This window comes from Paenibacillus amylolyticus (genome assembly GCF_003719335.1).
In the GTDB taxonomy this organism is placed as follows: domain Bacteria; phylum Bacillota; class Bacilli; order Paenibacillales; family Paenibacillaceae; genus Paenibacillus; species Paenibacillus amylolyticus_D.
Genome location: NZ_RIAS01000002.1, coordinates 173,015 through 230,685 on the forward strand (window position 1 = coordinate 173,015; position 57,671 = coordinate 230,685).

A 57,671-nucleotide genomic window follows, 5' to 3' on the forward strand; every position below is an offset into this window, starting at 1 on the left:
ATGGGCGTTGTTATACACGATATGTATTAGATGATCTATAATGATTCTACTTCTTTGGAAAATGTAGGATAGGTGCATGCCTATGCGTTTATACCAAAAAGAGCCTGATGGAGTATCAGGCTCTTTCGCAGGGTCAAGCTGGTGGACATTATATTCTATTTAGAGAATTTGATCTCATCAGGTACTGAACCGGTTTTTACCGTATATGTATCATAATCAACCATTGCAAAAATTTCCTGATCTTTGTGGCCTTGTACATACCCTGTCAGTGAAACCGTATGGGACAGATCCGCGGGGATGAACTTATGATCTGTAAACACAACGTCAATGTCGTAGGTTTCTTTGAAATAAACCAAGCTTACTTCCTCAGCCTTTTGGATGATCTCCTTATTTTCGCTGGACATGCAACCACAAATTAGGGTGAGACTCATGATAGAGAGGAATAGCCAGAGGTAAGGACGAAAACGATAAGAGTGCATCTCTAGCATCAGCTTCCTGTTATAAATTTCAGAACCTCTTAAACTTTGAATAGTTTGAATAGATTGTTTACTTGATTTTCTTATCTAAAAGTTCTTTGGGTACAACAGCTGTTTGTACCTCAAACGTATCGTAATCAATTAGTATACTGATTGATACTTCTTGATTATCTTTAACGTGTCCACTCAAATTCACATTGTGACTAAGATCCTTTGGCATAAATTTATGATCTGTGAAATTCACTTCTGTATTGTAGTGGTCAATGAAATATTGATATCCCACTTGTGTGGCTTTTTCAACAACCTGATCTTGATTGGGAAAGGTATTACATCCTCCGACTATAAAGGCCAAGATGATTAATAAAGTTGATATATATTGAATTTTTTTGAAAATATTCTTCAACCCCCTATATGTGTGAACTTGACACTTAAATAATATACTTTAACTTTTGGAATCAGTAAACACAGGAAGGATAAGCTTATGGATATATATATCAGTGATAAAACCTATAAGGAAATCTCGGAGCTGGCTTATCTTAATATGAAGGCAGGAGATTACCCGGATACACTTGACTCAGCGAATTGGAAAGTGATTGAACCGGATGGAGCCAAACTTCATAGAAGATCCGGATTCGACGCTGTTGTTTTGAAGAATGATCAAACAGACCAGATTGTTATAGGTTATCGTGGAACAGAACCAGGAGGTAATGTTACTGATATGGCTGCGGATTGGGAAACAGATGCCTTCGATGTTTTAGGTGGCAGAACTAGAAGACTCGAAGATGCAGTAACTGACCCGGAACGCCATAACATTTTTAAAAATAGTCCCTTCAAACTTCTTATGGATAAAATGTCTTGGGAGAACAATCAGTTTCACCAAGCCGAGGAACTATATGAGGTGGTACAGAAAGCATATCCTGACTCCGATATTACGGTAACAGGTCATTCTCTCGGTGGTGGCTTAGCTCAATATGTTGCCGCACGGAATGATGTATCCGGGATGACCTATAGTGCCCCAAGTGTGATGAATCTGCTGGATGATGCCAGTATTGCCAAGGTTAACGAAGGATACTTCGATAACAAAATACTTAATGTTGTTCATCCCAATGACTCTGTAGGTGCGGGTGGATTAGTTGAATATGAAAGACATGTCGGTGTTACCGTATATAAAGGGCAAGATTTCGAGTCGGCCAATGCCATGTATCAAAATTGGAAATTCCAAATACAGCTGAAAATCCCGTTTCAACCTCTGGGGGCTGGATCACCAATATTACTGCATGATTTAAAACTCGGTTTTGATCTGAATAAACTGCAAATGGGCAACATTGTCAGACTCATGGATTCCTTTTCCAAGGATGAGGGGAAAGGGTATCACTCCATGAAACAATATCGTTTTGATGAAAAAGGGAACTTGATTGGTCCATTAATTGATCGGAAAACAGGGGCTACCATCGATATTTCTCCTAGGTGGACTGCGCACCAAGAGGCTCTTGCGGCCTTCTCTAAGATTACCTCAGGAGCAGTGGGCACTTTGATATCAGCTATTGCTGGCAATCAAGGAGGACTAGGCGGAGGAAAGATACAATTAACACCGGAAGAGTTAGCACAGTCTGCTCGTGAAATGAGAATGAGTCTAACTGGGTTTTCCAGTGATGCGCAAGCTTCGATTCAGATGTTTCAGACGCATATTTCCACAAGTGAAAGTCAGTCTTTTACTCCGATTGCCTATAACGCGACAGCTACCCTGCAACGGATCAATCGTTGGTACCAGGAATCCATTAGTGAGATCGCAGATTATATTGAGCGTAAGCGAGAAGATTTTGTGATTGCAGACCAGCAGTAAGGAACAAGGTATCTTATCAGACTAACAGGAGGAAGGACATGGGCAGAATTTCCGTATCCTTATCAGACTTAAGAAGAGCAGTTCAGCAATGTGAACAGTTACAACAACGGCTTATGCAACAGGAACAGAAAATGCGAACGATCCATGGAAGATTAAAGCAGGATTGGGTAGGGGTATCGGCAACCGAATTAACCTCCAAAATGCAGTCTTTTGTAGAAGGAGCCTCCACTAAACTTGCCGAACTTGAAGCCCATAAAGAGGAACTCAAACGATATATGCGTAAGATGGAGGAAGCAGATCGGGAAGATCGCAGAGCAAGACGAATGTCTCATTAACCATGGATATGACGATAACGAAGAAATAGTTAGAATCGGCAGATCAAAGGCTCCGAGTCTAACTATTTATAATATATGTGGCTGGCCTGAGATAAAAGAGGCTTGTTGTTACTTATTCATCACCTTGACCTGACCTTGTACATATTCATGGTAGTCACGAAAACTGTTGATGTGTTGCAGGGCATCTGTCTTCGCAGACTGGATTTTAATTTTTCCGGACGGAGGATTGTTTTTCATTTCGGTGACTGCATTTTTGGAGCCCTCAATATCTCCTGACATTTCCTGAATTCGTTGTAACAAAGCAGGGTGGCCTTCATATTGGAGCATCTCGGCGAGTGGTCTCATTTCTTCAAGTTTTTGACTTGAACGCTCCAGCGTTGTCATGACCTGATCGCCATCCGTGTTGACGCTCAGAGAAACCATGCGATGGATATGATCTTTCTCCATTCTTTCCAGGGCTTCTAGGTGAGAAGCTTCTAACCGTTTGGGATCTCCCCAGCTTCGGGTTTGTTGTTCGTTCGGGTTCGTTTGCTCGGCAGTAGGCATGTTATTGCTGTTGTTGCCGTTACCGCATCCCCAAACTAGAGATGTACATGCCAGAATCGCTCCAATAGCAACGATGCGTTTTAAACTCATGTTGTCACTCCTTCAATAATTTCCTGAAGGTAGTATGAGCTATTTTTTCCAAAAACATGCCTGATTTTTAAAGGATACATCCTTATTCGGAATGATAGAAAGTAACCAGGCAGGGCATCGATGTTCAACATAGGTTAAACAAGGAGGAGGGCGGGCTCCTGATTCTCGTTACTCGATTACGAGTGATGGACTATTATTGGAAGTAAACCGGGAGAGGAGAGGATAGAATGAAGGCGATCAAACGCATTAACAAGCCGTATCTTATCTTCCTCGTATGGAATGTGCTTATGGTTTTTGCCGTAGATGGAATGACCATTAAGCATGAATTGGGCAAAGGGGTATCTGGGAATGGCAATCTGGGTATTTTGGCATTATTTCCATCCGTACTTACCTTTCTGATCTTATGTTTCTGGACGGCGTATGTAACGAAATGGTGGTTCTACGACCAACGTGAGTACTGGGGGAGATGGGGCAATGCGGTGGTCAGTGTTGTAGCCGCAGCATTGTGTGTATTGTCTGTCTTCTGGGAGATCTACATCTTTGAAGACTTGCGTGTGCAGCTTAACGGTTATACACATGACCCGGAATCGGCAGTGTATCGTTTTGGCTGGCTGAACCAATATACGAATACGCTATACTACAACTTCCCGATTTTACTGTTTGGCGTATCTTTCGCAGTCATCATCGGTTGGGTGCTGGAGCAGGTGCAACGTTTACGCTCCGAGGCTTGATGACAACGGTTGTTGCTTGCCCGGCTGCAGGACTGGATTGCACATCCCCTACCTACATACCCATATCTACGCTGAAAAGACGATGTTTAAATGCCCTCCTGCTGAACATGTTTGGTTATCAGCAGAAGGTTTTTTTCATCACACTTTCCTCTTGTATTTCCCAGTATACGGAATCGTCAGGTGAATATTTAAAGTTTCAATCGAATCCTCCGTGAGAATCAGGTTTTCCCCATTCCCGGATAACTTGTGCCACAGTTTTGGGTTTTTGCGATACAGTTTTTCTTGTAGACCATATACATCGACTCCCCGTTTTAATCCATTTCGATAGGTCTTCATGATCTGCTCTTTCAGTGTATCCTCGCTTACTCGGGTCATTTCGTCATATGTCATGGGGACGAGATATTCATACAGTGCAGTCAGATATTTGGCATCAATTCGAAAGGTAACTTTCTCTCCCCGAATGATCGGTTCGATTTTTATTGTGGGCAGACCGACACTGAGTGCCCCATAGATTACACCATTTTTTTGAACCAATAGAGGAGCCCGGCGCATGCCTTTAATCAACCAGTGATAGCCAGACAATTCGTCTCGCGACAAAAAATTGAACTTTTCTCCCATCCTTTCGAAATAAGCTCCTTCAATCAGAAACAAGTCATGTTCCTTTTTATTTTGCAGCCATAAGTCCTTGTTTAAGGCAATGACAGGCAGATACGTCGTGGTTGCGGGATCATTGTGCTTGGCAATCAGTTCAAAGCTGAGTACAGGTGCAAACAGCGAATTTTCCAGGTAGCTGGGCAACGGATTGTGCAGGATGCTGTCCAGTGGAGACAAGTTGTAGATCGAAGCGGTGCTCAGAATATCCAGCAAAGGCTCCCGTGTACCGTATACCCATGTGGTATACCGTGCTTCCGGGAATCGTCCGAGCATGTCAAACACATCCTGGATGTGCCGATTGTTCAGCACGCTCTCTGCCATGACGATGGCTGTCACATGCCCCCAGGCAATGTGGAGCTGAGATGCACGCCATAATTCGTTCATGGCGAGGCTCATCGTTTTCCCTTGAGCATGTCCGACCCAGATTGGAGGGGATTCGGCTGTTTTACCTGAATTATCCGTTTTGGCTATACTTGAAAAATCAAGAGTTTGCACGTAAATATGATACATGCCGTCCTTATATTCAATGCCAATTGCCTTGGCATAATCCACCTGCTGAATCTCATATGCACTCCAGCATCCCGTGGTCATGAGGCAAAGCGATAGACTTAACATGCCAAGCAACCAGCGGTGTAATATGCGGCTCATCGACCTTTGCCATCCTTGCGCGGTTTTTGTGTCTCCAGGTAGACAGGTCTGCGTTTCCCCAAACCCGTCGGGACTTTGAATAGTGAGGCAATGGCTTGTTTGAAATTGAGCGGTGTTAAGGGCGTAAGATAAGGGATTCCAAACGATTTCAAGTCCGTCAGGTAGATCAGAAACAGGATCATGGACAGAATGAACCCGTAAATCCCCAGTGTCGCTCCCAAGATAAAGCAAAGAAAGCGCAAAATGAGTATAGAACTGGTCATGACTTGATTGACAATGGTTGCTCCAGCTACAACGGTAACGGCGATGACGACGATCATGAGCGGAGAGACCATACCGGCCCGAATGGCTGCATCTCCGATAATCAGACCACCAACGACGGTTAGCGTCTGTCCAATGGCGCTAGGCAAACGGACGCCGGCTTCCCTGAACAGCTCCATGAGCAGCATAATGAGAAACATCTCAATGCCAGACTCCATGGGAAGCCCCATGCGGCCGACAGATATCGTCGCGACGAGGGGAAACGGAATTTGATCCATGTGGAAAGAAGTCAGCGCGATATAGAAACCGGGCAAAAATATAGTGACAAATAGACCGATGAATCGAAGCAAGCGACCCATATTCACCGGAAGGAAGGGGAAGCTGGCATCCTCTGGTGACTTGAGTAGCAGAAAAAGGTTTACAGGCCCGATAATCACACTGGGATTACCGTCTACGATCAGAACGAAGCGACCGCTCAGCAAGCACTCCGATGCAAAATCAGGTCTGCCCGTGTAATGCGTCAAGGGAAACAAGGTGATCTTGGCAGGTGAGAGCAACTCTTCCAGATCATTTGCCGTCATAAGACGTTCGGTTTGAATGGCATGGAGACGATGTTTTATATCCTTGATCAACGCTGGGTTGGCAATGTTTTTCATATACATCAGAGCCACTTTGGTTGCTGAACGTGATCCGATAAGTTCGATACTGCATGCAAGTTCAGCCGTACGCAACCGGCTACGGATCAAGGATACATTGACTGCAAGTGGTTCAATAAAACCATCCCTTGCTCCGCGGATCGAGACTTCTGTCGTTGACTCTTCTGGTGTTCGTGTAGCCATATTGGAGATATCGATGCTCCACATGGTCTGCAGAGAGGGAAGGCATAGGAGCAGATGCCCTTCAAAAACACGAAGCGATATTAGCTCTGTTCCATACTGCGCATCATCAAGGTCAATGCTGTTCCATTGCAGGTTAATATTTTTTTCAATGTCAGACTTGCGTATGAAATGTGTGATCTCGTAGGTTCGCTTCATCTCTGGCAAGATGATGTCATGGATAATTTGTGTATCGACCATGCCACTGCAATAAGCGACAACCAGCTTCATCTGTCCGTCACCAAGCCGGTGGCTGTCGATAATAACATCATCGGAGCCTGCAAAAAAAGTTTCCAGATGATGCTGATCCATACGGAACGGTTTAGTCCCTGAACGGGTTGGTTTCGTTCGCGGCGTCTGAGCCATGAGCAGGAGCCTCCTTGTCCTTTTTATGAATAAGAGCGGCCAGTGTCAAAAGAGTGGTGATGATTGCCACGTAAGAGAGCATGGCTGGAAATTGAATGTGATCGACATAATAATCAATGTAATCAATGCGCCACCACTGAATAGCCAAAGCGCACATGATCAGCGTGAGACAGAGGATGGTAATGTAGCGTTTCTTAGGTCTGCGTATATCCAGCAGATCAACAATCAGGTACATGGAGATGGCAACACGTGCAAAGGAACCACTAAGCCACTGGTAGATCGAGAGAAAATCAACGTGTTGAAACAGCTTGCCGATATTGACGAGTTTCCATTGTTCGTATGGACTATTCCGCTGTTTCGCCGCTTCTTCTGGCCCGAATTCGACAATGGCTCCGAGCGTAGGCCCCAGCGCCATGCTGATCATGAAGAGGCCGAGCAACAACACATGCCACCAGCGTAGTTTGCCTTTAATGTCATGTTGGAAGAGCATCAGCACCCAGATCTCCATAAGTCCCGCTAGAGAGTAGATCATTCCTCGGATGACGGGAGTCCAGCCATGTTCCATGATGGGGAAGAGCTGACTGTAATCTTTGTATTTCATATTGGCCGACATGACAAAGTAGCCAAGCAGAATGACCAGAGGTAATAGAATACTGGATGTCATGGCAATCGAACGAATGCCTTTGGCTGCTGACCAGGCAGCAACCAGAGCACCTCCACCAGCCAGCACATAGGTCGGTGTAAACGGGAGATAGGTGGATACCGTCCAGTTGGTGGTTTCATATAAGGTGTGTGTCCCTAGCGAGAAGAGCAACAAGACCGCAGTAATGCGAAAGATCCAGGAGGGAACGACGCCGAACTCACGCGTGATCCAATCGGTCAAGCGCTGTCCGCGAATACGGCGGATAATGATGTACATCATACCCAGGAACAGCATGAACAATGGCGCTGCAGCGAGAACAGAGAGCCAGCCATCTCTTCCGGCCACCTCCAGAATGGCGGGGACAGACAAGACGTGACAGACCAGTCCGGCACTGAGCAAAATAATGGAGATGGACAACCAGATGGTGATCTGTCCTTTTTCCTGACCCATGTCCATCCCCTCCCATTTCGATGTGTTTTCGTTAGATTGTACAGTCTATGAGAAAATGATTCGTTTTTCAGATTTTTTCACAGAAAAATCAGCCCGAGATGGACGAAGGGGAAAGAAAGCTATAACATATACGATATAAGGGACAGGTCAAGGTATGGAGTATAAGGGATGAGAAGTGAAGTATGAAGTATAAGTTAGGTATCGAGTATAAGGTATCGTGTGTAAGGAATAAGGCATAAGGAATGAGCTATCCATCAGGCTATGCAGGATGAGGATTATTGGGGAGGATTCAGAGTTTAGGAGTGAATTTTGAATTGAGTTGTAGGTTAAGGTGCTCCCTCACCACTTAAATATTCTAACGATCTCAGATGAGCTTATTTAAGCGAAATGGGGAGTTCTGGAATTCTAACGATCACCAGAAGCCTTATTTTGCTGAAAACACAAGATTAACGCCCATTTTTGAACCAATTCTCCGAAATAAGGTCTCCTGAGATCGTTAGAATATAACAAGGTGTGATATTGCTCAAATAGCGTTCCTGGTAATCGTTAGAGAATGACTCGCACAGGTCACAGGTACCCTTGTTGGCACCAGTATCCACTTCTCACTCGCATCGGTATCCCTGTCCGCGCTCGCCGCAGTATCCGCATCCGCTTCAACAGAGCTATGGACAAGCACTTGCAGCACTCAATATCATTTGCAGCACTTAATATCATTAAGTAACACTCGAAATCACTATGGATCACTCAAGAACAGGGAGGAAACCTTTGATGACACATTCAACTAAATCACCAGAAGAAATTAAAGTAGGGTTTATTGGAACAGGCGTTATGGGAAAAAGCATGGCTGGTCACATTCAGCGTGCAGGCTATCCGCTTCATGTATACACGCGCACTGCCGCTAAGGCAGAAGCGCTCGTGAAGGAAGGGGCTGTCTGGCATGAAACGCCGGCAGAACTGGCTGCTGCTTGTGATGTGATTATCACCATGGTCGGTTATCCCAAGGATGTTGAAGAGATTTATCTGGGAGAAGGCGGGCTTGTTGCCCATGCCAAACCAAGTTCAACCCTGATTGACATGACCACTTCCAGCCCGCTGCTGGCTGCGCGCGTCGCCGAAGCTGCGGAGGCTAAAGGTTTGCATGCACTGGACGCGCCTGTATCCGGCGGCGATATCGGCGCACGGGACGGCAGGCTGTCCATTATGGTGGGGGGGGACGCAGAAGCTTTTGAAGCGGTGCGTCCGATTTTTGAGCAGATGGGCACCAACATTGTGCTGCAAGGCAAGCCGGGCGCCGGACAGCATACCAAAATGTGCAACCAAATTGCTATCGCCTCTGGCATGCTCGGCGTATGCGAAGCACTTGCCTATGCCAAGACGTCGGGACTGGACGCGGAAAATGTGCTGAAGAGTATTGCGACCGGTGCAGCCGGAAGCTGGTCCCTCAGCAACCTGGGTCCGCGCATGATCGCAGGCGATTATGAGCCTGGATTCTATGTGAAACATTTTATCAAAGACATGGGCATTGCCCTGGAGTCTGCTCAAGCGATGGGCATGAACACGCCGGGACTGGCTCTGGCGGAATCGCTCTATCAGGAAATATCGAAGAATGGCTTGGACGAGAAAGGCACGCAAGTGCTGTACACATACTATCTCCAGTCTTAGAAGATGAACATGGGAAGACAGCAGCGGACTCTTTTGCTTAGGAAAAAGGGGATGCTGCTTTTTCTGTATATTTTGAAATAAACTTGATATGGATTTGATATGGACTTATTGTGAACTTGATGTGCGTCTAAAGTCGCAGGTTTGGGTATATACTGTCGTGCACATTTAACGAATCAGTGAATTTGGCAAACGTCTCTTTATTTTTGTTCGACTTTATCCGACATAAGGTATAGGGCTTTACATGCTATACGGTACTAAACATCTACATAATTCATAAACAATACTCCTTAAACCATAATTCATAAGCCATATTCCAGTAACCATTCCAAATAGAACGGAGCTTGCCCATGTTCAAGAAAATTTGGTCTCTGTTCAAGACGCAGCCAGAGCTTGTGAGCCCGCTTACCGATTCTGTTGCAGCTTCGGCTCTGCCGCCAGTTACAGCAATTCCTCCACGTCTGTCCCGTAGTCGGCGCAAAAAGAAGAAGTCCGAAGCTGATTGGATCAGCGCACCGCAAGAACCTACAACCGCCGAATTACTGCTTGGTTTGCCCAGTGAATATAAAGTGTTGAATGATCTGCTGGTTACGAATCCCAAGTCACGTTCGGGATATTCCCAGATTGATCATGTCGTGATTGGCCCGCGGGCGATCTTTGTCATCGAAACCCGGAATCTGACAACTGGAGAGATTCGTGGGGGCCGCCGCGAAGCGAATTGGTCAGTGAGCAGCAGCAGGGTCAAAATGTATAATCCGCTCATGCAGCACCGCGCCCATGTTGAAGCGATTCAGGCACATCTCGGGGATTACAAACGTGTTCGGCTAGTTTCCATGGTGACGTTCACAAACCGTTGCCGGATCAGTGTTGATCCAGCCGTAAGGTATGTCAATTCCGATGAAATGATTATTTATGATCATGAATTGGTGGAGACCATTCAGCGCAAAACAGAACGACTGGAGACAGAACTTCCGGAGACCTTGTATCAAGAACAGGACACTCAGGCGATCTGGAACATGCTCAATACAGTGAATTCAACGGATCATCAGATTCGGGCTGATCATATGGCGAAAGCTAAAGGAATTAAATAGGCAATTTATAGACAATTAAACCGCGAGGATACAGATAAACGAGTATAGATGCGAGCGGATAAATGGAATAATGAGTCACTAGATTTACAGGGTTATCGTCATTTTCAAGTTAGGGTCGGCAAAAAAGACATGAAACAGGGATATACCGGGTCATCGTGCGAACCTTGGAATATCCCTGTTTGCCTTCTATTTTAACCATTAAGGTAAGTGAAGCGTTTGAACATGGCTGGTGTGCATGAATCGTGTGGAACCATCTGCATCAATAACTTCAAGCAACTTGTCGTTGATACTTTTGAGCAATCCTGTCTGTTCAGGTTTGTAACCCAGATTTAAGATGACGAGTTCTCCTGCCATTTTTTGCAGCTGTTGATCGAGTGTGCGAGAGAGTGAGATGGATGATGGCTGTATGGGGAAATGTTGATGTTCCATCGCAAAGGGTCTGCTATTGGAGGGAGAAGGGATAATATATTTCAGATGATGGATGGAAACATAGACCGAATGATGCAAAGGAGAATAGAAGATAAAATAATCGTTCATGATGCTGGTGATATAACCATGCAGCGTGCGCCCACCAATGGAAATTTCACTAAATCTTCCGCGAGCATTCATTAGTACTTTTCGATAAGAGATGTTGTCATGGTCCATTTCGGGATCAGGTGCAGGCACGTCCATGTTAGTAGAAGTTTCCTCTGATTTCGTAAAATGCATCGTTTGAATATGATGAAGCGGCACATAAATGTAGCGCTGATTACCATAGACAACGATAATATCCTCCCCTGCATCAATGACCTCGCCCTGAATAGGCAGCTTGCAGCCGGACAATTCAAACTCAATCGTTTTACCTAACCACATCATTGCAGATTTCACAGTATACCTCCTCTCAATACAGTAGAGCCACCCAGATATATAAGGAAAATAGGCTGATAATTAAACTGATGGGTATCACAATGAAGGTTACTTTCATATACTGTTTCCATGAGACTCGAATATGGTGGGTCCGTAATATATACATCCAAATTAAGGTGGCAAGTGTGCCTATGGGTGTTAATAATGCTCCGATGTCACTTCCTAGTATATTAGCGAGATATGCTAGATGAAGTTGAGTATCACTCAAATGAAGGTCAGTAACGGCGAATGTTCCGATCATGACCGAGGGCAAGTTGTTGAACAAATTGGAGAGCACCGTTAGTAACAACCCGGATACGGCAATAAGACTTGCATTGCCTCTTTCTGCAATCGGGCCTGTGAATTCGGTAATCCATGTTGTCATCCCGGCTCGGTGAAGACTGTCCACAATAATATAAATGCTGAAAGCAAAGAGAAGAATATGCCAAGGTGTCTGTGTGACGACATCTTTCAGTCCGGATCGTGTACGATACCACCGTACAGCAAGCATCAGAACCACACCGGTAATGGCGACAATCTCCATGTGTACACCGAATTGCTCAGCGAGAAAATATCCTGCCCGGATCAATACAACAATCCCGATACAGACACGGAACAACCACCAGTCTACATTCGTTTTGGAGTTATCCGATTCAAATTCTGTTGTCTGCAGTGGATGATAGCCTGATCCAGATGAATTTTGCATGGATACGGGGAAGTGATGAATAACTTTGGGTATGCTTCTGCGAAAATAATAGAGTAACAGCAAAGTCATGGCGATAATTCCGAGCATGGATGGTACAAACATCATCTGAGTGTAGGTGTTCAGGTTTAATCCAACCATTTTTAAGGCAATCAGATTAGCGAGATTACTGAGTCCGATCGGAGCGCTGGAAGCTGTAGCGATGAGTGCACCGGAGATGAGGTAAGGCAACTGCTGGTGAATTTTCAGACGTAACATGGAACAGATTCGAATGATGATGGGGGTAGTGATCAGAATGCTGCCGTCGTTATTGAAGAAGATAGTCATGAGAAAACAAAGTAATAGAATCAGCCAGAACAATCGGAAGCCGGAACCACGTGCCTTTTCAATCATGTTTACAGCGATCCAGCGAAAGAAGCCGATGCTGTCCAGAATAATGGACATGACAATGGTGGAGAGAATCGTAATCGCTGCGCCAGATACAATTTCGAAAATGCCCAGGATATGCCCCAAACTGCTTACACCGGTCAGGATAAGAAGTAGCGCCCCAAGCGAAGTGGGAATCGATTCATTTAATCCGCCAGGACGCCACATCAGGAAAATGACAGTGATGATAAATACCCCGAAGGTTAACCACAACTGGTAATCAGGCATTTACTGTGATTCACCTCCCAGGGGGAGAAGTCCTTGTGAAGACTGTTTCAGATGTTCATGAGTCGAAGTAGGCCTTCCCGGCATAACGATCCAATACAAAGGCGCACCTGTCAAGACGATTGCGATAAAGATCAGCATGATCATTCCCCCCTTTAAACTGGTAGTAACTTAGCTTCTTGTTGTTCTCAAATTACCGTTTGCCACCAGACTTATTTCCGCGAGATTGATTTCCCCGTGATTTGTTACCACCCGATTTATTCCCGTGAGACTGATTGCCACGCGACTTGTTGTTGCCCGATTTATTTCCCTGAGATTTATTTCCGCACGCTTGGTTGCCTGCACTGCGATTCCCTTGGGAACGATTGCCGCCGGACTGCGTATTTTGTGTTTTATTCCCTTGGCTTGTGTTTTTACCGTTGTTGCCGCTGTTATTGCTATTGTTGTTGCTGCTTCCGCGAACCAGGGAGACGGATTTCACATGCTGTAAAGGAATACGGATGATCTCCTGATTTTTTAAAGTCAGAATTAATTGACTCTGGTTGGCATCGGCCAGGATGCCTTCCACTTTTTCCGGGCCTCCGCGATTGATCTGTACAGGACGGAAGCGAAGTGCTTGCATGACGCCAAGTAATGTGTTCGCTGGAATCGGATTCCCCATAGGTCCTCTGGCTCCGCCGGAACGACCTGTGTCGGTAATACTTTTGACATGAGCATCGTTCACATACACCATACCTTCTTTGCAGCTCACAGCCATGTAGTCCCAGCGTACATCCATTAAAGTACCTTGGATTGCATCGGGTCCACCACGATTAATCTTGACTTCTCTTCCAACCAAACCTCTCATTCCCTGACCATTCATAGACATTGTATTTTGCCCCTTCCCAGATATAAGTTCAGATAGGCCGCCCGACGGTTGTTCGTTGAATCCCTGCCACTCGTCATTGGAGTCTGTCTGTAGTTTAATCATATGTGTACCTAGCATCTAAGGAACCAGCAGACAACCATTTGTATAGCAAATTGGCAGTAATCTATGAGAAAAATAGTAATTTATAGATTAGTGTGATATGTTTTCAGCAAATCTACATTGTGACTTCGCGGATGGTTCCATAAATGGGCTGTGCATTCGCCCTTACGGTCTGTTGTCTTTGTGCATAGGATGATGTAATAGCCTACGGGCTTAACTCACAGGTGACCGAAAGGCGGATGGAAATGACTCTACCTGTCTACCACATCCATGTGTCGGCGAAAGAATACCAGCGATTAACATCGAACATATGGTCAGAAACGTTTGTGAACGGCACGATGCAGATGGACGGCAAGCAGCTTCCCATTCGAATTCGGTACCGGGGTGGACATACGCGCGCTTATGAGAAAAAATCATTCGAGATTCGTACGGCAAGCCGTACGTTCCACTTTAATGCGGAATATGATGACCCTTCACTGCTGCGGAATGCACTTTCATTTCAATTCTTTGAATCGATTGGAGTTCCGGCGCCTGATACGCGCCACTGTGTGCTGTATCTCAATGATCAACTCGCAGGGGTGTATGTAAGAATCGAAGGAGTGAAGTCTTCTTTTTTTCGCCAGCGTAGAATGCCTGTCCGGAGTATATTCTATGCCGTAAACGACAACGCCAATTTTGCATTATCCACCGGATCATCTCATTCAGAAAACAGCCAGTTGTCTGGATACAGCCTGATCCGCGGCAATACAGAGGACCGCCGAAGGCTGCACAGGTTTATTCAACAATTGAATATGAAGTCCAAGATGGATCTGTTTCGTTTTTTACAATCGCGGGTGGATATTGACAACTATTTGCGATGGCTGAGCGGGGCTGTGCTGACAGGCAACTTTGACGGATTTCATCAGAACTATACATGGTACGAAAAAGTGAAAAGTGGAAAATATGGAATTTTACCTTGGGATTACGAAGGAACCTGGGGGAGAAACTGTTACGGCGCTAAGGTCAATCCCAATTTGGTTCGCATTCAGGGGTACAATAAACTTACGGGGCGGCTACTCGCATTCCGTACGTTCCGTGAGCAGTATAAGAAGCTGATGAAACAACATTTGGAGCGTGCCTTTACGGAGAAAAGAATCATGCCGCTGGTATATCGATTGCATGATGAAATCCGGGAAGATGTAGGGAACGACCCCTATATGAAGTGGCCTATGAATGTCTTTCTGAATGAGCCGGAGAAGATTCGCACGTATGTGAAAGAGCGCCGTGAATACGTGGGCACCGCGTTAAAACAGCTGTAAAAGGATGCCCAGGCAACGGGCCGCGCTGCCTTGGGTATTTTTATTTTGATAAAATCAGCATGTTCTTCAGGATTCGATTGCAGGTTAAAATTTGAGGTTAATACTAAGAATGAGAAGAACATAACGATGTGGAGATGGAAAATGCGATATAATAGTCGTATTGGTTACGTGAAATTTTACATAGCTTTAAAGAAAGAGAATAACGGAGCTAATGGTGCGAAAGGGATGCAGTATCGCCAGTAACGTGCTCCGGGCCGGAGGAATGGGAATGCTCAAGCTGTTCGTTCACTTGAAAAAGTACCGGGTCGCCGCCATTGCAGCGTTAGTTATGATGCTGATTGAATTAACGGTGGAGCTGGCCCAGCCTTATCTGATTTCTAAAATCATTGATAATGGCATCCAGCAGGGAGACCTGGCCGTCGTATGGATGTGGGGTGGCGTGCTGGTTGGCAGCGCGGTCATCGCATTTGCCGCCGGGATTGCAAGTTCATTTTTTGCCTCTCATGCGAGTCTTGGATTCGGGTATGATCTGCGAGAGAAGCTGTATGACAAGATGCAAACGTTTTCCTATGCCGTGTTTAACCGTTTTGCGACATCATCGCTAATCACCCGGTTAACCGGGGATGTGACCCAGGTGCAGGATACCATCTTTATGAGTCTTCGCTTCATGACCCGTGTTCCGCTCGTGGTGATCGGTAGCATGATTATGGCAGTGGTGGTCAGTCCGCGATTGGGATGGCTACTTGTTGTCATGATGCCGGTGTTGCTCGTTGTTGTGATCTGGATGCTAAAAAAAGCAGCGCTGCTGTTCCGTAATGTGCAACGCAGACTGGATGCCGTGAACGGTGTCATCCAGGAGAATCTGACAGGCATCCGGCTGATCCGTGTTTTTGTACGGATGGGCCACGAGATTGAACGCTTTGCCAGCTTCAGCGGCAAGCTGATGAAAGGCACGATCTCCGCGCTGCGCCTGACGGAGACCACGATGCCATTCATGCTGCTGATGATGAACGGTTGTATTATCGCCGTACTTTGGTTTGGACGGAGAGACATCGTTTCGGGTTCGGCATCCGTTGGTGAAGTCGTTGCGGTCATTAACTATTTGCTACGTACCATTGGGGCATTGTCGATGTTATCGTGGATTCTGGTCACCTTTTCTCGGGCGAGCGCTTCAGCACAGCGTCTGAATGAAGTGTTTGAAACCGAGGATACGTCAGAAACGGATCGTACGGGACGGAGAGAGCAGGAGATTTCTACGGGGAATACAGGTATCACACGTTCGTTGAATCATTTGCATAGCTCTGGCTCTATACAGCATAAGCAGGAGCAGCGTACCGTACAAGGTGAAGTTGAGTTCCGCGGAGTTGGTTTCAGTTATCCCAACAGTGACATTAAAGTGCTGGAAGATATTACGTTCTCTGCAAAAGCAGGTGAGCGGATTGCTATTATGGGGGCTACCGGATCAGGAAAATCCTCTCTGGTGCAACTCATTCCACGCTTGTATACGGAAGAACAAGGTGAGGTGCGTATTGATGCTGCAGATGCATCCGAACTGGATCTGCCGACCCTTCGTAAGGCGATTGGTTACGTCCCTCAGGAAGTCGTACTATTCACGGGTTCTGTGCGTGAAAACATTGCTTGGGGACGAGAAGATGCCACGATGGACGAGATTGTGGAAGCGGCAAAACGGGCTCAGATTCATGAGACCATCGAGCAGTTGCCGAACGGATATGATACGTTGCTCGGTCAGAGGGGGGTTAACCTTTCGGGTGGGCAAAAGCAGCGCCTCTCCATTGCGAGAGCATTGGTACGCCGTCCAAGCATTCTTATTCTGGATGACAGTACAAGTGCGCTAGATGTAGCTACCGAAGGCAGGCTTCTAGATGCACTTGAAGACCTCTCCTGTACAACGTTTCTTATTACGCAGAAGATCAGTTCAACCACTTCTGCCGATCTGATTCTGCTCCTGGATGATGGATGGTTGATTGGACAGGGAAAACACGAAGACTTGATGGAGTCGTCGGAGTTATACCGCCGAATTCATGAATCACAATATGGGGAGGGCGCACAGTATGTTCAAAGCATTCATTGAGCCTTTCCGTCAGCCGCGGCCTGTTCTGGATTCCGAGTCACTCCGTTCAGGGGGGCAGGGTAAACCGAAAGCAAGAGCCAAAAACTGGTCAGGCACGCTCGGACGAATCTGGAGTTACCTCTCACGCCGCAAGGTCAAGCTTTCGCTTGTGCTGTTAATGGTATTTGCCAGTTCTGCTCTGGCTCTGCTTGGGCCTTATATGGTCGGTATAGCCATTGACCAATTTATCGCGGGAGAAGCGACCAGTTCAAGCTGGGCCTGGTTTCTGCTTGGACTGGCAGCGGTGTATGTACTCTTTTCGCTCACATCCTGGCTCCAGAATATTTGGATGATTGAGATTGCTCAGGAGACGGTATTCCGTATGCGTTATGACCTGTTTGCTCATCTGCATAAGCTGCCGATTCCTTTCTTTGGGAAGCGTCAGCAAGGTGAGATTATGAGCCGGGTCACCAACGATATTGAGAACGTTAGCAGTACGCTGAACAGCTCAGCGATTCAGATTTTTTCGAGTGTGTTAACGCTAATTGGCACATTAGGTGTGATGTTGTGGCTCAGCCCGTTGCTCACGTTACTCACATTTATTGTTGTACCTCTAATGGCTCTGGGGATGCGCTGGATAACGCGCAGAACGGGACCGCTTTTCAAAGAACGGCAACGTAATCTGGGTGAACTCAACGGTTATATTGAGGAAACGTTATCCGGGCAACGGATCATCAAGGCATTTTCGCAGGAAGAAAGGGTGATTCGGGGGTTTGAAGAGCGTAACATGCGCATTCGCATTTCCGCATTCTGGGCACAGACGATTTCAGGTTTTATTCCAAAACTGATGAACGGACTCAACAACCTGAGCTTTGCAATCGTAGCGGGGATTGGCGGTATTTTGGCGATACAGGGTTCCGTTACGGTAGGGGTCATCATTATTTTTGTAGAATACGCGCGTCAATTCACACGTCCGTTGAACGATCTGGCGAATCAGTGGAACACGCTGTTGTCTGCGATCGCGGGGGCAGAGCGGGTGTTCGAGGTGCTGGATGAGGATGAGGAATCCAAGGATGAAGGGGCTGCCATTGCCTTGGATCACATGCTGGGCAACGTTCGGTTCGATAAGGTGTCCTTTGGATATGATGAGGGTCGTGATATTTTGCGTGACATCAGTTTTGAAGCGAAGCCGGGCGAGATGATTGCGCTGGTCGGTCCAACAGGAGCAGGGAAAACAACGCTGATTCAGCTCTTATCCCGCTTTTATGACCCGACAAGTGGAACGATTACGGTGGATGGGCACAAGGTGACAACTATTCGGCGGGAAAACCTGAGGTCGCACATGGCGTTTGTATTGCAGGATTCATTTTTGTTCCAGGGAACGATTCGCGAAAATATCCGGTTCGGACGTCTGGATGCATCCGATGAAGAAGTGGAGATTGCCTCCAAGCTGGCGAATGCACATTCCTTTATTATGCGAATGAAGAACGGGTATGACCGGGTGCTTCAGGCGGATGGGAGCGGCATTAGCCAAGGACAGAAGCAATTGCTAGCTATTGCCCGGGCGATCCTGGCTGATCCATCCATTCTGGTATTGGACGAGGCGACCAGCAGCATTGATACGGTGACTGAGATCAAAATTCAGGAGGGGCTGGAACGTCTGATGCATGGCCGCACCAGCTTTGTCATTGCCCACAGGCTGAATACGATTCGTCAGGCAGACCGGATTCTGGTACTTAAGGATGGGAGACTGCTGGAGCAGGGGTCACATGGTGAACTGCTGAAACAGGGTGGATTTTATAGTGAGCTGTATAACAGTCAACTGCGGAAGAAAGCACAATAGAGTGTAGGGTGGCATGAAGCAGAAGAGTGGGAGGAAGAGAGGGGTACTTTTCCTTTCGGTGTAAAGACGGTAATCCAGACTCAGGCTAGCGATGTAATAGCAGAAGGATTGGAGCACGGAAGGGGGCTTCAATCCTTTTTTGATATGTGCAGTAAAGAAAAAGATATTGATTCTTGACAGAGAGGAAGTCACAGTTGTATATTTAGTTCACGAACAGTTAGACATCTAACATTTAGATTTTGACTCTGAGTAAGTAAGCAGGTAAGTAAGAGAACAGTGATGAAACAAATTAAAGAGGAAGCAGAACAGGAAGGAGAGAATTCATGCGCGAAAATACGCCGTATTCGAATCTGTTTCAAACGATTGGCATCAAGATCAAACGCAAAGCCGATGAGCAGGTTAACGAACTGGGATTGAACGCTCAACAAGGTAGAATCATTGGATATATCTACGAGCATCAGGACGAAGGATTAATTCAGAAAAATCTGGCGGACGTCTTCAACCGCAGAGATGCAACGATTACAAGTATGTTAAAAGGACTGGAGAAGAACGGTTATATCGTTCGTAAAATTCCAGCGAATAATGAGCGCCAAAAGAATCTGTATGTATTGCCGAAGGGCGAGAAAGTGATTCAGGATATAGAGCAGATGTTTTCGACCGTGGAGAATGAGATTGTAAAAAGCCTATCAGAGGAAGAACAGGCAACATTGATACGTTTGCTGACCAAGGTTAATCAGAATTTATAAGGTTGATTACGGTGACTGGGGATATATAGAGCAGATGAACTGCTCTTAAGTAAAAACTTAGAATTCAAACTATTAGTGTTCTATTAATGAAATTGTAAAGATAACTGTAATTGTGGCTGTAGTTGTACAAGTAATTATGAAAGTAAATGTATCAAGTTTTAATTTTCTTTAGATGTTTGCGAACATTTAGCGTGGTGTTTTTTGTGTTAATACTTAGAAATCTAATTGTTAAGTGGTTAAGAAAGGTGGAGGTTACTATGAAAGAAAAACATTCAAACTCCTATTATCTGGACAAAGCGCCTGTCCATAAGTCGATTATGCATTTGTCCATTCCGATGATGCTGGGTATGTCCGCGGGAACATTGTATAACCTCATCAACGCGTTTTTTATCGGTCTTGTTCACGATACAGGCATGTTCAGCGCCATTACCTTGGGGTTGCCGATCTTCACGGTATTAATGGCTTTTGGCAATATGTTCGGGGTGGGCGGTGGCACATTCATTACACGCTTAGCGGCAACGGGAGAGAAGGAAAAAGCAAAACGAGTCGCAGGGTATTCCTTTTATTCCAGCTTGGGCATCGGTCTGCTCATTGCCCTGGTCGCTTGGTTGTTCATCTCACCCATTGTTCAGGGACTGGGAGCGGATCAGGCTGTATATGAGTACACCAGTCAATATGCCATTACACTTCTGGGCGGAGGGGCTATCGTTATTCTTAATTTTGCGCTGGAACAGCTGGTTCGGTCTGAAGGTGCCTCGAAAGAATCTATGATTGGCATGTTTATCAGCATTGCAGCCAGCATCGTTCTGGATGTGCTGTTGATTCTGATATTGAATTGGCATGTGATTGGAGCCGCGTTGTCGATCGTATTAGCCAATGCTTGTTCAGCAGCCTATTATGTTTGGTTTTTGTCCCGCCGCAGTGAGAATTTAAGAGGGTTTCTGGGACATTGGAAACTTCAGGTCAGAGACCAGATGGAAGTATTCAAAATTGGGGTTTCCGAGCTGCTGCAGACCTCTTTTCTAATCGTATCTACGCTGCTACTGAATCATTACGCGATGATCTATGGAGAAAGTGTAGTCGCTGGGTTTGGTATTGCTTTACGGGTTGTACAGCTTCCCGAGTTTCTTGCGATGGGTATCTTTATGGGGATTATCCCTCTGGTGGCACACAGTTTCGCAAGTAAGAAGTTTGGTCGTTTAAAGGCTACGTATAAGCAGGCCTCGCTGTATATCATCGGTATTGGGGTTCTTTTCATAGGCATCGTTTATATGTTCAAGGAACCTGTAATTCGGTTATTCTCTTCGGATGCAGCTGTACTGGAAGCTGGAGGTTCGATTCTGGTGGCGATGTTGATCTCCGCTCTGTTTACTGGATTAACAGGTCTGTTTACAGGCATTTTCAAAGCGGCGGGAGAAGGCATCCCGACCAATATTATGGCGATATGCCAGGGAACGCTGTTTATTCCGGTGATTATCGTTTTTCATAAATTCTATGGGCTTACAGGCATCATCTGGTCTATGACAGTAACGGAGATCATTACATCTGTTCTGGGACTCATCCTGTTCGCGTACCACTACAGACGCATAAATAGAATGCAAAAACAGGTGGTTGCTGTTTGAAAGAAGATGTACATGGATATATACTAATCATCTAATGGAAAACTATACCATGACGTAACAAGGACAGGTGGATATACTAAAATGAGTTTAGTGTTCACAAGGAGGTTGTTCATCTGTTTTGAAAAATCCTAAACTTGCATATCGACTTATATTCTTCAATTCGATTTATGGATTAACACTTCTGGCTTATCCGGTTGTGCTGATCATGAGTGTGTATTTATATGCCTATCGGGAGTCGGGAGCACATCCTTTGTTGGATACGATAGCGGCAATCCTGATGGCTACGTATCCCATTGGTGTGTTAGCTTCCTTCTTATGCTGGGCGTTCTATCATTCGGGCAAAAGTAAGTGGGCTACCGGAACTGCGAATTTGTTTCTGGTCTGGTTAGGGGCTTTTCTCATCGTACTGCTTCTCTCAGATTCTTTGTTTTAATAGAGCTATGTTTCCTACCAATGAATCCATAGTCTCCGTTCCGTAAAAGTTAAAAGGGCGAAACCGGATAAACCCGGCTCCGTCCTTTTTCATGTACTCGTTAATTCATGCACTGGTTAATCTCTCATGTTCTCACAACCCGAACTTTAGTTGGTCACCTTCCAGTTATGCACTTCCCCAACTTGTAACGGCTGGTGCCTGCGAATGAAATCTTCCACGAGTGCAGCCATATCCGTGGCGCCTTCGTGCAGTACCTTTTTGCCCGGATACATCGCATAATCTCCACCGCCTGCCGCGCGATAACTGTTCATCACCACGGAGTACTTCTCATCCATCCCCAGCGGCTTTCCTTCACGTTCCAACTTTACGACACGGTTGCCTACAGGCTGTGAGATGTTCAGTTCATATTCAATGCCCGCCCACATGTCGTAGTTGTAGTGTTGAGGTTTGGGCTGCATATACGCCGGATTAACGACTACTTTGCCGGAGGTGTCCAGTTCGAAATAACGTGCCGTCTGCTCCAAAGCTTCCCGAATATCCCTTCCGCTCAGTTCGAGAACAGTCAGGGTGTTGGGATAAATGAAGTTGGACAACACATCACGCACCGTAATCTGGTTGCCGAACCCGCGGGCTTCTTCACTAAGCATAGCGGTATTGGAAAGCTGTGCCCCTGTCGCTTCAATCTGAACCTGATGTACAAAATCAATAAAAGGATGTGCCTGCAGCCGCAGCTGTGTCGCACTGGAGATCGATAGATCACCGTCTCCGGCGACTTCGCCAATCGGCTGATCCAGCCAGGTTTGTGCCGAAGCCTCCAGTTCATCCGTCAGCTTCATTACAACAGGATCCGGCTTGAGATCAGGGTAATCTTCGAGCAACAGCAACTTCGCTTTCTTCTCCGTTACCAGCCACTTGCCCGTGTCCGGCGATTGCTGAAGTTGCACAGACACATGACCTAATCCACTGCCATTAAACCCTGGCTGAATCACGGTTACCCCATGAATTTCGTCAGTCAACTGGCGATGCTGATGCCCCGTGAGCAGTACGTCGATGCCTTCAATCTCTCGGCAGATTTCGTACGCCTGATTTTCTCCAGTTAAGCGCTCCGTAGCTTCTCCCGTCTCCGGATCACATTCAAATCCCCCATGATAACTGACCACCAGTACGTCGGGTTGCTCATATTTCCGTATATACTTCACCCACGTACGAATAGTATCCAGCGCATCCAGGAAATGCAGCCCTTCAATATTTTTCGGATGCTCCCAGTTGGGTATGTAATGGGTGGTTGCGCCGAGAAGGGCGATTTTTACACCGGAAGAGAGCGTTTTGACCAGATAAGGTTCGCCAAAAGCCGGAATACCTGCTCCGTCAGGAGCAAGCGGCAGTCCTGCAACGGGTTGCTTGTCATCTAAACGCTCACTGACAGCCTCATTTGAATTTTCGCTGGAATCTACTTGATACGTATGAACAACAATCGATTCATCCTGATAGGTCATATAAGCTGGCTGGTCGCCATGAAGCTCTTGATGTGCAAGTTCTGACGATTGCTTCTCTCTTTTCATCACAATATTGGCAGACAGCCAAGGAAAAGAGGAGCCTTGCACAGCGCCACGTAACAACTCCTGACCATAATTAAACTCATGATTACCCATCACCGCCGCATCGTATCCAAGCTCACTCAAGACGTGAATAAAAGGATGAGTTTGCTCTTTGGAGCCATGAGAAGCCGCATAAGAAGCGAGAGGAGAGCCTTGCAGCAAGTCTCCGTTATCCACCAGCAGTAATTCAGGTGAACGTTCACGTTCCTGCCGAATTAGAGAAGCCAGCAAGGCAAGGCCGGAATGACGATAAGCGTTGGTATTGTAATGGATCGGGCGAATTGCCCCGTGAAGGTCACTCGTGAACAGGATATCGAAGTTTGTCGTAGGGGGAATGCGTGTCATTTTACAATCTCCTCTAATATATAAGTTTAGATATATGGCATAAACCGTAGAACGGAGCAAAAGAAATCGTCTTAACAACAGGCGATAAGCCGTAATCCAAGCGTATTTCCTCCGAAATCATCCACCATAATGAGCCTATTTTAACAGAAGAATGTCACGCTGACAGCCTGCCAGGAAACTTTACAAAACTCCAAATTTCGTTTCACATCACGTAAATATTCGCCAATTATAGTAGACAAGTACTGAAAAATAGAAAAACTTTTGGAGGGTGTTCGATTGAAGAAGTCTGCTTTATTTTTACCATTGTTGATTTTGGTTCTGTTCCTGAGTGCGTGTGGGTCTAACGCTACATCCAATTCGTCAAACGGCGCTGAAGCCAATTCAAGCGCGTCCGGCACATCAACCGACACAGCAGAGAAAGACAAAACCGCTGAAGGTTATGTACCTACGGAACTGACAGTGCAATTCGTTCCTTCCCAGAATGCAGACACCCTTGAAGCAAAAGCAAAACCGCTGGAAAAACTGCTTGGCGACAAGCTTGGTATCCCGGTAAAAGTCAGCGTATCCACGGACTACAACACGATTATTGAAGCGATGGCTTCCAAAAAAGTAGATGTAGGTTTCCTGCCTCCGACAGCTTATGTACTTGCGAAAGAAAAAGGAGCAGCACAAGTCATTTTGCAAGCTCAACGTTTCGGTGTGAATGATGAGACTGGCGCTCCGACAGAGCAACTGGCAGATTCGTATAAATCCATGATTATTGTGAAAAAAGACTCCCCGATCCAATCGGTTGAGGATCTGAAAGGGAAGAAAATCGCTTACCAGAACGTAACGTCTTCCGCTGGTTATGTATGGCCGGCAGCCTTGTTGCTGGATCGCGGTATTGATCCGCTCAAGGATGTACAGCCTGTAACCGTTAAAGGTCATGACCAAGCTGTTCTTGCCGTGTTGAACGGTGACGTAGATGCAGCAGCTATTTTCCAGGATGCCCGTAACACGGTTTCCAAAGACTACCCGAATGTCTTCAAAGACACACGTGTACTTGCTTTCACTGAGCCTATTCCCAACGATACGATCGCCGTTCGTACCGACATGAACGCAGATTGGACAGCGAAGATCAAACAAGCCTTCATCGATATCGGTAAAGATACAGAAGGCCACAAGATCATCAAAGAAATCTACACGCACGAAGGTTATGTGGAGTCCGATGACAGCAAGTTTGATATCGTGCGCCAGTATAACGAGAAAGTGAAAACCGAGTAGTTTTCCGATCCAACAAGCCATTCGTGACTTTGCACAGTGAACAGGCCAGTTCAGCGTAATTGACGCTGTTCTGGCTTGTGCCGTTATTATAAGTTCTACTAGGAACAACGGAAACGATATAAATATTATGGATGAAAGAAGGATTAACGCGATGATTGAGCTTCACAACGTGACCAAAACGTATGCGAACGGCACGAAAGGCCTCAATAACATAAATTTGAAATTTAAGCAGGGAGAATTCATCGCGGTGGTCGGATTGTCTGGTGCAGGCAAATCCACATTGCTGCGGTCAATCAACCGGCTGCATGATATTAGTGAAGGTGAAATTCTGATTAACGGTAGCTCCATCACGAAGGCACAAGGCAAACGCCTGCGTCTGATCCGCCGGGATATCGGCATGATTTTCCAGAGCTTCAATCTGGTAAAACGATCTAGCGTGTTACGCAATGTACTAGCTGGTCGGGTGGGATACCATTCCACACTTCGTACCATTTTGGGTCGTTTTCCAAAAGAAGATGTCGAACTGGCCTTTGATGCACTGGATCGGGTGAATATCTCGGAGAAGGCTTACTCTCGTGCAGATCAGTTGTCTGGTGGACAGCAACAGCGTGTGGCGATTGCCCGTGTACTCGCTCAGGAAGCTAAAATTATTTTGGCCGATGAACCGGTGGCCTCACTTGATCCGCTGACGACGAAACAGGTCATGGATGACCTTAAACGGATCAATCAGGATCTCGGCATTACAACGATTGTTAATCTGCACTTTATTGATCTGGCGAGAGAGTATGCGACACGTATTGTTGGTTTGCGGGCAGGAGAGGTTGTATTTGACGGTCCGGTGGAAGAGGCGACGGATGAGCGTTTTGCTGAAATCTACGGCAGACCGATTCTGGCGGATGAATTGCTGGACAAGCAGGCTGTGCAGGAGCAGGGAGAAGTGCTGGTATGAAGGGACAAACCAACGTTTCACTTGAACATGAAGGGCGTGCAGGCGCAGGCAAGGAACCTGGCTCCAGCCCGAAGCAGATTGTCAATCGCCCCAAACCACCGGGGAAGACCAAACATCTGCTGACGTTAGTCATCATTGTGCTGCTCTTGTGGGCGAGTGCCAAGCAGACGGATGCGAGCTTTGCAGAACTGTTCACCGGTGGCCCGGAGATGTGGAAGCTGCTGAAGGAGATGTTCCCGCCGCGATGGAGTTATTTTGACAATATCGTACAGGGCATGTTGGAGACGATCCGTATGGCTTTGATCGGAACAACGATTGGTGCTATTCTTGCCATTCCGATCTCCATCATCTGTGCGGGGAATCTAATGCCAAGCCGCTGGATCTATTATCCGGCACGTTTTCTATTAAATCTGATTCGAACCGTTCCGGACTTGTTACTTGCTGCGTTGTTCGTTGCTGTATTTGGTCTGGGGCCGGTTCCGGGTATTCTCGCACTGGCTGTATTCTCGGTAGGTCTGATTGCCAAGCTCACCTATGAAACGCTGGAGACGATTGACAAAGGGCCGCTTGAAGCGATGACCGCTGTGGGCATGAACCGTATTCAGCTTATTGTCTATGGTGTCGTCCCACAACTGGCAGCCCAGTTCACGTCTTATGTACTGTATGCCTTCGAAATTAACGTACGTGCCGCCGCCATCCTTGGACTCGTTGGAGCGGGTGGTATCGGACTTTATTACGAAGCGACACTTGGATTCCTGGAGTATGACAAGACCAATACCATTATTATTTTCACACTGGCCATCGTTCTGATGATCGACTATGTGAGCACTAAGCTGCGGGAGAAATTGTTATGATGAAAAATGAAGCGAGCCGTATTCGGCCAAGACCCAAACCACGGAAAAATCCGCTCCGCTGGCTTATCATTCTGCTGTTAATTCTGGTCTATGCGTGGGCGCTGGCGGGCGTACCTTTTACCGGATTCAAGGAAACTGCCGGACAGATCATGAAAGCTATTATTGCGGGTATTTTTTCGCCCGACTGGAATTTCGTATATTTGCCGGAAGGCGAGGATTTGCTGCGCGGACTGCTGGATACTCTGGCGATTTCTGTGTTAGGTACCGTGATCTCCGCTGTGCTCTGTATCCCGTTCGCTTTCTGGTCTGCACGGAATATGAGTGGACATCGGGCGATCTCGGGTGCGGGTAAAATGATGCTTAGTTTCATCCGTACGTTTCCTGAAATTATTATGGCTTTGCTTTTTATCAAGGCTGTAGGTCCCGGATCATTTGCGGGGGTGTTAGCCCTTGGGCTTCACTCGATCGGGATGCTGGGTAAACTGTACGCGGATGAGGTTGAAAATATTGACTACGGCCCGTCCGAAGCGTTACTGGCTTCTGGAGCAACCCGACTGCAGCAACTCTGGTTTGCCATCTTGCCGCAGGTCATCCCGGGATTCCTGAACTATACATTGTATCGATTTGAGATCAATGTTCGTTCTGCCACGATCCTTGGTGTGATCGGCGCAGGCGGTATCGGAACCCCTCTGATCTTTGCACTCAGTACACGCAACTGGCCACGTGTCGGCATTATCCTGCTCGGCATTATCGTGATGATCACGATCATTGACCTGATCTCGGGGTATATTCGGAAGAAGCTGGTGTAGGTAACCGAATGAAGTGGTAGAGAGAAGGACTATCTTTTGCTGGATGATGCGGCAGTGGGTAGTCTTTTTTTTGATTTTAAATCAACAGGCTCTAAATCTAGTGATAGGTTAGTAGTTGCCTGATTTTTTACTTGAAATAATTTGTAAAAATAGTTGTACAATTTGCTTAATTCTCTATTCAATTATTTGTAAGTTATTCCGATTTTAATATGAGAAGGAGGTGAATTTCATTTTGAGAATTATTTTACCTATTATTGCATCGATATTGAGTATTGGAGGAGGATGGCTTTTTGGCTATTTAATAATGCTATTGATGCTATCTGGAGACGAAGGCCTCATTATCTTTGACGTTCCTCCAGCAAGTCATACTCTCTTGTATCTTGTGTTAACACTTCTTCCGTTTGTTGTGTTGGTGTATTTCCTTACGCAAAAAAGAAGAATATGTGTTCATTAAAATTATCGTGTATCTGTTTATTGCATCCTGGATACTTGGGTTTATGTGGTTCATTAATTCTTAGGAATTAGATATATTGGTAAAATTAGAATGTTGTCTGTGTTACAATTGTAGTAGTGGCGAGATGAATAGATAGTGTCGGTGTTGCCTGATGAATATGGACGCTGGACAAGTTGGAACGTACATAATGATGTTGGATATGTAGCTTGAAACGATACCTTATAACGTTAAAGTTGACCTTTTTGCAAGGAGGTAACTATTCTATGGAAAAATTGTATTTGATATGGCTCGTGTTTATAGTGCTTATATTGCTGTACCGAATGATCTTTCAGAAGTTTAAAAAGCATAACCGGGAAAATATCGGACTCAGTGCGATTCTTATTATTTTTACGGGTAGCAGTTATTCGTTCACGCAGATGAATCTCATTTTTGTCATTGGTATCTTGGCCTTTGCAGCTTATTGTGCGGTGTGGAACAGTATTCTTTTTGTAAGAAACGGTTATGAAAAACCAAGACTGAGATGAGCTGATTTACGTTATGGGTAGAGGATAATGCAGAGGATATATGTACAAGTAGGTCAGCTAAGCCTCATAGATTGAGGAGGGAAAGGTACTTTTGAACCTAGCTTGAATCTCTAACGATCACCAGAAGCCTTATTTAGCTAAAAAAAGCCTTTTTGAAATTCTAACGATCCGTACAGACGTTATTTGTAGCAATTAGCCCGATTTATCCTTCAAAATGCTGAAAAATAGCAAAATAGCGTCGCTGGTGATCGTTAGAATTTTAAATGTGGAAAAAAGGGGCAAATAAGCTCTCTCAGGATCGTTAGCGCTGAGGGAGTGGAGGGTTCGAGGGTTCAATTTTACGCCATGGATAATACCATACAAAAAAGACTACGAAAAACCGAAACCACCGCTGCCTGTTTCCTGGCCGCCGGACTGGTTTCGGTTTTTCGTTATTGCTTTCAAGCCTACTACTAGACTAGCTCGCCAAAGGCAAAGCAGCCTTGCTTACTTGTACCGTAATGATTTCCGTGCTAGTCACACCTGAGGCATTGACCAGTTCCGCGCGATACGTATACGTTCCGTTCGCACGACCGCTCAGGTCGGTTTTCGCCGTTTGAGCAGATGGTGTAGCAGCGTTCAACGCTTGCGTATCGATCAGCACGTCATTTTCATAAAGACGATACTCGGTTCCGTTGGTTCCCCACCAGAGGTTCATCGTTACGGTGTAGTTGCCATCACCGTCCCAGTTGTTTTGAGACAAAACGGCTTTACCTGGAGCGGCATTCGCAATTTGAACCGTTAACTCGTCACTGCGAGTAGCGCCTTTGTCGTTGATCAGCTCGGCAACATACGTATAGGTTCCGTTAGCTTTGTCTTTAATCGCCGTTTTAGCAAACTGTGAAGAAGGAGAAGCCGCTGTTAACTTTTGCGTATCCACAAGAACACCGTTCTCGTATAACTTGTACTCGGTTGCGTTTTCGCCCCACCACAGATTCATGCTAACGTTGAATGAACCATCAGACAGCCCGGTGGTATGTCCGTTATCGGAAGAAAGCACCGGTTTACCCGGCGCTCCTTCGGCTGGAGTAGAAGGGTTTTCTCCTCCGCCTTGTTCTTCCGAAGCTACAATGTCATCCAAGCTTCTTGGTTTCAATTGATAGACATCTTTGAAAATGGCAGCAATACCCGTGATATCAATCTTGTCACCAGCAACATAAGGGAAGCTGGTTTCACTTACACCGGTACGTGTATCCACACGCACATGTGTGCTTGTTCCATCTGCAGCTACCGCATCAAACTCAAAGGAACCGGCAGGCGTAGCGCTGATGATATTCTGGACCGTTACATTTTTCAATTGAACGAGTTGACCTTGGTTGGTATCGTTAATGGCTGTAACCAGCGCTGGAGCTGGAACAGAAGCCGTTCCTGTTTTCTCAATCGCAACCACATCGGTTAATTCAAACTCACTGTTGTAGATCGTTGTTGGTGCAGTCACTTTCACTTTGTCACCTACATCGAACCCACTGGTGTGCTGGAACACATAGATTCCCGCCGTATCATCCTGAAGATAGAAGGCTTGTCCGCCAAAAGAACCCGGTTTGGTAGTTACAACACCTTCAATGGTAACGGTAGTACCTACTGCTTTGGTGCGTGCCTCGGCTACGCTAATTGTTGCTGGGATTGGACCTTGTTCTTCTGGCAGTGGCTGTGCAGGTACGTTATCAATGCTTACTGCGCTAGTAATCAGGTTGCTGCCGTTTAAACGCAGACGCAGGCTGGCGTTGCCACTCGTACCTGGTTTGATACGTACATTCAAATCTTTGATTGCACGTCCTTTGCTATCCGATGTTACGCTAAACGCCGAGCTGTATCCGTATGAAGTTGGCCATGTTCCACCTTCATTTTGAATCATAGCTACCTGAGTTCCACCTGTCAGATAGATTCCTGCGCTGTAACCGGAAACGGTAGTGTTTGGAGCCATATTTTCTACAACCACACGAATCTGGAAGTCTTCGGCATTAGGCAATGTATCTTGCTTCACGAAGCTGTAAGCCGCGTTAGCGCTGGATGCAGCGCCGCCATAAGAGCCAGGCTTGAACGTGGAACGATCATACCACTTGTATCCGGCAGCCGGGGCAGCCCAAGGTTCAGCTTGCGGTTCAGTAGAAGCAGCCGGCTCCTCGAAAGGTAACAGCGCTGTAGCTGTATCCAATGTAAGGCCGTTTACTTCGGACAGTTTTGTATAGTTTTCTTGTGTCGCAAGCCAGTTTACCGTATTCACGAGCAATACCGCATCATCGACTTCTTTGAAGCCGTCATATGTTGTTTTGCGTGTGCCTGTTTCTTCGCGCAAATATTTCGGGGATGCATCTTCCACCGGGGAAGAGTCACCTATGAAGGCCGCTTTACCTGCACCCAGTTTGGATACAGCCACATATGGACCTTCTTCGATACCGCCGCCGTTATATACACCTTGGTCTACGGCATTATTCCATTTGGCATTCGTTTTTGGCAAGTACACGATACCTTTGGCTTTCTCCGGGTCTGTGATCGCCAGCGTGGAGCCTGCGTGCATCGCTACAGCAGAGACGCCTTCCGTAATGCCGAATGCCTGATCCGCTGGTACGATGATATTGGCGTTAATGTCGCCAAGTGCGTTGTACCGGAAACGTACGCCAAAGTTATCTGACAACCAGTCTGAACTTGTTATATTCTGCATGGCTTCGGAGTTGCGTTCATCTGCACTCATGCCTTTAGCAGGATCTTCGTATGCACCGCGGCGATATCCGTTGATAACTTCCGAGCCATCCCAGCGGTTTTTGTTACGGTCAGCGTTGTAGTGATCTCCAATGAAGAAGATGCTGCCGCCCGATTCAACATATTGTTTCAATGCCGCCTGTTCAGACGTTTTGAAAGGGATTTGTGGTTCAGCAATGACAAATACGTTGTATTCTTTCAGATCATCATAGGTAAAAGGTGTCGTTTTGCGCAGTTCTTTCACATAATAACCGTCATTCGCCAGAGCATTACCGAAATCCGAGAAACCACCATCAATAACCCAGTCGGCTGCTCCGGCAGTCTGACCGTGCGAATTGTCGAACAGTACTTTTTTGCCAGCATTCTCGTTAACGACCTTGGCTTGAATGAATGGAGCCGGGTCTGTCGGTCCTTCCGCATGAACCGAAGCATCGCTGTTCCATAATCCGACCTGAAGTGGCAAAGCCACGGATAATGCCAGGAGTGATTTTAACCAAACTCCCCGCAAACGTTTCAATGTACCCAACCAAATCCCTCCCAAATATTAGTTGATTCATAAGTTCGTCCATATTCTACCACATGAAAATCTCACATAGTCATAACAAATTGTAAAAATTAGATCGAACTTTGTAAAATTAGGTATTTCGGCATATGAATAGGTCGTTTGGATTATTGGTTGTTACAAGAATGGAAATGATAATATGGTGGGTAACGGAGTAGGAGAACACAAAGTCAAAAAGCCATCTCTACGAGATGACTTTGGCCCGAATTCGATTGACGGCGTGGAAAACGGAGGATTTGATCATGCCTTCACTGCGGTTCACCATCTGGGCTGTCTCTTTAATGGAATACCCATGGATCAGACGCAGCTCCAAAATTTGGCGATGTTCGGTGTTGTTGATATGGGAGACAATTTCGTTAACCCCTTCATTGATCTCCAACTCAGGGGTATCAACATGGTATGCAGGGGATTCGAGTCGACTGTCACGGCGTAAAGTGCGCGTACGTCTGCGAAAGCTGTCCATAGCCAGATTACGGGCGATGCGTTTGAGATAGTAGAGAACCCTGTCTTCAGGGATCTGGGCAGTGACGTTCATGAGACGAATAAAACAATCTTGTGCCAAGTCTTCCGCATCCTGCGGTTGTTTGACGATTTGGGATAGATACCTGGTGATTTCTGATTTATAGTTAATGTAAGCATCATTGATCTGTGAGTGGTTCATAAGATGTGAATCCCCCTTGGATATGGATCAAGCCTTGGTTCCGGTCCGTTTGGCGTTCTGTTAATGCTAGTATAGCGGGAGGTTGTTTCCAAAAGGTTCAGAGTTGTATCGGAGTTGTAACATTTCTTGATTTCCTCTGTTCAAGCAGACGGCTTGGGATACAAAATATAGGCAGATGAAATTCATAGAGCAGGGAGATTACGAATGTATTATGAGACCAAAAGAGATATTAATCATCGAAGATGAAGAGTCCATTCGCGATATATTGTCCTATTCGCTTCGCAAAGAAGGGTTTGAGATCAAAGAGGCGGCTTCGGGCAGGGAAGGATTGAATCTGCTTCGGGAGTCGAGGCCCGATCTGATTCTACTGGATCTGATGTTGCCTGATATGAGCGGCTTCGACGTGTGCAGGCAGTTGTCTGTGAACTCCAAAATCCCGGTAATCATGATTACGGCAAAATCCGATATGCTGGACAAGGTGCTTGGCATGGAGCTGGGGGCTGACGATTACATTACAAAGCCTTTTGATATCCGCGAAGTGGTTGCCCGCATCCGGGCTATTTTCCGCAGGATCGATCTCATCAGCGAAACGCTGGAGAACCAGTCTTACGAAGTCGTTAGGTTAGGCAAACATATCGAGATCCGTAAGGATGAGCGCGAGGTGTGGAAGGACGGAGAACGGGCAGGGCTCACGAACAAGGAGTATGACCTGCTGCTCTTCCTCGTGAACCACCATCGCAAAGTACATACACGTTCGGAGCTGCTGGACAAGGTGTGGGGATTTGATTTTGCAGGAGATACACGTACCGTGGACATCCACGTTCAGCGCATTCGCAAAAAGCTGGATAGCGGTGATCAAGGCATATCGATGATTGAAACGGTATTTGGCGTAGGATATAAACTGAATATTCAGGTGCAGACATGAAATGGACGATTCAGTTCAAGATGGTTGTGCTGTTCTCGGTGATCGTTTTCATCGGTTTCTCGGCACTGCTGATTCTGTCCAACAAGGTCGCCCAAGAGAATATGTATCGTGAAGTGCGAGAGGATATGGTGCAATCCAAAAAAAATCTGGATATCGCCCTGAATCAGTATTTTCTCATCCACAACAAACGCATTAGCAAAGATTCGCTGGAGGCGGGTAGCCGCGAATTAGAAGAGCAGATTGGTTCTGCCGTAGGTGGGGAAATTACGCTTTATCGTCCTGATGCGACCACATATGGTTCCAACACCAGTGGAGGGAAACTTGTCAAACGGACAGACATTGCGGATTTGAGAGAAGCGATGCAATCCCGAATCGCCTATACGACAAAAGTAGATCAGGGACGAGTTGTAGCAAGCCTCTCTTTCCCGATTCAGAGTGACCAGCAACTTGTCGGCATTGTGCAGCTTGAAAAGGATTATACGGATCTTTACCGGCGCAATATGCGCTTTCAGGATACGATTAAGCTGTTCGCAGCGACGATATTTGTGTTTGTTTTCATTGCTTCGATTTTTATTTCCCGGAAAATTACGCAGCCCATTCGTGTGCTGACGAAACGTTCTGCCGAAGTGGCCCAAGGCAGCCTGAATGCCGATATTCAGATTGCCACGAAGGATGAGATTGGGGAACTGGCGGCGAGCTTCACGGTCATGATTGACCGGGTAAGAGAGCAGATTGATGTGATTGAGCGAGAACGGGACGAAGTGAAACAAGTGCAGGCGCGAAGCAAAGTTTTTTTTGACAATGTGACACATGAATTAAAAACACCGCTGACGACCATTCTGGGCTATGCGCAGATTTTGCGGGATAATGGCTTCACCGACCCGGAGTTCTTCGACAAGGGCATGAATTATATCATCAAGGAAAGCCGTCGTCTGAATACGATGGTTGCGGATATTTTGGAAGTTTCGGTATCCTCAGCAGTGATTGAAAACTATCGCTTCGGACGGGTAGACGTCTCGGAAGTTATCCGGGAAGCGTGTGAGGACATGTCCATCAAGGCAGGCAAGTACAATATCGGCATTCATTACGAGCTTGAAGAAGAGCTGTATGTGCGGGGGGATCGGGACAAGCTGAAGGAAGTATTCCTGAACGTACTGGATAACTCCGTCAAGTATAGTGATGTGAATTCGATTATTGAAGTGCAGTCCACGCGGGAAAAGCAGTCTATTGCGATCCTGATCCGAGATCAAGGTGAGGGGATTGGTGCAGAAGCACTGAATCATGTGTTTGAACCTTTTTACCAGGATAAGGGCATGAACCGTGTTGAAAAAGGCAGCGCCGGTCTGGGGCTGTCGATTGTGAAAAACATTGTGGAGCGTCATGGAGGAACAGTGGAGATGAAAAGCATCATGCGGGAAGGGACGCAAGTCCATATCCGCCTGCCGGGGGATCGAAACACATGAAATATACCGGCTTTTGGCGTAAACATCGCGATAAGCTGATGCTGTCCGGGCTACTCGTCGCCTTTGTTGGCGGGATATTCGGGATTGGCAGTCTGTTCAGCATGAGCCACCTCAAACCACGTACGGTGATATTGCCTGGTGCGCAGTTTAATACTCGTCTCGTGCCCCCATCGAGCAGTACAATCCAGATCGAGTCTGCGACTAAAATTCCGAATGATTTTGTCATTTACGATTTTGATATTGGGGATCGGAATACGATTGTTGTAAACAGTACCGAACGTTCCTATACAGGACTGAGGCTGCTCAAGCTGCATCTGGATGATAACCAGGTAAACGAGATCAGTAGCAACACGGATTTTGGCGTTGTGCTGAGCCCGGATCGAACCAAGCTGATGTATGCCCAGTATCGTTCGGGACAAGCCCAGCGAACGGCTTTTATATACGATATGAAGAGTGGCGAACGAACCAAACTGGGCAAGGAACATTCCTATTTCAGGGAGTTTCTCAGTAACGAAACATCCATCAGTCATGATGAGCGTGGTTTCATTCAGACGGAACTGAAAACGGGCAAGGAAGAGATCCTGTTTTCCGATGAGGCCATGATGAAGAAAGCCGGAGTAGAGACATATGAGGATAAATCAGGCAAGAACTACATCGTGATTGACAGTTTTGAGATCAGTCAGGATATGAAACAGGCTTATGTTCTGGTTATGCACAAGAATGATTTTGCGGTCTATCGTGTGTCGCTGGAGAAAAATCCGGACGTGTCCTTATACCTGAGATCGCAGGATATTCAGCAATATCATCTGTTGAAAAATGGGGATATGATTTTTCAGGGTGAAGTGAATCAGGTACAGGGGCTATATCGATATCAGGTGGAAAACAATAAACTCAGCTTGCTAGCCAAGGGCACATTCTGGAATTTTGATCTGAGCGCGGACGAATCCCGAATTGCTTATCTGAATACACTGGAGAATCAGAAAAATGAGCTTCATATTGCCTTCCTGAATGATCAGAGCTTGTCCTCCGATACGGTGATCTACCGTAATATCAACAATTTTATCAAGCTGAAATGGTTTGGGGAAGAACTGTTCCTGGCAAGCAGCACCGTCAGCAAGAGTGAGTTGTATCGTTTTAGCTTTAAGGCGTGGTAGGTTTGTGATAGGAGCACTACCCAGCGAGAGGTCGATTCATTTAGAGAATTCGCTGCTGTAGCATTAGCAGTACACAGGCATTTGAAAGAACATATGTCCCTGCGGGTAAGCGTTGTACGCTCTGCCGCAGGGATTTTTGTGCCTGACATGTTACAAGTTGGATACAACTGAGTCCTGCCCCGATACATCTGCGCACTATAATAAAATGCAGGTTACACATAAATACATAATCAGGAAACAGAAAGGAAGACAAGCACGAATGCTTCAAGTTGAACATGTATCCCACGCCTTCCGCAATGCACAGGGCGATGTTCCCGTGCTGCAAGATATTAATCTGACCATTCAAGAGGGGCAGATGGTTGCGTTGCTCGGTAGTTCAGGTTCAGGGAAGTCCACACTGCTGAATCTGATGGCTGGTTTAATGAAGCCAACGCAAGGCAAGATTTGGATTGCAGGACAGGATATTGTACGTTTCAGCGAGAATCGCCTGGCGGAGTTCCGGCGCAGTCATATTGGCTTTATTTTTCAATCCTATGAGCTGTTGTCCAATCTGACGATCCGGGAAAATGTAGAGTTGCCCTTGGTCTTTATGGGAATCAGACCATCCAAACGCAAAGAGAAGGCGCTTCGCCTGCTGGAGCAAGTGGGACTCGGCGATAAGACCAATCTCTTTCCCTCGCAGTTATCCGGTGGACAGCAGCAACGGGTCAGTATTGCCCGTTCACTCATCACGGAGCCTTCGGTCATCTTTGCAGATGAACCGACGGGCAATCTGGATACAGAGACCGAGGAAGAGATTCTTTCCATTTTGCAGCAACTGAACAGAGAGATGAAAACAACCTTTGTCATTGTGACACACGAAGCCGAGGTGGCCGAACAGATGCAGGTTGTACTGACGTTACAGCAGGGGAGATTGGTCGAACAGCGACAGTTTGCCCAGTTGCAGCAGGGATGAGAGCTAATGTAAAAGGAGAGGAACAGTGAGAATACGGGACGTAGTGCGCATGGCCTGGGGACAGATCATTCGGCGCAAAGTGGTCACATTACTCTGTATGATTGGTCTGTCGATCGGTTCGGCAGCGATGATTATTGCACTGAGTGTGGGGCAGTCAGTACAGACATACAGCGAGAAAACGTTGAATGATAACTACAAGATGGACGAGATTACGATCAGCCCGAACGAGGGAATCAAAACGGGGAATGGAAGCGGCGGAGGCACGAAGAGTAAGTTTGAACGCGGCGCGCTGACGATGGAGAAAATTCGGATTATCGAGCGCCTTCCCCATGTTGTCGCCGTGGCTCCTATGCTGAAACTGGATGCGCTCGATATGGTGCTTCCGGATGGACGCAGCTCCTACGTGGAAGTGATTGGAACCGAGATGCAGACACTCAGCGGGTTCGGATACAAATATGCACAAGGCAGCGGAACTGGCAATGGCCGAGTTGCCGTTGTGAATTACGGAGCGACCTACGGCTTTATTGATGCGAAAGTGACGCAAAAGCTGTTTGAACAGTTGAATTCCGATCCCTATAACAATGAGCTTCTGCAACAGTACAATGAGATGATGATGAAACAGGATCAACTCATGCAGCAGCGTATACAATTTCGGTATGAAGATTTTACGAATGGCAGAAAGACCAAGATGAGCGGAACGATACGTGTATCGGGTGAACTGGTCAAACCATCCAATATGGATGATATGAGTGCACAGAATGACAAGAAAGTATATGTGCCGCTGGATACGGCGCGTGCTCTGCAGGATGAGCTTGGACTTCAGCAAACGGACAGCCCGGCACTCAAACGTCTCAATTCCGCATTGGTGAAGGTGGATAACAAGCGGCATGTGGCTCAGGTGGAAGAGCAGATCAAGAAGCTGACATTAAACACGCAAAGTAATCTTTTTCAGGAAGAGGCCATGGCAGGACAGCTTGCGATGTACCAGAAAGCAGCCATCGGTATCGGCGGTTTTATTATGGTGCTGGCTTCACTGTCCATCATTGTGGCAATGATCATGTCCACGCATCAGCGGCGTAAGCAGATCGGGGTTATGAAGGTGCTTGGTGCTAACCTGTGGCAGATTCGTCAGATGTTTATTGCGGAGGCAGCCATGCTGGGATTCATTGGCGGTGTAGCTGGTGTGGGTATTGCATTTGCCGCACTCGGCGGAGTGAACCAGCTGCTCGCAAGTCAGATGGCAGATCAGGCGGGCGGACCGATGACAGTGATTATTCAGCAGTCGGCGTTGCCGCTGGGGATTGTTTTTGCCGTACTTGTCGGTGTGGTATCGGGTATCTATCCAGCGATCAGTGCATCGCGAACCAACGCGCTCAGTGTCATTAAATCGATGTGATGCAGCTGCGAAAGGCTAGTGTGCAGGGCTGAACGTGGAACATTTAGAATACGAACAGACTCAAACTTACCAGTGAAAGGGATATAGGCATGAAGAAATGGATCAGCATCATCACTACGATTGTACTTATGGCAGGCGCAGGATACTGGGTATATGAGAAATACAAACCCCAGCCCGAAGCGCCAGTTGAAATTCCACCGCCCATCACCTTTGATGTGACGCAGGAGACGATGACACAAACCATTCAAGTGAAAGGGAAATCGGTCTATACCGAGCAGACGGACGTGTTTGCACCGTATGCTTCTAACATCAAGCAGTGGTATGTCAAGAACGGGGAGCAGGTGAAAAAAGGGGACATTCTGTTCACGCTCGATACGTCGGCATTACAGACAGAAGTGAGTCAGATGCAAAGTGATCTGGATAAGGCCCGGTTAGATGTGGAAATGAATCAGATCAGCATCGACCAGGCGGGCATGACTGAGACGTTAGGTGTAACGGAAGAGGAACGCAAAAAAGCATTCGCAGACCGGGAGAGCAAACGTCTGGCGAACGAGCTGAGCCAGAAGGCTTTGGTTCTCAAAGAGCAGGAGATCCGAAAGAAGCAGGACGTCATGAGCAAGGCAGTGGTGCATGCTGCGACTACGGGTATATTTCAGTTGAACGATCAGGATAACAAAACACGGGCAGTTACGGAAGGGCAGTTAATCGGCTCAATCACGAATACGGGCAAAATGAAATTCATGACTATTGTTGGTGAGGAAGAAATGTTCAAGCTGAAGGAGGGCATGCCAGTACAGGTGCGCATGAGTGCGCAGAAGGATCTGAAATTTACCGGAAAAGTAAGCAAGGTGTCCAAGTTTGCCCGAAAAAGCACGGATACCGATCTGAAGCAGGCCTCTCAGTTTGATGTTGTCATTGATCTGAAGCCGGATGCTCGCATGTATGGTGGTGTCAGTCTGGAAGGGGACATCGAAACGATGCGCAAGGACAAGGTGACGGCCGTATCGAGTCTTGCCATTATGCGTGACCAGCCCGAACCTTACGTGTTACTGGATAAAGGGAACGGACAGACGGAGCAGCAAGCGGTTAAGACAGGTATGGAATCTGGAGATAAAACCGAGGTTGTTAGTGGTTTGAAGCCAGGGGATGTTGTGGTTATCCCATAGAAGGAGGTTAAAGCTTATTGCGGTTTTGTGCCGTAATGAGCTTTTTCTATTGCGACAGAGAGGAGCAAATTCCTTCTTTTTATGTGGAAAAAAATATAATTTAATTTATATAATTCAATTTACAGTAATATTTACATGTCGTATAATCACACTATAAGGAGGTGAACAAGGAGTCATACGCGAGATCAAACTTTTTTAAAGTTTAAATGGAAAGCGCTTACGCGAAGTTAGTTTGTATTCAACGTTCTCTTTACACTTTCAATCCCAAGAACCAGAATCAACTAAGCCACCACGTTCTACTCTCATGATTCTACCCCCTCACAAGCTCACACAGCAATTCTACTGAAAACACCCGACGTTTATTTGCTCTTTAACTTAAGCCCTTTTAATTATGGAGGTGACCCGAAACACCACACATTCTTTCATGCACTTTGTGCCATGCATCCTGCTTCTACACAGAGGAACAGCAGACATGAGTCGAGTCCAATCTTATCTAAGGGAAAGGTGGAACTATGAAGAAAACATTGAAAACTAAATCAAGAGGCCAGAAGTTGCTGCGTAAAGGTGTAAAACAAATGATGGCAGCTGCGCTGCTTGCAGCAGGGATCTTCCCTGGCATGTCTCCAGGTGTGACACAGGCAGCAGAGGCACATGTGAATAATCCGTTTGTCGGCGCTACGGCGTATCTTAATGAGGACTACTCTGCACTAGTGGATACCTCTATTGCACTCACCAGTGATGCTTCACTGAAAGCGAAGATGGAAACGGTAAAATCCTATCCTACCGCGGTATGGATTGACCGTATTGCAGCTATTTACGGTGGGGCCGAGAATGCTGGTCGCAAGAGCGTGGAAGAGCATCTGGATGCAGTTCTCGCTCAGAAGAAGCCAGGCGTACCTATTACAGCTTCCTTCGTTATCTATAACTTGCCGGGTCGGGACTGTCATGCCCTTGCATCTAACGGGGAGCTTCCTTTAACGCAAGCGGCTTTGCAGACGTATAAAACGGATTACATTGACGTGATCGCAGATATTTTTGCTGACCCCAAATATCAGGACATCCGCATTATCGCGATAATTGAGCCAGATAGTTTGCCTAACCTGGTAACCAATCTGAGCACACCAGCTTGTGGTCAAGCGGCTTCAACGGGGATTTATGAAGCTGGGATTAAATATACGTTGGACAAGCTCCATGCGATTCCGAACGTATACAACTATCTCGATATCGGTCACTCCGGCTGGCTCGGATGGGATAACAACCGTTCTGGAGCGGTCGCGCTCTATACCGATGTAGTGGGGGATACGCTTGGTGGGCTGAGCAGTGCAGATGGATTCATTACGAATACTGCCAATACCACACCACTGGCTGAACCAAACCTGACCAACCCGGATCTGAACATCGGTGGACAACCGATCCGTTCAGCGAAGTTCTATGAATGGAATCCGTACTTTGACGAAACCGATTTCACAGCAAAGTTGTATTCTGATTTCGTACAAGCAGGATGGCCAGCGAGCACAGGTTTCCTCATTGATACCAGCCGTAACGGATGGGGCGGGGTGAATCGTCCAGCTACAGCTACAGGCAGCAATATCAATGATTATGTGAATTCCGGTCGGGTGGATCGCCGGGAGCACCGGGGTAACTGGTGTAATGCAAGCGGAGCAGGTATCGGAGAAGCGCCTAAGGCGGCTCCAGGACCTGCGCATCTGGATGCCTATGTATGGGTGAAACCGCCAGGCGAATCCGATGGCTCCAGTTCTGAAATTCCGAACAATGAGGGTAAAGGCTTTGACCGGATGTGTGACCCAACGTATACAACGAAAGATGGAGTGCTGACTGGCGCATTGCCTAACGCACCGGTATCAGGTCACTGGTTCCATGATCAGTTCGTACAACTGGTGAAGAACTCCTTCCCTGTACTCTCTGAGAATGGTGGAGGTAACCCTCCAGGTGGAAACACAGCACCGGCAGCTCCTGCTACGGTAACAGCTACGGCTGGTAATGCTCAAGTGACGTTGACATGGGCGGCATCGACAGGTGCGACCAGTTATACGGTAAAACGTGCGCTGACGGCATCCGGTCCGTTTGTAACGGTTGCTGCCAATGTCAGCGGAACAACCTACACCAACACGGGCTTGACGAATGGTACAACGTACTATTATGTCGTGACAGCAAGTAATGCGGCAGGCGAGAGTGTGAACTCTGCATCTGCTATGGCAACACCGGCAGCCGTTGCAACGGCTCCAGCGGCACCAACGGCGTTGACAGCAACAGCTGGCAATGCGCAGGTGAGCCTGGCATGGACAGCCTCGGCAGGTGCGACCAGCTACAACGTGAAACGTGCGCTGACTGCTGCGGGTCCATTCACGACGATTGCATCCAATGTAACGGCAACGTCGTATATCAACACATCTCTCACCAATGGCACAACTTACTATTATGTGGTGAGTGCGGTGAATGCAGTTGGGCAAAGTGCTAATTCTGCGGTAGCTTCTGCGACACCAGCAGGTGTGGTTGTACCAACTAGTAATCTGGTGGTGCAATATCGTGCAGGGGATACGAATGCAACGGATAACCAGATCAGACCGTTGTTCAACATCAAAAACCTGGGTAGCACCGCAGTAAATCTGAGCGATTTGAAACTTCGTTATTATTTCACCAAAGAAGGTTCAGCGGCAATGGATTCAGCTATTGACTGGGCCGTGGTTGGCGCAGCGAACATTGACCGTACCTTTGGAGATGGATATGTTGAGCTGAGCTTCAAGTCCGGCGCAGGAAGCATTGCTGCGGGCGGGCAATCAGGAGATATTCAGCTTCGCATGTTCAAAACGGACTGGTCCAACTTTGACGAGAGCGATGACTATTCCTATGATCCAACCAAAACATCCTATCAGGATTGGGATAAAGTCACGCTCTATCAAGGCGGCAGCCTTGTATGGGGAATTGAGCCTTAAGGTTATATATTTGGTGATTTAGTGCTAAGGTACGTGTGAGTCTACGCACAACTTATCAAAACAGAGCTGTTTTCTGGTCATCCATTGACCGGAGGCAGCTCTGTTTTTTTCTAACGATCAAAGGAGAGCTTATTTGGCGAAAAAGAGGCATGATGAAATTCTAACGATCCGTAGCGACGCTATTTTGATGAATTTCGGTAGTTTTGATGGGATTTGCCTCGTTTGGGGTGAAATAAGCTTACTGGTGATCGTTAGAATTCAAAAGTGGTTTAAAACGACTGAATAAGCTCCGTGGTGATCGTTAGCATTTATAGCATGAGCGAGTTTATGGAAAAAGCATAATTGGATGAATGAGCTTGGAGCGCTATCAGACGGTTGGGAAGAATGAGCTATAATGATCAGATTGTGGTAACTGTTCATATTCTATCGTGGCACACTTTGACCGAGATACACTGAATATTGATCGTTTTGCACGGATATTTGCCTTCGGTTAGGCAGTAAGGATGTCTATAATAGTACCCGATGGATGACAACTTTTGCTTCAAATGAAGTGAATAGAAGGGAAGGGGGATTGGAGAGACAAGAGAAAGCAGTACATCTGGCTAACTGGATTCTCTTTTGAACATTAGTTTTGTAAGCGCAATCATTTTTCCTTTGATGTATGACCATGCCTGACAATGACCTTAATATGAACACAAACACAAATATGAACATGAACATAATTCAGGCAGAAGTATCATTACCCATTCTAACCAGGGAGAGTGAAGGTTGATGATCTTAAGATCAGTAAACGGTACCGGTCATGAGTCCGGTTCAGACTTCCATACTAGCAGTACCATTAATTCAGACAGTCCCGGCAAAGTCTCTTCCCGCAGTCCCAACAGTCGAAGCACTCGCAGCAAACGAACAAAACGATCGCGCATGCCTCTCGGGGCCAAAGTGCTCTCTTCTGCACTCAGCTTGGCTTTAATTCTTATTGGAAATGCCGGAATCAGTGGAGCCGATGCATCCCAATCCCAATCTCAGGGGAATGGTGCTATGGAAGTAGACATGTATGCCAAAGACAAAGGAGGCAGCCATGGGAAAGATATTCAACTAGAGAAGCTGGATCGCGGGCTGGTAGCGGCTTCGACGTCCGAAGGTGTTTTTCTAAGCTGGAGATTACTTGGGGACGAGGCAACAGGGTACAACGATAAGGGGCTGACCGGGACGGATTTCAACGTTTATCGGAATGGCAAAAAAATTGCAACGGTCACAGACAGCACGAACTATGTGGACAACTCAGGCAAGACATCCTCACGTTATGAAGTTGCCGCAGTGAATAGCAAAGGCAAAGAAAGCAAACGCAGCGCATCCGTTAAACCTTGGGCGAACGGGTATGTGGATATTCCTTTGCAAAAGCCGGCTGACGGTGTAACACCTGTAGGGGAAGCTTACACCTACAGTGCTAATGACATGAGTGTTGGTGATGTGGACGGGGATGGTCAGTACGAGTTTTTTGTGAAGTGGGACCCCTCCAATGCCAAGGACGTGTCGCAAAAAGGATATACCGGCAACACCTACGTGGATTGTTATACGCTGGATGGACAACTGCTGTACCGGATCGATCTCGGGGTTAACATCCGTGCGGGAGCACATTATACGCAGATGCTTGTCTATGATTTTGATGGAGATGGCAAGGCTGAACTGATGTTCAAGACCGCTCCGGCCACGCAAATCATCAAGTACAACAAAAAGGGCAAACCAACCTCACAAAAGTATATCACACTGCCGAAGGAAGATCGCAAGGCCGGGGTGACACATCAGGACGATTATCGCCTCAGTGCAGAGGGGTACTATGACCATGTGGTCGATATGTTCCGTAACTGGCATAAACACGAAGAGGTTGTGAAAGGAAACTGGCCAGCGACACTGGAAGAGGCATTCGGGATTGAGAAGAAGTACAACTATCCGTTATCCCAGCAGGATGCGGAAAGCTTGGCTGATTATTTTATCGATATATACGCACCGCAGCGGAGCGCTCGCAATGAACTGCGCAAGTTTGAAGGGTTTATTGTGGACGGTCCGGAGTATATTACTGTGTTCGAGGGGAAGTCGGGAAAAGAATTACAGACTGTCCCGTATGAGCCGGAACGTCATGATGACGGTCTGATGTGGGGTGACTATGCGATGGCGCGCATTGAACCGGCAAACCGGGTTGATCGTTTCCTGGCGGGGGTTGCGTACCTGGATGGTAAGAAACCGTCTGCGATTTTTGCGCGTGGATATTACACTCGATCCACCATGGCTGCCTATAACTGGGATGGCAAGAAACTGAAAAAAGAGTGGATGGTAGACAGTGGCTGGACACCGATGAAGAATCCATTCAATGATGGGCCGCACGGTGTGGACGGCACAGACACGCAGTATGGTTCAATTACAACACAAGGCGCCCATTATTTCAGTGTGGCGGATGTAGACGGTGACGGCAAACAGGAGATCATCTATGGTTCGGCTACGATTGACCACGATGGTAGTGTGTTGTACAGTTCCACTGATGTGATGCCGCCCGAGAGTGCTGCACCGGGCACGATTGCCCGTCTGGGACACGGAGATGCACTGCATGTTGCGGATATCGACCCGGATCGCCCGGGACTGGAGATCTTTATGGTGCATGAGGGCGGACCTTGGGCGCCATATGGATATTCCCTGCGTGATGCGAAGACCGGAGAAGTGATTTATGGCGGATATACAGGCAAAGATACTGGACGTGGCATGGTCGGAGATGTCGATCCAACACGGCGCGGGCTAGAGACATGGGCTGTTGGATTATGGACGGCACAAGGTGAAAAAATAAGTGATCAGGCGCCCGGAACCAATATGAGTATTCGCTGGGCCGCCGACATGACCACCCAAATCGTAGACGGTGCCATCGATGTCACACCTACAATTAAAGACTGGACACGCGGCACAGTGCTGACCGCGACAGGAACCTTAACCAATAACCACACAAAAGGTACACCATCGCTGGTTGCCGATGTATTCGGAGACTGGCGTGAGGAGATGCTGGTGCGTACAGCCGACAGTTCAGCGATCCGCATCTATCTGAGCACCGAGAAAACAAATCGCAAGCTGTATACGCTCATGCATGATGCGATGTATCGTGTAGGCATTGCTGGACAGAACAGCGGGTATAACCAGCCTTCGTATCCTTCCTTCTACATGGCATCGGATATCGATTGGTCGAAGGTGACACTTCCAAACTTCTATACCCCTGGGAAAGGCAAAGGGGCTAAGTAAGACTGTCAGCTTAGATTAGAAAGAGAAATGATGTAAGCTAACCGCAAATAGCTCTGGAATTCGCTTCTGTGTAATGATAACGCAGAGACATTCCAGAGCTTTTTTGTACATCCAACTACTTCTCCAAGTTTTCGCTCAAGTGTGTTGCGGAAGCGAACGATTCCAGCGTATATTGACCGTCCTTAACCAGTAACTTGGTGATGGAACACTCGGGAACGAGACGTTTCTGTTCAACCAGGAAATTCGGATGCCATCGGTTCAGTTCTTGTTCGGCAAAGGTCTGCACCAGGAAATCGGTAATTAGACCGCCATGCGTAGCCAAAACAATATGACTGCCGGATGGCGCATGCGCAGCCAATTCGTCTAGCAAAGAGGCCAGCCGTGTACCTGCCTGTTTGGCGGAGTCACCAACATGTGGAATAAATTCAGGGTTTGCTGTACACTGGTCCCACAAGGCTACGAATTGTTCAAAGGTCTGCTTAGGATCATCACCCCAATTGGCTCGCTCACGCAAGCGTGCATCTTCCGAGACGTCAGACCCGGTTAGGGAAGCAATCGCTTCGGCGGTTTCCTGTGCTCTCCGGAGTGGACTCGCTATGATCCGGTGGATGGGATATGGAGCGTTCGAAAAATGCCGGGCGGTCAATTGAGCCTGACGGCTGCCTACAGAAGTAAGTGGCACGTCGCCAATATCACTTTTTTTGACACCATGTCTGACCAGATAAAAGGTTGTACTCATGACATGAAATCTCCTTCAACGGTGGATTTTGAGATGACATAATAATGATATGATGAGTTTACACTAAAAAGCTTATAGGAACTGAACTTCTCGATCCATTACAGGATTATGAATAGTTTAGATGTACTTTGGCATTGCTGCAATACACGCAGATTGCGTTTGCTTAATGCGAATGACTATCCATTACAATTTGGAGGATATCATGATGAAAAAATTGTTTTTGTCTTCTTCTTTTGTTGACACAGCAAGCTTGTTGAACACACTGGAAGCAACGTTAACCGGAAGAACCGTCACCTTTATTCCGACAGCGGCGGTTCCTGAGACATATGATGCATATGTTCATGCGGGCAGACAGGCCCTTGAGAAGTGGGGACTTATTGTACAAGAGTTGGAAGTATCCACGGCATCTTCTGAAGAAGTAGCAGCCAAGTTGCAACAAAGCGACCTAATCTATGTGTCGGGTGGCAATACCTTTTTCCTGTTACAGGAGCTTCGCAGAAGCGGGGCAGCCAAGTGGATTCAGGCTCACATTCAAGAGGGGAAAATGTATATCGGAGAGTCGGCAGGTTCCATCATTCTCGCCCCTGATATTGCATATGTGAAGGCCATGGATGATTGCGCTGCAGCACCAGACTTGTCCAGTTACGAAGGGCTGAATGCCATTGATTTTTATCCCGTGCCGCATGTGGGTTGCGCCCCATTCGTAGAGTCAGCAGCTCAGGTTATGGATGAGTATCAGTCCACATTGCCTCTCGTGCCTATAACGAACTCCCAGGTTATTATCATGGATGGAGAGCAGTACCGGATTAGTAACATTTAACGTCGATTTAAATGATCTTTATTCAAAATAGAGCGAATACATCTGCATGCCATATCGCGCTTGAAGGGAGGTTGTAGGGATGGGAACGGGATCGGATCATACACAATCCTTTTCGGGCAGCCTTTTTCAGGAACGCCTTCGAACCGAAGACTGGGGGCCGCGTTTTTTCGCTTATTATTACAAACAATGGGATGATTATCAGATGTCCTACCACACTCATGATTCCACAGAAATTATGTACATCATTACGGGCATGTGCCGGGTGGATGTGATGATGGCAGACGGAAGCTCGGAACAGGCGGTGTTGAAAAAAGGACAGTTCATCCTGCTGGATGCAAGGGTTCCCCATCGGCTGTTGGTGCAGGACGGCGTGCCGTGTCGGATGCTCAATGTAGAATTCGGTTTTGCGCGTACTGCATCTGGACAACTTACCCTAAGACAGCTTGCGCTGGAAGAGGATACGGTTCATACTTTTCTGACTCATCCGATGCCTTATCTTGTATTGCCTGACCCGGAAGAGGTGTATTACACGATGAAAAGCCTGGTACTTGAGCTGGATCAGCGTGGTCTGATGGAACAGAGGCAGAGACAGGAGCAAGCACCGGCACAGGAACAATCGCAAGAGCGAACGAAGTCTGGGCTTTCTCCTGTACACATGGGAGTGATTCCCGCCGAAGAGCGCACACTTCATCGTGAAGCCCGAAACCTGACATCGCCCGAGCAGGGAACGCTGGTACGAACCCTTTTTATCCAATTAATTGTTCGAATTGCAAGGTTGCGCGGCGAGATGGAACGAAGTGCATTGGATCAGACAGAGCTCTATGTCAAACGTACGATTGAATTCATGCATCACAATATGGATCGCAGTATTCAGATGAAGGATATCGCGGCAGCAGTCAATTTACATCCAGGGTATCTGCACCGCATTTTCCGTAATTACATGCAATGGACACCGACCGACTATCTGACGATGCTGCGGATGGAGAAGGCCAAGATGTTGCTACAGCAGACCAATATTCCCATCTCTGAGATTTCAGACTATGTGGGTGTGGGCAGTCGGCAGTATTTTCATATGCTGTTCAAAAAATATACGGGGAAGACGCCTGTTCAGTACCGGGATTCCATGGAGCGAATACAGTGGAGCTATCCGGAGGAATCGGAGTAGCAGCAGACAGCCGGGCTGGAACAGGAGGGTAGAAACTAACTGTTGAACTGAAAGGGCATTCATGATATCCTTTGTTCAGAAGTAACCAATTTGTCGATAATGCATTACTTAATTTAATATACTCAGGATTGTGACTGTTCGGCAGGCGATACCTAAATTGTTTGTAGTAAACATGAGTTGTGCATGTTACTGCTTCAATTTAGGTTTTTTTTATAGGAAGTTTTGATTTTTTGAAGAATTTTATGGAATATTAACGGGACGAGCATGTGATGAGTGGGGGGTGATGCAGATGAAGATTAGGAAAATTTTTAATAACAATGTGATCTTACTGACAGATGATAACGGGCACGAAATGATCGTGATGGGAAAAGGGATCGGGTATAACAAACATAACAGTGATGTTATCGACTTTTCGCAAGTGGAGAAAAAGTTTGTCGTTGAAAAAGCAACGTCTGACAAACTGATGGGGCTGATTGGTGAGATTCCAACCGAACATCTGGAGTTGTCGAATGAAATTATTGAATATGCGGAACAACAGCTTGCCCTCAAATTCAGTGACAACATCTACATCACCCTGACGGATCATATCAGTTTTGCACTGAGAAGGTTTCCTGAGGGCATCATTGTAAAGAATGCTTTGCTGTGGGAGATCAAAAAATTCTATGCAGCCGAATATGAGGTTGCCCTAAAGGCGCTCCATATTATTGAGCAGAAAACAGGTGTGAAGCTGCCGGAGGATGAGGCGGGTTCCATTGCTCTTCATTTTGTGAATGCACAGCAGCGTGGGCAGGATATGAAACAAACCTATCAGATGACGAAGATTGTTAACGATCTAGCGAACATTGTGAAATACCATTTTGGAATCAAACTGGACGAAAACTCGATTAATTACAGCCGTTTCCTCACACATTTGCGATATTTTGCGTACCGAATCCTTCATGATGAGTTGATTCCGGAGGATAGGGATTCTTTATACGATCATGTAAAGGACAAGTACCCCGAATCGTACGCGTGCGCGAAAAAAATTAGAAACTATCTGGAGATTAACTACGAGAAGAAAACAACGAATGAGGAAATGGTTTATTTCATGATCCACATTCACCGGGTCACGAACCGTGAGCATGATTTGGCGGAAGAATGAAGGAATACTTATACAAACTTATACATTAGGGATTGTGACTGTTCGGCAGGCGAAACCTGAACTGAGGCTTGTGTATTGACTAAGGTCAGTAGACGAGCTTCAGTTCAGGTTTTTATTTTGTCATCGTAGTATGTCATGCGAATGCATGAAGTGAAGATCTGAATTGTAGTGATTATTCAAAGTATGGGGGGAACAACATGGATCATCTCAAATTAGCTCAAAACATTGTAGATCGCGTTGGAGGAAGGGAGAACATTCAATCGCTGACTCACTGCGCTACCCGTTTACGATTTGTCTTGAACGATAACCGGAAAGCCGATGCAGACACACTCGAAAACACAGCAGGTATCCTGAAGGTGGTTGAAAGCGGCGGACAATTTCAGGTTGTTGTAGGCAATGACGTGTCGGAGGTGTACAAACATATCGTTGCAGAAGGGGATTTCGATGGAGCAGGTTCAGGTGCAAGCTCTGAAAAAGAAAAGAAGAGCATTCGTTCAGCTATCTTTGGCTTGATATCGGGCAGCCTAACGCCATTAATCCCGGTATTTGCCGGAGCGGGCCTGGTCAAGGCGCTGTTAATCGTTCTTGAAAGAGCAGGATGGATTGCTGTGGATAGTGGAACGTATGCCATATTAGCTGCGGCTGGGAACTCTATCTTTTATTTCTTGCCGATTCTACTTGGGATCACGATTGCTAAAGTTCTGAACGTGAACTCCTATGTGGCAGCAGCGATCGGCGCTGCATTAATGGAGCCGAATTTTACGGCTTTGACAGCAGCAGGAAATACAACTCATTTTCTAGGCATTCCTGTATCGCTAATGAACTACGCTTCGTCGGTCTTTCCGATGTTTATCGCCGTTAGCATCTACGCGGTTCTGGAGAAGTTTTTGAAGAAGATCATGCACAAAAATGTGCAGTTGTTCGCCGTCCCGTTCTTCTCCCTTGTCATTATGGTACCGCTCACGGCCATGTTGATTGGTCCATTCGGGCAGTACGTAGGTCAGTGGATTGGGGATATCGTTAATTTCCTCATTAACAGCAACTCTGTCATCGCCGGAATTATTCTAGGGGGAACATGGTCCTTCCTTGTATTGCTTGGATTGCACTGGGCTACGGTGCCTATTATTATGGGGAATCTGAGCGCTGGCGGAGATCTTATTGCACCTCTTGCGGCAACATCTGTAGCGGCTTCGATGGGGATTGGTCTCGGGGTATTCCTGAAAACAAAGGATAAAGATCTTAAGGCGTTGAGCGGTTCATCTTTCCTTTCTGCTATCCTGTCCGGGGTTACTGAACCTATTCTGTATGGTATCATTCTGCGTTATCGCAAAACACTCATTTATTTGGTAGCTGCTGGAGCCATTGCTGGTGGTCTGATGGGATATCTCGGCGTGAAGCTGATTGTATTCAATTTCTTCCTTAATGTGTTCACACTGCCGGCCCAGAGTCCAATGTTGTATTACATTTTTGGTGTGTTGACTGCGATTGCGGGCGGAGCCTTGTGTGTGGTGCTGTTTGGCTACGAAAGTAAGAAAAATGATCAGGTTGCTGAAGGTCCTAAGGTACAGCAAGACGAGAATAACCCAATCGAAAGTAAAAGTGAAAGTGACCAGCAATCAGCATCTGGATCATCGACGGGGAAAATAGAACAAAACGCTGCCGGAATCGATACGAACGTAGCGATGGAAAGCCTGATTACAAGTCCACTCGAAGGCAAAGTGATTCCGCTTCATGACGTGGAGGATGTCGTATTTTCCTCGGAGTCAATGGGGAAGGGCGTAGCCATCATTCCGTCCAAAGGTCAGCTGGTCTCCCCGGTAGACGGGGTTGTGTCGGTCACGATGAAAAGTGCACATGCCATCGCAGTCACCTCGGATGAAGGCGTCGAAATTCTCATGCATATCGGTATAGATACGGTGAGATTAAAAGGGCAGTATTTTACTCAGAAGGTTCAGCAAGGGAACCGAATCCGTAAGGGAGAGGTACTGATTGAATTTGATATGGATCAGATCCGGAACGAAGGCTTTAAGCTGACCACGCCAATTGTGGTGACGAACTCCGATCAATTCCGCGTCATTACGCCGTTGATGTCAGAAGGAACGGTTGCTGTCACAGAGGAACTAATATCTGTTCGATCCTAACATAGAATCAGAGAGGGGAAGAGCAAGATGAAGCTGATTGTTAATGCAGATGATTATGGCATCACCATGAGAGTAAGCGAAGGCATTCTACATGGAATGAAACTGGGTCTGATTACAGATACCTCCGCATTGGTGAACTCGGTACATTTTGAAAAGAGTAGTATCATGGCCCTTGAAGCGGGCATTACGGCTATGGGGGTTCATCTGAACCTGACGTTCATGACCCCAGTGCTGGAAGCCTCGGCTGTTCAGAGTATTGTGAATGAATCAGGCCATTTCTATCGAAAACCTGGACTTATTCCTTCGACCTATGATCCTGGAGAAGTACGAGCAGAGTTGAAGGCACAGATCGAGAAGTTTCTCGCTTCCGGGCTAACGTTGAATCATCTGGATACTCATCATGGAGTGAGTGTGAAAGATGCACAAATGTTTGATTTGGTCATGGAACTGGCCCGGGAATATAACGTTCCCATGCGAAGAGATGACCTCTTATCTCGCGAGTTGGAGGGGAAGCTTATGGATGCGGGGATTCGGTCTACGGATATATTGTGTGGTGATCCAGCTATGTCTTCGCTTCAGGAACCATGGCTGCGCGGGGTACTGGATCAGTATAAGGATACAGAAGATATCGTTGAGATAGCTGGACATCCGGGTTATGCGGATGATGAACTGCGAAGCATCTCATCTCTAGTAGATGAGCGTGAGCACGATCTTGCGGTACTGGTCAATCCAGCGCTACGGGAATATGTGACAGAACAAGGTATTGAGCTCATTAGTTACAGCCAGTTGTAGTGGAGGTTTGCGGGCTGCATCGTTTCAGAGTTTAGCAGATATTCATGAAGGTGTAAGAGGGTACAAGAAAGTATGAGAAGACATAAGTTAGGATTTTTGACACCTTGCCTCTGAACAGGTCATGATTTTGATAACGCTCTCCGTAGCTCTGTTGTTACAATGAACCCATGAAGCAAGTCATTAACCGAAGCCGGAAGGTTCGGATTACGGGAGGACATGTACATGTCGTTCAAAGTAGCGTTTATCGGTGCGGGCAGTATTGGATTTACAAGGGGATTGTTGCGTGACCTGCTCACTGTACCGGAATTCAATAACATCGAGATCGCATTCTGCGATATTAATCAGCATAATCTCGACATGGTCACCGAGCTTTGCCAGAGGGATATCCGCGAGAACGGATTGAATATTCAGATTCAGCCGACAACCGATCGGAGAGAAGCGTTGAAAGACGCCAAGTATGTTCTGTGTACGATTCGTGTAGGGGGACTGGGAGCTTTTGCAACCGATGTCGATATTCCGCTCAAATACGGGGTGGATCAATGTGTTGGGGATACGCTGTGTGCAGGCGGCATTATGTATGGACAGCGCGGGATTGCCGAGATGCTTGAGATCTGCAAAGATATTCGCGAACAGAGTGCGCCGGATGTGTTGCTCTTGAATTACTCGAATCCAATGGCAATGCTGACATGGGCTTGTAACAAATACGGTGGTGTGCGCACGATCGGGTTATGTCACGGCGTTCAGCATGGACATCAACAGATTGCGGAAGTGTATGGACTGCAAAAGAGTGAAGTGGATATTATCTGTGCAGGTATCAATCATCAGACATGGTATATTCAGGCGTCCCACAAAGGCAAGGATCTTACGGGTGGATTGCTGGAAGCTTTTGAGAAGCATCCCGAGTACAGCCGTACGGAGAAAGTTCGGATCGATATGTTGCGTCGCTTTGGTTATTACAGTACTGAATCCAATGGTCACTTAAGTGAATATGTGCCATGGTATCGCAAACGTCCTGAAGAGATTAATGACTGGATTGACATGGGAAGCTGGATTAACGGTGAAACGGGTGGATATCTGCGCGTGTGTACCGAGGGGCGCAACTGGTTCGAAACGGATTTTCCAAACTGGATGAAGGATGATCCGATGCAGTATTTACCAGAGAAACGCGGCGAAGAGCACGGCTCTTATATCATAGAGAGCCTGGAGACAGGACGTGTGTATCGTGGTCATTTTAACACCGTGAACAACGGGGTGATCTCCAACTTGCCGGATGATGCCATCATTGAAGCACCGGGTTATGTAGATCGTAACGGCATCTCGATGCCGCATATCGGTGATCTGCCTCTGGGCCCAGCGGCGGTGTGTAATGTAAGCATATCCGTGCAACGTCTGGCGGTGGAAGCGGCAGTGCATGGGGACGACAAGCTGTTGCGACAGGCATTTATGATGGACCCGCTGGTAGGCGCGGTTTGTAATCCGAAGGAAATCTGGCAGATGGTCGATGAGATGCTGGTTGCACAGGCGAAGTGGTTGCCACAGTACAGTGATGCGATTAAAGCTGCAGAAGTGAGACTTGCTACAGGTGATCTTATTCCAACCAGGGCTTACGAAGGTGCTGCGCGTCTGAAGGTCAAAACGGTAGAAGAGATGCAGCAAGATCGGGAGGCCGCGAATAAAAACGCAGGTGAGTCCGATAAAGGCAAGGATCGCGAGAAAGTAAAGCAGTAGAGAGTGCAGGAACGAATCATTTTTTTAGATAAGCAACTACATGACAAGCGGATGATAATTTGTATTCGCTTGTCATGTAGTAGTTTAATTGAATTTACATATTGTACTTACTTTGCTTATTAAAGCTAGCATAAGATAGAAAAATAGATAGGGCAAAAACAATAATTAAAATTATAAAAGAAGTCACTTCTGAAACAGGTGTAGGTTTGAATAATTGGAACCTTCCCTTAAATTCGAAGATATCATGAGCTATTACAGAGATTAAGTTACGTACATCGAATTTCCCAAGTACAGGAATTATAAAATCATATACAAAAAATAAAATAACGGGAAGAAGAGCGGACTTAAATAATATTCCCATGAAAAAACCAATTGATGCAAATATAAGACTGACTAATAAGCTAAATAAAATTTGAAGGGTAAGGTTATTCGGAACAATAGCATCATCAAACCTTGTTAAAGTTTGCTCTGCGATTCCAGAAATAACTTGATTATGGAAAATAACTCCTGTAATTAATGAAGAGAATAAAGTAACAACAAAAACAACCAAGACTCCTAAGAAAATAGAGAGTATTTTTGAGGTGATTAATTGTGATGGACCCATTAGTGTGGCTTTAATACTAACTGTTTTATATTTATAGTCATAAGAAGCTATAAATATAGAATAAATAGCAAAGATTAATGGAAAGAAAACAAAAGTCATCCATTCTAACGTATTTGTAACAATTGAATTTATAGTAAGATGATTTATCGAAGTCGCTGCTTCTTCCAGACGTAGGCGAACAGGATTATCTACAACTTGTTCAGTGCCAGTGCCGCTGATATTTATAGGCATATCAAGCATTTTATCAACATCCATGCCTTCTTCTTTATATAAATTATAGGTTCTAACGTATAGATCGTAAGAACTCGCAGCCTTCGATTTTAAACCATATATATTCAATAAAGAGATGGAAACTGAAATAATCATAGTGATCCATATAATGCGAGAATACCATTGATATTTTAATTCTTTTTTTGTTCTATTTAATATAACGTTCGTAGATGTCATTCAATCCTTCCCCCTCTTGAAGTTCGAAATCTTTAATTTGGATCGCGGATTGATCATTCATCAAAATAAGATTGTCAATAATAGAAGTATAATATTCAAAATGGTGCCCTATTGCTATAATAGTGGTATCTACTGACAACTTTCTCAAAAGAGATTTAAGATCTAAGAGAGCTTCGTGATCTAATCCATTTGATGCTTCATCAAGAAATAAGTATTTCGGTTTAGTTAGCAGAACTCTCATTAGGCTTAATTTTTTTTTTTGCCCGAGAGAATAGTTTTTTACTTTGCTTTTTAAAATTTCTGGTTTAAGAAAATGAGGCATAAGTATATCATGATTATTCTCATTTGCATTCTTAAAGGAATGGTTGGTTAATAATTCTAAATTCTGGGATCCGGTTAAATTGTGATAGAGTGGGCTATTATCATATACAACCATTACATCTTCCCTTACCTTTTCAAAATGACAATTATCATATCTAATTTCCCCAGTGTAATCTTCGAGATTTAAAAGACATTTTAGTAGAGTGCTCTTTCCAGAACCATTAGGCCCAGAGATAAATGTAATTTTATTTTCTGGAATTTTTAAGTTTAAATTATTGAAAATAACTTTATTTTTGTAGTCCTTTGACAAATTAGAAATAGTTATCATGATTTTCACCTCAAGTAACTGAAAACAACGACCATTTTTTGGTCGTTGTTTTCAGTTGTTATAAGTATTTTAGTAATTAGTGGCTGTTCCGTCCTTATTAACCTTGATGTAATCAGAAAAGTCTGATTCGTAGACGGTTACATCCCCCCAAGGAGATACAACACCGGCACCAATAGTAGTTTTGGAAAGATAGATGTGATAAGAAGCAGCTGAAGAACTCTGTTTGGTTATTCCTCCTTTTCTTACTATGTTAGGGAACACATATCCTGAATCTTGACTACCACTACTTGAAGTAATTTGATTACCATTTGAAGTCCAATCTACTACCGCGTCAGACCAAGCTAAGAAGCTTCCTCTAGTAAGTTTTACTGTGTAAGGTATATTGCTTGCTGCGAGTGAGTAAACACCATCGTTATTAACAGTTTGTACCTCACTTAGTACAGCATTGTTTGCGGCTTCAATTACTTCAAGTTGATTAGCAGTAAGGCTTGGAGCATCTGAAGCGAGCACTGGAGAAACAGAAAGCAATAAACTTAAAGCAAGGGCGCCTGACGCAACTTTTGTGGTAATGCGTGATAACTTCATTCAGTAACTACCTCCAACTATTTTTTTGTATTACATCTATAATTTACCATGTAAAAACACTTTTGCATACCTTTAAATGGAAATAAATATACTGATTTTCTTTTAAATACTATTATTGTCGTTTTTCTCGTTAAGTATATTAATTTAATAGATGGTAAAATTAATCAGATGCAGGCTTTATTTTCACAAATTGTTGACAATTCTTAGGGTTGAATTCGCTGGAAATGAGCAAGATGCTCGACTCTTATCTCATGCTATGTTATTATAAGTCTCTGATAACGTGGTAACGAACTAAAGCGTTTGAGCTTGGTCATAGACATGGAGGGGTACGAGAGATGAGAAAGAAAGCAATTCTACTATTATTTATCAGCATATGTATGATCATTATGGCGGGCTGTTCCAGCTCCGCAAATAAAGATGAGAACACCATCATTGTAGGGATCGACGATAAGTTTGCTCCAATGGGATTCCGGGATGAGAAGAATGAAATTGTCGGGTTTGACATTGATTATGCCCGTGCAGCTGCGGAGAAAATGGGTAAAAAGGTAACTTTCCAGCCGATCGACTGGTCTTCCAAAGAGTCGGAGCTGAACAGCGGCCGGATCGATATGATCTGGAACGGATATACGATTACAGATGAGCGCAAAGAGAAAGTGCTTTTCACGAAGCCTTATCTGGAGAACAGTCAGGTTGCAATTACTCTGGCAGACTCCCCGATTACGAAGCTGGACGAGCTGGACGGCAAAAATGTAGGATTGCAGGCCTTGTCCTCAGCGGCAGATGCGCTGGCGGCAAGTCCTCTGAAGGATAAAGTTAAAGCTTCCGAATTCAAAGATAATGTACTGGCGCTGACTGATCTGAAAACGAAACGTCTGGACGCAGTCATCATTGATGAAGTGGTCGCAAGATATTATATGTCCAAG

48 protein-coding genes (1 of these 48 cut by a window edge) are annotated in these 57,671 nt (G+C 46.2%); 31 read left to right on the forward strand and 17 right to left on the reverse strand.

The window, feature by feature from the left end; genetic code table 11:
* Window positions 1–155 precede the first annotated feature (155 nt).
* Together EC604_RS04600 and EC604_RS04605 are read right to left on the reverse strand one after the other, a co-directional pair.
* Entirely contained in the window at window positions 156–404 is a 249-nt protein-coding gene (locus tag EC604_RS04600) for a DUF1433 domain-containing protein (protein WP_123063020.1), read from the reverse strand.
* Window positions 405–546: 142 nt separating this feature from the next.
* Window positions 547–879 carry a hypothetical protein gene (locus EC604_RS04605; RefSeq protein WP_123063021.1) on the reverse strand — a complete coding sequence of 111 codons (333 nt, stop codon included), beginning with the start codon at window positions 877–879 and terminating at the stop codon, window positions 547–549.
* A gap of 78 nt (window positions 880–957) precedes the next feature.
* Between EC604_RS04605 and EC604_RS04610 the strand changes: the two genes are divergently transcribed.
* Complete coding sequence (locus EC604_RS04610) at window positions 958–2,319, forward strand: lipase family protein (RefSeq protein WP_123063022.1); 1,362 nt, start codon at window positions 958–960, stop codon at window positions 2,317–2,319.
* 38 nt (window positions 2,320–2,357) lie between these two features.
* Window positions 2,358–2,654, forward strand: a complete 297-nt coding sequence (locus EC604_RS04615; protein WP_123063023.1) for a WXG100 family type VII secretion target — start codon at window positions 2,358–2,360, stop codon at window positions 2,652–2,654.
* Between the two features lie 108 nt (window positions 2,655–2,762).
* Here EC604_RS04615 and EC604_RS04620 read toward each other — a convergent pair whose 3' ends face one another.
* Complete coding sequence (locus EC604_RS04620) at window positions 2,763–3,290, reverse strand: hypothetical protein (RefSeq protein WP_123063024.1); 528 nt, start codon at window positions 3,288–3,290, stop codon at window positions 2,763–2,765.
* Window positions 3,291–3,517: 227 nt separating this feature from the next.
* Here EC604_RS04620 and EC604_RS04625 point away from each other — a divergent pair, with 227 nt between their 5' ends.
* Window positions 3,518–4,021 (forward strand): hypothetical protein, encoded by a 504-nt coding sequence (locus EC604_RS04625; RefSeq protein ID WP_123063025.1) that lies wholly within the window; start codon window positions 3,518–3,520, stop codon window positions 4,019–4,021.
* A 138-nt stretch (window positions 4,022–4,159) separates the two neighbouring features.
* Here EC604_RS04625 and EC604_RS04630 read toward each other — a convergent pair whose 3' ends face one another.
* Genes EC604_RS04630 through EC604_RS04640 form a run of 3 tightly spaced genes read right to left on the reverse strand, consistent with a single transcriptional unit; the run spans window position 4,160 to window position 7,918 of the window.
* Window positions 4,160–5,323, reverse strand: a complete 1,164-nt coding sequence (locus EC604_RS04630; RefSeq protein WP_123063026.1) for a Ger(x)C family spore germination protein — start codon at window positions 5,321–5,323, stop codon at window positions 4,160–4,162.
* The gene (locus tag EC604_RS04635) at window positions 5,320–6,825 is read right to left on the reverse strand and encodes a spore germination protein (protein ID WP_123063027.1); all 1,506 of its coding nucleotides are present in this window, start codon (window positions 6,823–6,825) and stop codon (window positions 5,320–5,322) included. Before EC604_RS04635 ends, EC604_RS04630 begins: the two co-directional genes overlap by 4 nt.
* On the reverse strand, window positions 6,782–7,918 hold the full coding sequence (locus EC604_RS04640; RefSeq protein WP_161556857.1) for a GerAB/ArcD/ProY family transporter: 1,137 nt from the start codon (window positions 7,916–7,918) through the stop codon (window positions 6,782–6,784). Before EC604_RS04640 ends, EC604_RS04635 begins: the two co-directional genes overlap by 44 nt.
* Window positions 7,919–8,686: 768 nt before the next feature.
* Between EC604_RS04640 and EC604_RS04645 the strand changes: the two genes are divergently transcribed.
* Window positions 8,687–9,580 (forward strand): NAD(P)-dependent oxidoreductase, encoded by an 894-nt coding sequence (locus EC604_RS04645; protein ID WP_123063029.1) that lies wholly within the window; start codon window positions 8,687–8,689, stop codon window positions 9,578–9,580.
* A 347-nt stretch (window positions 9,581–9,927) separates the two neighbouring features.
* Window positions 9,928–10,668, forward strand: coding sequence for a nuclease-related domain-containing protein (locus EC604_RS04650; protein WP_123063030.1), 741 nt, complete (start codon window positions 9,928–9,930; stop codon window positions 10,666–10,668).
* Between the two features lie 198 nt (window positions 10,669–10,866).
* Here EC604_RS04650 and EC604_RS04655 read toward each other — a convergent pair whose 3' ends face one another.
* Genes EC604_RS04655 through EC604_RS04665 form a run of 4 tightly spaced genes read right to left on the reverse strand, consistent with a single transcriptional unit; the run spans window position 10,867 to window position 13,877 of the window.
* Entirely contained in the window at window positions 10,867–11,535 is a 669-nt protein-coding gene (locus EC604_RS04655; RefSeq protein ID WP_123063031.1) for a DUF2642 domain-containing protein, read from the reverse strand.
* Window positions 11,536–11,548: 13 nt separating this feature from the next.
* On the reverse strand, window positions 11,549–12,910 hold the full coding sequence (locus EC604_RS04660) for an arsenic transporter (protein ID WP_123063032.1): 1,362 nt from the start codon (window positions 12,908–12,910) through the stop codon (window positions 11,549–11,551).
* Window positions 12,911–13,048, reverse strand: a complete 138-nt coding sequence (locus EC604_RS29835) for a hypothetical protein (RefSeq protein WP_161556859.1) — start codon at window positions 13,046–13,048, stop codon at window positions 12,911–12,913.
* Window positions 13,049–13,100: 52 nt separating this feature from the next.
* Window positions 13,101–13,877, reverse strand: a complete 777-nt coding sequence (locus tag EC604_RS04665) for a hypothetical protein (RefSeq protein WP_161556860.1) — start codon at window positions 13,875–13,877, stop codon at window positions 13,101–13,103.
* Window positions 13,878–14,113: 236 nt separating this feature from the next.
* On the opposite strand from EC604_RS04665, the gene EC604_RS04670 reads away from it, so the two are divergent.
* The 6 genes from EC604_RS04670 (at window position 14,114) to EC604_RS04695 (ending at window position 21,887) form a co-directional block, all read left to right on the forward strand.
* A complete protein-coding gene (locus EC604_RS04670; protein WP_123063034.1) occupies window positions 14,114–15,172 on the forward strand; it encodes a CotH kinase family protein in 1,059 nt (352 codons plus the stop codon).
* A 262-nt stretch (window positions 15,173–15,434) separates the two neighbouring features.
* A complete protein-coding gene (locus EC604_RS04675) occupies window positions 15,435–17,264 on the forward strand; it encodes an ABC transporter ATP-binding protein (RefSeq protein ID WP_123063395.1) in 1,830 nt (609 codons plus the stop codon).
* Window positions 17,245–19,086: an ABC transporter ATP-binding protein gene (locus tag EC604_RS04680; RefSeq protein WP_123063035.1), complete on the forward strand. Its 1,842-nt coding sequence runs from the start codon at window positions 17,245–17,247 to the stop codon at window positions 19,084–19,086. Before EC604_RS04675 ends, EC604_RS04680 begins: the two co-directional genes overlap by 20 nt.
* 323 nt (window positions 19,087–19,409) lie before the next feature.
* Window positions 19,410–19,832: a MarR family winged helix-turn-helix transcriptional regulator gene (locus EC604_RS04685; protein ID WP_123063036.1), complete on the forward strand. Its 423-nt coding sequence runs from the start codon at window positions 19,410–19,412 to the stop codon at window positions 19,830–19,832.
* A 257-nt stretch (window positions 19,833–20,089) separates the two neighbouring features.
* Entirely contained in the window at window positions 20,090–21,454 is a 1,365-nt protein-coding gene (locus EC604_RS04690; protein WP_123063037.1) for an MATE family efflux transporter, read from the forward strand.
* 118 nt (window positions 21,455–21,572) lie between these two features.
* Window positions 21,573–21,887, forward strand: a complete 315-nt coding sequence (locus tag EC604_RS04695; protein ID WP_123063038.1) for a hypothetical protein — start codon at window positions 21,573–21,575, stop codon at window positions 21,885–21,887.
* Between the two features lie 146 nt (window positions 21,888–22,033).
* Here the strand turns inward: EC604_RS04695 and EC604_RS04700 are convergent, their stop codons facing one another.
* Window positions 22,034–23,830 (reverse strand): bifunctional metallophosphatase/5'-nucleotidase, encoded by a 1,797-nt coding sequence (locus EC604_RS04700; protein WP_123063039.1) that lies wholly within the window; start codon window positions 23,828–23,830, stop codon window positions 22,034–22,036.
* Window positions 23,831–24,106: 276 nt separating this feature from the next.
* Between EC604_RS04700 and EC604_RS04705 the strand changes: the two genes are divergently transcribed.
* The 5 genes from EC604_RS04705 (at window position 24,107) to EC604_RS04730 (ending at window position 28,683) form a co-directional block, all read left to right on the forward strand.
* Complete coding sequence (locus EC604_RS04705; RefSeq protein WP_123063040.1) at window positions 24,107–25,093, forward strand: phosphate/phosphite/phosphonate ABC transporter substrate-binding protein; 987 nt, start codon at window positions 24,107–24,109, stop codon at window positions 25,091–25,093.
* Window positions 25,094–25,244: 151 nt separating this feature from the next.
* On the forward strand, window positions 25,245–26,042 hold the full coding sequence (phnC, locus tag EC604_RS04710; RefSeq protein WP_123063041.1) for a phosphonate ABC transporter ATP-binding protein: 798 nt from the start codon (window positions 25,245–25,247) through the stop codon (window positions 26,040–26,042).
* A complete protein-coding gene (gene phnE, locus EC604_RS04715) occupies window positions 26,039–26,896 on the forward strand; it encodes a phosphonate ABC transporter, permease protein PhnE (protein WP_240036660.1) in 858 nt (285 codons plus the stop codon). Before phnC ends, phnE (EC604_RS04715) begins: the two co-directional genes overlap by 4 nt.
* Window positions 26,893–27,705, forward strand: a complete 813-nt coding sequence (phnE, locus tag EC604_RS04720; RefSeq protein ID WP_090917666.1) for a phosphonate ABC transporter, permease protein PhnE — start codon at window positions 26,893–26,895, stop codon at window positions 27,703–27,705. Before phnE (EC604_RS04715) ends, phnE (EC604_RS04720) begins: the two co-directional genes overlap by 4 nt.
* 717 nt (window positions 27,706–28,422) lie before the next feature.
* Complete coding sequence (locus EC604_RS04730) at window positions 28,423–28,683, forward strand: hypothetical protein (protein WP_123063043.1); 261 nt, start codon at window positions 28,423–28,425, stop codon at window positions 28,681–28,683.
* A 457-nt stretch (window positions 28,684–29,140) separates the two neighbouring features.
* On the opposite strand, the gene EC604_RS04735 is transcribed toward EC604_RS04730, so the two are convergent.
* Complete coding sequence (locus EC604_RS04735; RefSeq protein WP_123063044.1) at window positions 29,141–31,948, reverse strand: DUF5689 domain-containing protein; 2,808 nt, start codon at window positions 31,946–31,948, stop codon at window positions 29,141–29,143.
* Between the two features lie 220 nt (window positions 31,949–32,168).
* A complete protein-coding gene (locus EC604_RS04740; protein WP_123063045.1) occupies window positions 32,169–32,645 on the reverse strand; it encodes an RNA polymerase sigma factor in 477 nt (158 codons plus the stop codon).
* A gap of 211 nt (window positions 32,646–32,856) precedes the next feature.
* Here EC604_RS04740 and EC604_RS04745 point away from each other — a divergent pair, with 211 nt between their 5' ends.
* From EC604_RS04745 to EC604_RS04780, 8 genes are all read left to right on the forward strand, one after another.
* The gene (locus tag EC604_RS04745; RefSeq protein WP_090917674.1) at window positions 32,857–33,570 is read left to right on the forward strand and encodes a response regulator transcription factor; all 714 of its coding nucleotides are present in this window, start codon (window positions 32,857–32,859) and stop codon (window positions 33,568–33,570) included.
* Window positions 33,567–35,033, forward strand: coding sequence for a sensor histidine kinase (locus EC604_RS04750; RefSeq protein WP_123063046.1), 1,467 nt, complete (start codon window positions 33,567–33,569; stop codon window positions 35,031–35,033). Before EC604_RS04745 ends, EC604_RS04750 begins: the two co-directional genes overlap by 4 nt.
* Window positions 35,030–36,187 (forward strand): hypothetical protein, encoded by a 1,158-nt coding sequence (locus tag EC604_RS04755; RefSeq protein WP_123063047.1) that lies wholly within the window; start codon window positions 35,030–35,032, stop codon window positions 36,185–36,187. Before EC604_RS04750 ends, EC604_RS04755 begins: the two co-directional genes overlap by 4 nt.
* Window positions 36,188–36,446: 259 nt before the next feature.
* Window positions 36,447–37,142, forward strand: coding sequence for an ABC transporter ATP-binding protein (locus EC604_RS04760; RefSeq protein WP_123063048.1), 696 nt, complete (start codon window positions 36,447–36,449; stop codon window positions 37,140–37,142).
* A 25-nt stretch (window positions 37,143–37,167) separates the two neighbouring features.
* On the forward strand, window positions 37,168–38,538 hold the full coding sequence (locus tag EC604_RS04765) for an ABC transporter permease (protein ID WP_151458047.1): 1,371 nt from the start codon (window positions 37,168–37,170) through the stop codon (window positions 38,536–38,538).
* Between the two features lie 89 nt (window positions 38,539–38,627).
* Window positions 38,628–39,704, forward strand: a complete 1,077-nt coding sequence (locus EC604_RS04770) for an efflux RND transporter periplasmic adaptor subunit (RefSeq protein ID WP_123063050.1) — start codon at window positions 38,628–38,630, stop codon at window positions 39,702–39,704.
* A gap of 512 nt (window positions 39,705–40,216) precedes the next feature.
* Complete coding sequence (locus EC604_RS04775; protein WP_192895059.1) at window positions 40,217–42,658, forward strand: glycoside hydrolase family 6 protein; 2,442 nt, start codon at window positions 40,217–40,219, stop codon at window positions 42,656–42,658.
* Window positions 42,659–43,579: 921 nt separating this feature from the next.
* Window positions 43,580–45,937 carry a rhamnogalacturonan lyase gene (locus EC604_RS04780; RefSeq protein ID WP_123063398.1) on the forward strand — a complete coding sequence of 786 codons (2,358 nt, stop codon included), beginning with the start codon at window positions 43,580–43,582 and terminating at the stop codon, window positions 45,935–45,937.
* A gap of 115 nt (window positions 45,938–46,052) precedes the next feature.
* On the opposite strand, the gene EC604_RS04785 is transcribed toward EC604_RS04780, so the two are convergent.
* Window positions 46,053–46,676, reverse strand: a complete 624-nt coding sequence (locus EC604_RS04785) for a histidine phosphatase family protein (RefSeq protein WP_123063051.1) — start codon at window positions 46,674–46,676, stop codon at window positions 46,053–46,055.
* A gap of 205 nt (window positions 46,677–46,881) precedes the next feature.
* Here EC604_RS04785 and EC604_RS04790 point away from each other — a divergent pair, with 205 nt between their 5' ends.
* The 6 genes from EC604_RS04790 (at window position 46,882) to EC604_RS04815 (ending at window position 54,463) form a co-directional block, all read left to right on the forward strand.
* Window positions 46,882–47,496 (forward strand): Type 1 glutamine amidotransferase-like domain-containing protein, encoded by a 615-nt coding sequence (locus EC604_RS04790; RefSeq protein ID WP_123063052.1) that lies wholly within the window; start codon window positions 46,882–46,884, stop codon window positions 47,494–47,496.
* A gap of 79 nt (window positions 47,497–47,575) precedes the next feature.
* Window positions 47,576–48,661, forward strand: a complete 1,086-nt coding sequence (locus EC604_RS04795) for an AraC family transcriptional regulator (RefSeq protein ID WP_123063053.1) — start codon at window positions 47,576–47,578, stop codon at window positions 48,659–48,661.
* Between the two features lie 289 nt (window positions 48,662–48,950).
* Entirely contained in the window at window positions 48,951–49,802 is an 852-nt protein-coding gene (licT, locus tag EC604_RS04800; RefSeq protein ID WP_123063054.1) for a BglG family transcription antiterminator LicT, read from the forward strand.
* 197 nt (window positions 49,803–49,999) lie between these two features.
* Window positions 50,000–51,943 carry a beta-glucoside-specific PTS transporter subunit IIABC gene (locus EC604_RS04805; RefSeq protein ID WP_123063055.1) on the forward strand — a complete coding sequence of 648 codons (1,944 nt, stop codon included), beginning with the start codon at window positions 50,000–50,002 and terminating at the stop codon, window positions 51,941–51,943.
* A 27-nt stretch (window positions 51,944–51,970) separates the two neighbouring features.
* Complete coding sequence (locus tag EC604_RS04810) at window positions 51,971–52,735, forward strand: carbohydrate deacetylase (protein WP_123063056.1); 765 nt, start codon at window positions 51,971–51,973, stop codon at window positions 52,733–52,735.
* Between the two features lie 222 nt (window positions 52,736–52,957).
* Window positions 52,958–54,463, forward strand: coding sequence for an alpha-glucosidase/alpha-galactosidase (locus EC604_RS04815; RefSeq protein ID WP_123063057.1), 1,506 nt, complete (start codon window positions 52,958–52,960; stop codon window positions 54,461–54,463).
* A 94-nt stretch (window positions 54,464–54,557) separates the two neighbouring features.
* On the opposite strand, the gene EC604_RS04820 is transcribed toward EC604_RS04815, so the two are convergent.
* The 3 genes from EC604_RS04820 to EC604_RS04830 all read right to left on the reverse strand — a co-directional run bounded on the left by EC604_RS04820 (window position 54,558) and on the right by EC604_RS04830 (window position 56,748).
* Complete coding sequence (locus EC604_RS04820) at window positions 54,558–55,514, reverse strand: hypothetical protein (RefSeq protein WP_123063058.1); 957 nt, start codon at window positions 55,512–55,514, stop codon at window positions 54,558–54,560.
* A complete protein-coding gene (locus tag EC604_RS04825) occupies window positions 55,486–56,163 on the reverse strand; it encodes an ABC transporter ATP-binding protein (RefSeq protein ID WP_123063059.1) in 678 nt (225 codons plus the stop codon). Before EC604_RS04825 ends, EC604_RS04820 begins: the two co-directional genes overlap by 29 nt.
* A 69-nt stretch (window positions 56,164–56,232) precedes the next feature.
* A complete protein-coding gene (locus EC604_RS04830; protein WP_123063060.1) occupies window positions 56,233–56,748 on the reverse strand; it encodes a hypothetical protein in 516 nt (171 codons plus the stop codon).
* A gap of 335 nt (window positions 56,749–57,083) precedes the next feature.
* Between EC604_RS04830 and EC604_RS04835 the strand changes: the two genes are divergently transcribed.
* On the forward strand, window positions 57,084–57,671 hold the 5' portion of the coding sequence (locus EC604_RS04835; protein ID WP_123063061.1) for an amino acid ABC transporter substrate-binding protein. 183 nt of this gene lie beyond the right edge of the window; the window shows 588 of its 771 coding nt (coding positions 1–588); it begins with the start codon at window positions 57,084–57,086; its stop codon lies beyond the right edge, outside the window.

Bases quoted from the DNA above. Each gene is read 5' to 3' on its own strand.
- EC604_RS04600 (WP_123063020.1), bottom strand. From the start codon at position 404: ATGTCCAGCGAAAATAAGGAGATCATCCAAAAGGCTGAGGAAGTAAGC.
- EC604_RS04610 (WP_123063022.1), top strand. From the start codon at position 958: ATGGATATATATATCAGTGATAAAACCTATAAGGAAATCTCGGAGCTG.
- EC604_RS04615 (WP_123063023.1), top strand. From the start codon at position 2,358: ATGGGCAGAATTTCCGTATCCTTATCAGACTTAAGAAGAGCAGTTCAG.
- EC604_RS04620 (WP_123063024.1), bottom strand. From the start codon at position 3,290: ATGAGTTTAAAACGCATCGTTGCTATTGGAGCGATTCTGGCATGTACA.
- EC604_RS04625 (WP_123063025.1), top strand. From the start codon at position 3,518: ATGAAGGCGATCAAACGCATTAACAAGCCGTATCTTATCTTCCTCGTA.
- EC604_RS04630 (WP_123063026.1), bottom strand. From the start codon at position 5,323: ATGAGCCGCATATTACACCGCTGGTTGCTTGGCATGTTAAGTCTATCG.
- EC604_RS04635 (WP_123063027.1), bottom strand. From the start codon at position 6,825: ATGGCTCAGACGCCGCGAACGAAACCAACCCGTTCAGGGACTAAACCG.
- EC604_RS04640 (WP_161556857.1), bottom strand. From the start codon at position 7,918: ATGGGTCAGGAAAAAGGACAGATCACCATCTGGTTGTCCATCTCCATT.
- EC604_RS04645 (WP_123063029.1), top strand. From the start codon at position 8,687: ATGACACATTCAACTAAATCACCAGAAGAAATTAAAGTAGGGTTTATT.
- EC604_RS04650 (WP_123063030.1), top strand. From the start codon at position 9,928: ATGTTCAAGAAAATTTGGTCTCTGTTCAAGACGCAGCCAGAGCTTGTG.
- EC604_RS04660 (WP_123063032.1), bottom strand. From the start codon at position 12,910: ATGCCTGATTACCAGTTGTGGTTAACCTTCGGGGTATTTATCATCACT.
- EC604_RS29835 (WP_161556859.1), bottom strand. From the start codon at position 13,048: ATGCTGATCTTTATCGCAATCGTCTTGACAGGTGCGCCTTTGTATTGG.
- EC604_RS04665 (WP_161556860.1), bottom strand. From the start codon at position 13,877: ATGATTAAACTACAGACAGACTCCAATGACGAGTGGCAGGGATTCAAC.
- EC604_RS04670 (WP_123063034.1), top strand. From the start codon at position 14,114: ATGGAAATGACTCTACCTGTCTACCACATCCATGTGTCGGCGAAAGAA.
- EC604_RS04675 (WP_123063395.1), top strand. From the start codon at position 15,435: ATGGGAATGCTCAAGCTGTTCGTTCACTTGAAAAAGTACCGGGTCGCC.
- EC604_RS04680 (WP_123063035.1), top strand. From the start codon at position 17,245: ATGTTCAAAGCATTCATTGAGCCTTTCCGTCAGCCGCGGCCTGTTCTG.
- EC604_RS04685 (WP_123063036.1), top strand. From the start codon at position 19,410: ATGCGCGAAAATACGCCGTATTCGAATCTGTTTCAAACGATTGGCATC.
- EC604_RS04690 (WP_123063037.1), top strand. From the start codon at position 20,090: ATGAAAGAAAAACATTCAAACTCCTATTATCTGGACAAAGCGCCTGTC.
- EC604_RS04700 (WP_123063039.1), bottom strand. From the start codon at position 23,830: ATGACACGCATTCCCCCTACGACAAACTTCGATATCCTGTTCACGAGT.
- phnC (WP_123063041.1), top strand. From the start codon at position 25,245: ATGATTGAGCTTCACAACGTGACCAAAACGTATGCGAACGGCACGAAA.
- phnE (WP_240036660.1), top strand. From the start codon at position 26,039: ATGAAGGGACAAACCAACGTTTCACTTGAACATGAAGGGCGTGCAGGC.
- phnE (WP_090917666.1), top strand. From the start codon at position 26,893: ATGATGAAAAATGAAGCGAGCCGTATTCGGCCAAGACCCAAACCACGG.
- EC604_RS04730 (WP_123063043.1), top strand. From the start codon at position 28,423: ATGGAAAAATTGTATTTGATATGGCTCGTGTTTATAGTGCTTATATTG.
- EC604_RS04740 (WP_123063045.1), bottom strand. From the start codon at position 32,645: ATGAACCACTCACAGATCAATGATGCTTACATTAACTATAAATCAGAA.
- EC604_RS04745 (WP_090917674.1), top strand. From the start codon at position 32,857: ATGAGACCAAAAGAGATATTAATCATCGAAGATGAAGAGTCCATTCGC.
- EC604_RS04750 (WP_123063046.1), top strand. From the start codon at position 33,567: ATGAAATGGACGATTCAGTTCAAGATGGTTGTGCTGTTCTCGGTGATC.
- EC604_RS04755 (WP_123063047.1), top strand. From the start codon at position 35,030: ATGAAATATACCGGCTTTTGGCGTAAACATCGCGATAAGCTGATGCTG.
- EC604_RS04760 (WP_123063048.1), top strand. From the start codon at position 36,447: ATGCTTCAAGTTGAACATGTATCCCACGCCTTCCGCAATGCACAGGGC.
- EC604_RS04770 (WP_123063050.1), top strand. From the start codon at position 38,628: ATGAAGAAATGGATCAGCATCATCACTACGATTGTACTTATGGCAGGC.
- EC604_RS04775 (WP_192895059.1), top strand. From the start codon at position 40,217: ATGAAGAAAACATTGAAAACTAAATCAAGAGGCCAGAAGTTGCTGCGT.
- EC604_RS04780 (WP_123063398.1), top strand. From the start codon at position 43,580: ATGCCTCTCGGGGCCAAAGTGCTCTCTTCTGCACTCAGCTTGGCTTTA.
- EC604_RS04785 (WP_123063051.1), bottom strand. From the start codon at position 46,676: ATGAGTACAACCTTTTATCTGGTCAGACATGGTGTCAAAAAAAGTGAT.
- EC604_RS04790 (WP_123063052.1), top strand. From the start codon at position 46,882: ATGAAAAAATTGTTTTTGTCTTCTTCTTTTGTTGACACAGCAAGCTTG.
- EC604_RS04795 (WP_123063053.1), top strand. From the start codon at position 47,576: ATGGGAACGGGATCGGATCATACACAATCCTTTTCGGGCAGCCTTTTT.
- licT (WP_123063054.1), top strand. From the start codon at position 48,951: ATGAAGATTAGGAAAATTTTTAATAACAATGTGATCTTACTGACAGAT.
- EC604_RS04805 (WP_123063055.1), top strand. From the start codon at position 50,000: ATGGATCATCTCAAATTAGCTCAAAACATTGTAGATCGCGTTGGAGGA.
- EC604_RS04810 (WP_123063056.1), top strand. From the start codon at position 51,971: ATGAAGCTGATTGTTAATGCAGATGATTATGGCATCACCATGAGAGTA.
- EC604_RS04815 (WP_123063057.1), top strand. From the start codon at position 52,958: ATGTCGTTCAAAGTAGCGTTTATCGGTGCGGGCAGTATTGGATTTACA.
- EC604_RS04820 (WP_123063058.1), bottom strand. From the start codon at position 55,514: ATGACATCTACGAACGTTATATTAAATAGAACAAAAAAAGAATTAAAA.
- EC604_RS04825 (WP_123063059.1), bottom strand. From the start codon at position 56,163: ATGATAACTATTTCTAATTTGTCAAAGGACTACAAAAATAAAGTTATT.
- EC604_RS04830 (WP_123063060.1), bottom strand. From the start codon at position 56,748: ATGAAGTTATCACGCATTACCACAAAAGTTGCGTCAGGCGCCCTTGCT.